The following is a 57,671-nucleotide window of genomic DNA, read 5'->3' on the forward strand; positions in this document are numbered from 1 at the left end:
CGTGCAGGTTCTTCAGCCAAGTTAACCAATCCATTTTTAGAGTTTGCGGTAAAAAATCCAACATCGGCATCAACGCGAGAAGTCGTTGGATTGCGTCTCAGTGCTGAAAAAGTATTAGGTTTGCTGACGCTTGGTGATGAAAACTCTGACAAACCGAATGGCATTAACTCACTCAGTGGTTATTTAAAAATTAATCCGACCCAAGGTATGGCTTATACCAATGCTCGTAATATGTCCTATAGCGATACTAATTTAACGATCGATGGGAGAGTAAAGCCAAACATTTGTATACCAATCTTGGGATGTTTAGGGATTCCATTAGGATTTAAATCTGATGATTACAACCTCGCGTTACAAGAAACCTCAGCTCCATTAACACTGAATGGTGCTGTGATATCTGGCACTCGAATGAACTCTGCAAGGTTAAGTGGTATCGCGCATATCAATCCACTGTACTTTGATGGTGATTTAAAGGCTTCCTTAAATGTATCTCTTGGGTTATTAAATTTACAAAAAGAAGTGACTGGAAATATTACAGGTTTAAAAGCCAATATTACTGTTGATCAAAACCTAGGCTTTATCCATAAAATCATGCTCAACAACCCATTTTCACTTTCTCTACAAAATAGTGAGGTCTGGTGGCCAAATGCTGATGTTGCCGCAAAGCAAGGTTGGTGGATGGCATTTAATGATTCAATTGATATTGGGGATGTTACACCTGAGAAACGTATTGATATTACTAATGATGTATTAAAACAAGTGGTTGGACCTATTGGTGAATACATTACTCGAAATCCCATCGAATGTACTGTCTTGAATTGTCTTTTTGGGGATAAGTTAGGTGTAGGTAATGTCAATTTACCGAATACAAGTGTGAATTTTCCATTAAAAGACTTGCAACTAAAAAATCAAACCTTTGCTCCAAACTGTTATGGAAATTTAAGATTCTGTTAAATAGGTGATGTACTTGAGTTTTTGAGTTCGCATTTCATCGGATAAATGATTATTTACATCACATATTAATACTGTTGATTGTGATGTAAGTCTCTAAAAATATTCAATTTTATTATTATTTCTCTATTTCAATTCGTTAAGTCAAGTTTTGAGCCTCTTTATTTTTTTCATTAATTTATAGATAGTAATGCTGTTGCTTATGGATTAAGCCTGAATAAAAATAATACGGAGACTCTAATGTTGAAGAGTTTACTTGTTTCTATCAAATTGATTTTATCAACATCTTGCTTAGTGTTGATTCCTTTGTCTGCAACTGCTAATAACATTCAGAATGATTTAAAAATGATGACTGATGAAGAGTTATCTGCGACAAACGGTCAAGCTTTATTAAGTATGAGTTATATTGATCCCAATGACGGGGCAAACAATATGCGAGGTAAAGGCGTTGGCTTTTATAAGCTTGGAATGGAAGCAGATATAGAACTCAATGCAAATATTAAGCATTTACAACTTGGCTGTGGTGGTATTAATGGAGCAGGTGGATGTGATATTGATATCGAAAATCTGAGTTTGAGTGGTATGTCAGACACTAGAGAGGGTCGTGCGGGTTCTTCAGCCAAGCTAACCAATCCATTTTTAGAGTTTGCGGTAAAAAATCCAACATCTGCATCAACTCGAGAAGTTGTGGGTTTGCGTCTCAGTGCTGAAAAAGTATTAGGTTTACTGACGCTTGGTGATGAAAACTCTGATAAACCGAATGGTATTAACTCACTCAGTGGTTATTTAAAAATTAATCCCACTCAGGGTATGGGTTATACTAATGCTCGAAGTATGACCTATGCCGATACTGGTCAAACTATCGATGGAAAAGTGAATGCAAGAATTTGTTTGATTTGTATTATTGCACCTACTTTGACACTCGATTTTAAATCGGATAGTTATAATCTAGCATTACAAGAAACGACAGCACCAATTCAAATCAATGGCACTACGGTATCTGGTACTCGAATGAGTTCTGCGCAACTGACAGGTGTTGCCAATATTAATCAGTTGAATTTTGGTGGTGATCTCAAGGCCAATATCCAAGTGCTAGGGGTAGGATTGCTGAATTTGCAAAAAGAGGTCAGTGGTAACATTACGGGCTTAAAAGCCAACATTACGGTAGATCAAAACTTAGGTTTAATTCATAAAATCCCTGTAAACAATCCATTCTCACTCTCTGTTCAAAATAGTGAGATCTGGTGGCCAAATGCTGATGTTGCTGCACAGCAAGGTTGGTGGATGGCATTTAATGATTCGATCAATATTGGAGATGTTACACCTGAGAAGCGTATTGATATTACAAATGATGTGTTAAAACAAGTAGTTGGACCAATCAGTGATTATATCAGCCGAAATCCTCCATCTTGTAATGCACTTGATTGTTTGTTTGGTGACAAACTTGGTGTTGGAAATGTTCATTTGCCGAATACCAATGTAAATTTTCCATTAAAAGATTTACAACTTAAAAATCAAACCTTTGCTCCAAACTGTTATGGAAATTTAAGGTTCTGTTAATAAAAAAACCGCTCATTTGAGCGGTTTTTTTTATTTATGAAAAATTCTTGCTTTATCGCGCTGCCAATCGCGGTCTTTTTCAGTGGCACGTTTGTCGTGTAATTGTTTACCTTTAACAAGTGCAATTTCAAGTTTGACTAAACGACCTTTCCAATAGCACGCCAAAGGTACACATGTGTAACCTTTTTGATTGATCGCCCCTTGGAGTTTCTCGAGTTCGCGACGTGAAAGAAGTAGCTTACGAGTACGTGTTGCTTCGGGAACGATGTGAGTTGAAGCAGAAAGAAGAGGTTGAATTTGAGCACCAAATAAATAAGCTTCATTATTTTTGAAAATAATATAGCTTTCCGTGATACTCATGCGTCCAGCACGAAGAGATTTTACTTCCCAACCTTGTAACGCTAAACCAGCTTCAAATTTTTCCTCAATAAAATAATCGTGACGTGCACGTTTGTTGAGCGCAATAGTGCCACTATTATTTTTTTTAACTACAATCGATTTCGACATAATACAAATATTCCAAGATTAGGTCTATTTTGCCTCAAACTTGGCTTGAGGTGAAGTCATTTCACCGTCAACAAGTGTGCGTGTGAATTGAGTTTTTGTTAAACTATGCGCCTACATAATAATCTTAGAGTATAAATGGATGTCTAAAACTCGTGTCATCTATCCGGGAACATTCGATCCTATTACCAATGGTCATATTGATCTTGTATCTCGTGCTGCAAAAATGTTTGATGAAGTTGTAGTTGCGATTGCAATTGGTCATCACAAAAATCCAGTGTTTAGTTTAGATGAGCGAGTTGCGCTTGCAAAATCATCATTAAGCCATTTAGATAACGTAGAATTTGTTGGTTTTGATGGTTTGTTGGTGAATTTTTTTCAAGAGCAAAACGCAACAGCTGTACTCAGAGGTTTAAGAGCAGTATCTGACTTTGAATATGAGTTTCAACTTGCAAATATGAATCGTCAATTAGATTCAAATTTTGAAGCTGTATTTTTAACGCCGTCAGAGCAATACTCGTTTATTTCATCCACATTAGTTCGTGAAATTGCACGTTTGAAAGGTGATGTGACGAAATTTGTGCCAAAAGCAGTTGTTGAGGCATTTGAACGTAAGCATCAGCAAGGTTGGTAGAGTGTCTTTAATTATTACGGATGAGTGCATCAATTGTGACGTTTGTGAGCCTGTATGCCCAAATGAAGCGATTTATATGGGTGAACTGATCTATGAAATTGATCCGAACCTATGTACTGAATGTGTTGGTCATCATGACCAACCCCAGTGTTCATTATTCTGCCCAGTAGACTGTATTCCTAAAGATCCTAATCATGTGGAATCTGAGGATGAATTGCTGGAAAAGTATAAAAAACTAATTGCTCAAAAAAGCACGAGCAATTGATCTCAAAGTTTGTTAAGATGCGCCACTTGAAGTGAGCCAGACGATCGCTGCTGTGAAGGTCTTCGTGACTAAAGCAGGGGAGGAAAGTCCGGGCTTCATCGGGCAAGGTGCCAGGTAACGCCTGGGAGGCGTAAGCCTACGGAAAGTGCAGCAGAGAGTAGACCGCCATTTTGCAACTGAACTTCGGTTTAGCCTAGAGAATGGTAAGGGTGAAAGGGTGCGGTAAGAGCGCACCGCATGACTGGTAACAGTTCATGGCATGGTAAACCCCACCTGAAGCAAGACCAAATAGGAATCCTTAAGGTATGGCCCATACTGGATTCGGGTAGGTCGCTTGAGCATATGAGTGATTGTATGCCTAGAGGAATGATCGTTCTAGACAGAACCCGGCTTATCGGCTCACTTCAACAAATTTTGATCAAACAGTGTCGATATTACTTGACGGATACATCAATCAAGTAGATAATGCGCCCACAGTTTACGGCTATGTAGCTCAGTTGGTTAGAGCACCGCACTCATAATGCGGGGGTCACAGGTTCAAGTCCCGTCATAGCCACCATTTTTATAGACCACACTCACTAGTGTGGTCTTTTTTTATGTGTGAAATCTTGAGTTTTCATTGGCACTGAATAAGCTGAGGATCTAGCTTAATTTTTGGAAACTTTTGTTCAAATTGTGCTAAAACATCTGCCTGATTTACATTTGAGAACACAATATTTTGCAAGCTTTCAATTTTTTGCTCAGTCAAATAAAGATGTGCACAATGAAGAGCGACTGCATTCTCTTTACTTACGGCAAGTTTATGATTTTCAGGAATGACATCAATATGTACGAGCTTTTGCTGAGCACGGCTTAATTGAGCTAGAGTTCGTTTTTGTTGCATGGTTATAAAGTTTTGAGCATTGATCCATTGAGCGACATCCATGCGTACACCGTGATAATTCACAAATATGGGATGAATCGTTTGGCATCCGTTCACAAGGCTTAAACAGCATATGAGAATGAAATATTGAGGATTGAGCATGATTTTGATGTCATTGAAACCTTACTATTACAATAAAATCATATAATTATGGATTAATTTTGTTCAAATAAGGTTTATTTGTATAAAGGGTGATCATTAGTGCTTTAGTATGCTTGACGATACAACCATAACTTAAGATAATGCGCACACAGTTTACGGCTATGTAGCTCAGTTGGTTAGAGCACCGCACTCATAATGCGGGGGTCACAGGTTCAAGTCCCGTCATAGCCACCATTTTTATAGACCATGCTCACCGCATGGTCTTTTTTTTATTTCTCAAAATGTTCTGAGATAAGATCAAGTGTAGATTGTGCTTGATAAAAAGGCTGAATCAAACTTTGAATTAATTGTTCTAGAACGCCAAAATCATTTAACATGCTGATAAGCTGAGGTGCAAAACGATGTGCTTCGATCACTAAATCTTCTTGAGTTAGTCCAACAGCAGTGAGTAAAGCTTGTAAACTGTAATCACCAAAATATTCATAGAACTCATCAACCACTTCTAAAATGATGGATTGAATCTCAGAGGATTGGCGTAAATTTCTCCAGGTTTCATAGACCAGAATAAAAAAATCTTCGACATCAATGGCTTCAATCTGCTCAAGCTGGGCTGAAATTTTTTGAAATTGGAGATCTGACCAAATATGTTGAATGATTTCATAAAGTTCATTTTGTGGCAGCGTGATAATTTCGCCTAATTGAACCAATATTGCATTTGCAAGTTGGGATTCTAGTTTTAACTCTAATGTATGTTGCTGATCTTGGAGAAAATTAAAAATCTTTGATTTGACCGTATGATTTTGAACTTTATTTTTTCGAAGCCTATCCAGCCAAGGTGTATATTTTTCTAAAATTTGATTTGCTAATTGAAGACTTACTGCATGTGCCTTCTCATTACTTAAAATTTGTTGTTTTAAACCATAACGTACTTGATCTAATTCAAGAATTTTATTTAGCCATAGCCCAAAATCATGATCAGAAATTAAATCTCCGATTAAAGCATTTGAATCCTTTAAATGAAGGTAAATACGTTGTGCAACTGCGCCAATAAACTCTAGTAAATCAGGTCCAAGATTTAACTCAAAAGCATATTTCGAAACAACTGCATGAAGTTGTTCAATATTTACAATGTCTTTTAGTTTGATTCGATTAAACTGAGCATAAGCCTGTGAAACAAACGTGTCTAGTACAGCATTAGATTCAGCATTTAATAAATACTGCTGCGTAAACCGAATTTGCTCAAGCATAAGTGCTTGAGCAAATTGATTGAGTTGTGTCGAGTTAGACACCTGCTTTCCATCCATTTACGATTGGATAGCGGCGTTCGCGGCTAAATGCACGAGAGGATATACGTGGACCAATTGCACCCTGACGGCGCTTATATTCGTTGCGATCAACCAATCCAATGACTTTAGTCACGATATCTCGATCAAAACCTTTTGAAATAATATCTTCAAGACTCTGATCTTCTTCAATATATGCATATAAAATTGCATCAAGAACATCGTAAGGTGGTAATGAGTCTTGATCTTTTTGATCAGGGCGTAATTCAGCAGAAGGTGGGCGAGTAATCACACGTTCAGGGATTACAGGCTTATCTTCCAAACTATTACGGTATTTTGCTAACTCAAATACAATCGTTTTATAAACATCTTTAAGTACAGCAAAACCACCGACCATATCACCGTACAGTGTGCAGTAACCAACAGATAATTCAGATTTGTTACCTGTAGATAAAACAAGATTACCAAATTTATTCGACAGACCCATTAATAAGGTGCCGCGTGCGCGAGCTTGTAAATTTTCCTCAGTTGCATCAGCAGGAGAATTGCCGAAGAATGGGTGTAATGTCTGCATAAAGCTGTTGACGATTGGGTGAATTTCCGCAATACCAAAAGTGACTCCCATACGTTTTGCCTGCTCAGTCGCGTCTTCAACACTGATTTGAGAGGTATATGTGTAAGGCATCATAACCGCTTGAACTTTATCTGCTCCAATAGCATCGACAGCGATTGCAAGGGTGAGTGCTGAGTCGATACCACCAGAGAGACCAAGAATGATACCAGGGAAACCTGAGCGTTGTACATAATCTCGTGTTGCCAAAACCAAAGCTTGGTAAATTTCTGCAATCGTATCTAATGCAGGTGCTTTGGTAGCGGCTTTAAAAGATTTAAGCTCTGCTTCATATTCAACATGAAAAAGGTCTTCTTTAAAGCTTGGTGCTTCAAGTACAACTTCACCATTTGCATTTACAACGAAACTTGTTCCGTCGAAAATGAGATCATCTTGCCCGCCCACTTGGTTGACATAAACAAGATTGAGATTCAATTGTTTAGCTAACTCTTTAAGTGTAACAACACGGTGTTGAGGCTTTCCAACTTCGTATGGTGAGGCATTTAACACAAGAACAGTTTCAACATTCAGTTTGGCAAGTTGTTGAACACTCTCAAGTGTCCAGACATCTTCGCAAATTAATACACCGAATTTATGTCCTAAATATTCAAATACAAGGTGTTGATGACCCTCAGCGAAATATCTCTTTTCATCAAAAACACTATAATTTGGTAAATTTTGCTTGTTATAAATACCTAATACTTGCCCATCTTTCATAACGGCTGCAGAGTTATAGCGTGCACCCGAATCAGCTTGATTAACAAAACCAAATACCATCACAATGTCTTTCACTTCAGCCAGTTTTTCGAAAGCTGATGCTGTACGTTTGCTTAGGCTTGGACGAAGTAGGAGATCCTCTGCAGGATAACCAATGGTCGAAAGTTCAGGAAACACAATGATATTGGCATTTTGCTGTTTGGCTTCGTTAGCGAGTTCAATCATTCGTTGAACATTGGCTTTTAAATTGCCGACAAATGGAGAGAATTGAGCAAGAGAAACTTTAAAACTATTCATTTAAACCAAGTCCTATCCTATAGGTTTATATACAGCACGTGCTGATTTTATTGGAGTAATTATTCAGCTGTGTGTATGTGATATTACATAACTGCCAAATGGCTCAAATTTACATCATTAAAACATGATAAAAGATCTTATTTCTTGCACAGCAAAAACTACGATTCATATGTATTCTATCTAAAATAAAAGTAGATACTAGCTTTTGCCATTGTTTGTACATAAAAAATTAAATCGTAATGGATTTGCGACACAGTAAAGCAGATGTCAAAGCTGATATGGTGTTTCTGATTCACAAATCAATAGCTTGAATAAAAAATATTCTTTTAATTTTACAATTTTTATTGATTCAAAATAATATTCGGAATCTTTTTCAAAAATATATCTCTAGCTATATCGCCTTGTTGTTCAATGTTGTAGTCATTGAAATTTTTTTTAGGGTCAAATTTATAGGCATAAGGATTATACTTTTTGAAGGAAATAAAATACGCACTTTGCAGAAAAGCGCCTTTGAGCAAAACATTTTGTCCTTGTTGGTGTTGTAAAATATGAGTCATCTCGTGAATGAAAATTCCTTGGTAGATTTTATTTTCTTTCGAATAGTCAGTTTTGAAATGTTTGTTGCGAATATGCAAATAGCCCTTTGGTGCCATAAATACCGCTGAGGGTTGCCACGGTAGAAACGGATGATTCATGATTTTCACCCTGTCATAATCTAGAAGATCACCAAAAACACTTTGGCTCAACGTGATTTCACCTTGGGTGAGTGATCTACATCTAAAAGCGTCAAATTTTATCCATTTTAAAATAAGTGGCATCCACAACATCATACTTATTTCTTAATCTACTTAAAGTTTATGTAACACTCAAAATATCACTAATTGGAATCATTACTTGTTAAAAATGGTGTTGACCTTTAATGATAATGAAATGGTATTTACTGATTAAAACTTAATAATTTTGTTAGACAATCTTGATGAATGAGCAATTATGCCATCTCTAAAGATTTATTATGCAAATGGCTATTTCGTCTTTTTATCTTAATTTTTTAGAAACGTCGAAGAATTCACATTATTTGAATTTATTCACTGAGATAAAAGAGAAGGTTCGCCATGTTATTAACTCAGCCACTAAAAAAAATTTCTAAATTTCTAAACGGTTCTAAATTTGATCCTGAGAATCAATCAAAAGCTATTCCAATTCGTCATATGAAATTTGATTTTGATCATCAAAAGATTGATCCAAAATTTTATTTGAATGCGGAATTAGCAAGTGCTTACTTTGCCTCACTTTCAATTTTTTTAACCTATGGTGAGGATCTCGTTATTGATACAGCACGTTATCATCGTGACTTTATTCAAGATCCATTACTCAAGCAAAGAGTGACAGCGCTGATTGGGCAAGAAGCTTTACATTCTAAACTTCATGAAGAATTAAATGACGCTTTTTTAAAGGCAGATTTGCCTGTCAAATTGTTTAGATTTCTGGCGCATCACGTTTTTGAATATGGTTTTAATCGGTTGCCTCAGCCAATGAAATTATCGCTTATGGCTGGGATTGAGCATTTTACCGCAGTGCTTGCTGAATACATGATGAATCATGAGCATATTTTCTTCGAATCTCAAGATGAGAAACAGCGCGCAATTTGGATGTGGCATATGCTTGAGGAATCAGAGCATAAAGATATTGCATATGATGTGTTCCAACTTCTTTCGAGTAACTATGCTTTAAGAATAGCAGGCTTTTTCCCAGCGCTTATTACGATTTTAGTGCTGATTTCTGCTGCATCATTAATTGTGCCATTTTATCGTAAGCCATCAAATCTAATCAGTTTCAGTTACTACAAAGATATGTATCGAAGTATAGGTCTGATTTTTGGTCTAAAAGATGGTGTTTATGGCAGTTCGCTCAAACATATTTTCGAATATCTCAAACCAGACTTCCATCCGAATGATCATGATACATCAGCGTTTTTAGAGTACTACAAAGAACGTTTATTAAATCCAGTGGATGGTATTTTGACACCATACTTTACGAAGGAATTCATGCCTGCTTTAAAGGTATAAGAATAAGGATAATTCATGCTTTTTTTTAAGAAGAAAATTAAACCGAGCCATCAGGCTTATGCTGTGGTAACGGGTGCGGGAAGTGGTATTGGACGCAGTTTTGCATTGGAAATTGCAAAACGTGGTGGTCAAGTGGTGTGTGCTGATATTAATTTAGCTGCAGCTGAAGAAACTGTTCAGCTGATTTCTCAGACCACAGGGCAAAAAGCATTTGCTGAATCCTGCGATGTGGGAAAAAAGGAAGATGTTGAGCGATTGGCGAATCAAGCAGAAAACCTTTTTAATCATCCTGTGACACTTGTTATTAATAATGCTGGCGTGGGGTTAGGGGGTAAGTTTGATGAGGTGACACTAGAAGATTGGCAATGGTGTATGCATGTCAATTTATGGGGCGTGATTCATGGTTGCCACTTTTTTGTACCGAAGTTTAAAAAACAGGGTTATGGGGCAATTATTAATGTTGCTTCAGCAGCAGGATTTACAGCTGCACCTGAAATGACAGCTTATAACGTGACGAAATCCAGTGTACTCGCATTATCAGAAACGTTATCTGCAGAATTACATCAAGATAATATCCGTGTGAATGTGCTTTGCCCAACTTTAGTACCTACCAATATTATGAAGAATGGGTGATTACCTTCCAATTACTCGGGTTTAGCGGATGATTTATTGCAGAATCATGCATTTGTCACAAGCGATCAAGTTGCACAAAAAACCTTAAACAATTTAGATAAAGGCATTCTTTATACGATTCCACAACCAGACGCGAAATTATTTTGGTTGATGAAGCGTGCTTCACCGACCTTATATACCAAAATGTTAGGTGTAGGTTATCCATGGTTTAAGCGGTTTGTAAAATAATAGAGAGATAAAAGAATGACACTCGATAACGAATTTGAAAGCAAAGCAGATTTAAAAATTCAAAGTGATGATCAATCTGAAAAAACAGAAGTAAAAGCAAAGAAAAAAAAACAATGCAGATAAAGAACGTAAAGTTGAACAACAACAAAAGGTGTATGACACGATTGTTGTTGGTGCAGGTATTTCAGGTATCGCTGCGGCATATAAAATGAATCAGGCAGGCTATCGCGACTACATTGTGTTGGAAAAAGCGAACCGAGTTGGTAGTACATGGCGCGATAATAATTATCCAGGATGTGGATGTGATGTTCCTTCAGCCTTATATTCTTTTTCCTTTTCGCCAAGTCACAAATGGAGTCATTTGTTTGCCAAGCAGCCAGAAATCTTAAGTTATCTTGAGGAAGTGGTTGAGAAGCATCAACTGACTGAAAAAATCCAATTTAATCATGAATTAAAAGCAGCACGTTGGGATAACGAGAAGGCGCAGTGGTCGTTAGAAACTTCTCAAGGAAAGTATCTAGCAAAAACGGTAATCTTTACAACGGGACCGATTACTGAGCCATCATTTCCAAAAATTAAGGGCATAGAAAGTTTCAAGGGGGAAATGTTTCACTCTGCAAGATGGAATCATGAGTACGATCTTAAAGGTAAACGTATTGCTGTTATTGGTACAGGTGCTTCAGCGATTCAATTTATTCCTCAGGTTCAGCCATTAGCGAAAGAACTCTTTGTGTTTCAGCGTACAGCACCTTGGGTGTTGCCAAAAGCTGATATGAATTTGAATGATCAAGCGAAATCACTGATCCAGAAATTTCCCGTTATTCAATCCACTTGGCGGAGCAGTATTGCCCAAATTTTAAATGGCATTAACTTTGGTTTGCGTAATCCGAAAGTGTTGAAACCTGTGAATTTCTTAAGCAAACAATTATTGAAATTGCAAATTCAAGATGATGAATTAAGAAAAAAAGTCACACCAAATTTTGATATTGGTTGTAAACGTCTTTTATTTGCCAACAATTACTATCCAGCATTGCAGCAAGATAATGTGAAACTAATCAATGAAGGATTGGTTGAGATTGATGGGAATACGGTTGTTGCGGCCAATGGTGAGCGTCATGAAGTAGATGTAATCATTTGGGGTACGGGTTTTGAAGTATCGCATCCGCCAATTGGTAAGCGCATTTATGATATGGATGGGAAGCTCTTGGCGGATCGCTGGAAAAATAGTTCACCAGAAGCCTATTTGGGTGCAAGTATTACCAATGTACCAAATGCATTTTTGGTGTTAGGATCAAATATTCTGGTGTATGACTCATTTATTGGTATTGCTGAAGCTCAATTAGATTATATTCTTGATGGCCTACTAAAGATCAAAAAGCAAAATATTAACAAGCTTGTGATTAAAGACGACGTTGTTAAGCGACATAATCAATTGGTTCAAAAACATCTTAAAACCACTGTATTTAATGCAGGGGGCTGTAAGAGTTACTATTTGGATGAAAATGGTCGTAACTTTGCAGCATGGCCATGGTCTCTTGCAAAATTAAAACAGCAGTTAAGCTCATTAAACTTGGATCATTATTCACAACACTGATCAAAAAGCCTGATTTAATCAGGCTTATTTTGTTTGTAGATATTCTAGATATACGAGGTTTGTATTTCATCAGGGCTGAAAACAATATTTTGTTCTTAATCAGATAATAAAAAAACCACCCAAAGGGTGGTTTTTTGACTGTCGACGCAGTTCGAATTAACGAACGATATCGCGTTGAACTTCGCCAGTGTAAAGCTGACGAGGACGTCCAATCTTGTATGGGCCGCTGTGCATTTCTAACCAGTGGCTGATCCAACCAACAGTACGTGCAAGTGCGAAGATTACAGTGAACATTTCTGTTGGGATACCAATCGCTTTAAGGATGATACCTGAATAGAAGTCAACGTTTGGATAAAGGTTACGCTTGATGAAGTATTCATCAGAAAGTGCGATACGCTCCAATTCCATTGCTAAAGCTAACTGTGGATCATTGATACCTAAAGCACCAAGAACTTCATCACAAGTTTCTTTCATTACTTTAGCACGTGGATCGAAGTTTTTATAAACACGGTGACCGAAGCCCATGAGTTTAACTTCTTTAGTCTTCACTTTTTCCATGAAGCCAGCAACGTTTTCTACAGAGCCGATTTCATCAAGCATCTTAAGAACAGCTTCGTTTGCACCACCGTGAGCAGGACCCCAAAGTGCAGAGATACCAGCAGCGATACATGCATACGGATTAGCACCAGTAGAACCAGCTAAACGTACTGTAGACGTAGAAGCATTTTGTTCATGGTCAGCATGAAGCGTGAAGATACGATCCATTGCTTTTGCAAGAATAGGGTTAACTTTGTAATCACGATCTGCTGGAGTAGCAAACATCATGTACAAGAAGTTTTCAGCGTAGCTTAAGTCATTACGTGGGTAAACGAATGGTTGACCAACAGTATACTTGTAGCTCCACGCAGCAAGCGTAGGGATCTTAGCAATCAAACGGATCGCAGTAATTTCACGGTGATCAACATTTTCGATATCAAGGTTGTTGTGATAGAACGCTGATAACGCACCAACAACACCAACCATAATCGCCATAGGGTGTGCATCACGGCGGAAACCGTTATAGAAGCGGCTAACTTGATCGTGAACCATAGTGTGGTTACGAACTTTAGCGTCAAACTCTTCTTTTTGCTCAGCTGTAGGAAGCTCACCATTTAATAATAAGTAGCAAGTTTCTAAGTAATCGGCTTTAGTAGCTAGTTGGTCGATTGGATAACCACGGTGTAATAGAACACCTTTATTACCATCGATAAATGTGATTTTAGACTCGCAAGACGCTGTAGCCATAAAACCAGGATCAAAAGTGAAGTGACCTGCGGCCAATACATCTTTAACGTCGATTACATCTGGGCCCAATGTGCCGCTGTAAATTGGTAATTCAATTTCTTTGCCATCAAGCTGTAATACGGCTTTTTTGCCAGTTGCTTCAGACATTCAATAGATCTCCTGTCCTGGTGAATGTTTTATCTAACCCGAAATAATCTGTTGTAATCCGTGAGTTAGACGGTTTCAAAATTTGCTCTAAGCTTAGTGAGTAGTCAAAAATTGTCAATTATACTTATGGATAAAAATGACGACCTAAAGTGACTGGTTCTAAACTCAGTTAATCAGTAGGAATTTATCTGCTTTTCACTAGCGCCGCCGTATAATAAGACAAATTCAACGGTAGTGGCATAAAAAAAAAGACAAAAACGTGCATATTTTGATGATTTAAACCAAGTAATGCTTGATTATTAATACCTTTTATCAATATGTTAAAGGTTGTGAAAAGCGATTGTTTATAGAATTTGTCTGTTTTTTTAAGATGATAGACTGAATAAATAGACCAATAATGACAATGAAATATTTTTTTTCACTTTATTTACTAATTGATTAAAAAGTGTTTAATTCATGATGTTTCATTACATTTTAAGTGATGAGCTCAACATTAGAAAATGAAGTTCATTTTGTAATTAATTTATAAGTGCATATGATTTTTATCCTTTTTTACATTTGAAATTACTCAATTCAATTAGATAAAAAAACAATGACCCTGTGAGCAATATTCATTTTTCTAATTAGTATTAAAAGTACAAATTATTTGAGAATTAAATTTCTTTAAGTTTTTGAAAAATAAAATAAATATTATATTTCTTAAAAAAAATATATTTTTGTAGTGAGTTGTGCTTTAGTCTAATTAAGACAAATCGAACATTTGAGTTCAGTAACACTAAATTAAAATAAATTGATATAAATATTAATGGCTTAGTGTTTGTATTTAAATAAAGAGATGACTTGACTGTAAGAAAGTAGATGTAAATGATTCTTATTTAAAAATATTTTATGGTTGACGCCTGCTTCGTAGGTTTGTAATTTGAAATTGCACGTTTTATAATTCCGTGTCGTATAAAGGTTTAGACAATTTATTTGTCTAACAAATGCCAGCTTTCCTTCGAATTAATTCCAACAAACTCCGGATGGAGTTTTTAACTACAGGATGCCCGCTGTGAAAAGCAACAGACCTGTCAATTTGTCCATGGGTCAAGTTTTAGACGTAAACTTAAAATCCCCTGTGGCTATTGCATCTATTTTACACCGTCTTTCAGGTGTCATCGTATTTTTACTCGTACCAGTTCTTTTATGGATCTTAGACAAATCATTGTCTTCTCCTGAGGGCTTTGCACAAGTTCAAGCTATTTTTGATAGCTTTATCGTGCGCTTCATCGTATGGGTATTTGTCGCTGGCTTAATCTACCACTTCATCGCAGGTATCAAGCATTTGCTTGCTGATATGGGTATCGCTGAAGAGTTACAAAGTGGTCGTGTAGCAGCAACAATCGCATTAATTTTATCTGCAATTGGTATCGTTGCATCATTTGTATGGATCGTACTCTAATGAAAAGTGCTACTGGTTTAACGGGTTCAGGTTCTCGCGATTGGTTTATCCAGCGTGTAAGTGCTGTAGTTTTAGCTGTTTATACTGTTGTGGTGTTTGGTTGGATCCTTTGTAATGGTGGTTTCAACTTCGAACAGTGGTACGGCTTTATGATGACATTACCAATGAAGATTTTATCTTTATTGGCAGTCTTATCTCTTGTTGCACACGCATGGATTGGTATGTGGCAAGTATTCACTGACTATGTGACGACTCGTCAAATGGGTCCATCAGCATCAGGTTTACGCCTAGTACTGACTTCAGCAGTCATTATTGCTGTATTTGCATATGCGATCTGGGCAATCCAGATTTTTTGGGCGAATTGATAGGAAACAATCATGGGCGCTATAAACCCTAAAGAAGATTATACAAATATTCCACACGAAACTTTCGATGCTGTCATCGTTGGTGGTGGTGGTTCTGGTATGCGTGCTTCTTACCAACTTGCTCAAGCTGGTTTGAAAGTTGCGGTATTGACTAAAGTATTCCCAACGCGTTCTCACACTGTAGCTGCACAGGGTGGTATTGGTGCTTCTCTTGGTAACATGCAAGAAGATAACTGGCACTACCATTTCTATGACACAGTAAAAGGTTCTGACTGGTTAGGTGACCAAGACGCAATTGAGTTTATGACTCGTGAAGCGCCACAAGTTGTATATGAACTTGAACATCTAGGTATGCCATTTGACCGTAACGCTGACGGCACAATCTACCAACGTCCATTTGGTGGTCACTCTGCGAACTACGGTGAAAAAGCTGTTCCTCGTGCTTGTGCTGCTGCCGACCGTACAGGTCACGCACTTCTTCACACGCTTTATCAAAGCAACGTGAAAATGGGTACACAATTCTTCGTAGAATGGATCGCTCTTGATTTGATCCGTAACGAAGCAGGGGATGTACTTGGTGTTACAGCAATTGACCAAGAAACAGGTAAAATTGCAGTATTCCAAGCGAAAGCAACATTGTTCGCAACTGGTGGTGCTGGTCGTGTTTACCGTGCATCTACAAACGCATATATCAACACTGGTGACGGTCTTGGTATGGCTGCTCGTGCAGGTATTCCATTACAAGATATGGAATTCTGGCAATTCCACCCAACAGGTGTTGCAGGCGCAGGTGTATTGTTAACTGAAGGTTGTCGTGGTGAAGGTGCAATCCTTCGTAATAAAGACGGTGAACCGTTCATGGAGCGTTATGCTCCAACTTTGAAAGACTTAGCACCACGTGACTTCGTATCACGCTCTATGGACCAAGAGATCAAAGAAGGCCGTGGTTGTGGTCCTAAAGGTGATTATATCCTTCTTGATATGACGCACTTGGGTGCTGATACGATCATGAAACGTCTTCCATCTGTATTTGAGATTGGTAAGAAGTTCGCGAACGTTGACATCACAAAAGAGCCAATTCCTGTTGTGCCAACAATCCATTACCAAATGGGTGGTATTCCAACTAACATTCATGGTCAAGTTGTTGTTCCTGAATCGCGTGAAACTACTCCGCTAGAAGCACATTACGACAAAGACAGCGATACTTATTCTACCAATGCTGCGGATCGCAATTTCACTAAACCAGTGAAAGGTTTCTATGCGATTGGCGAATGTTCATGTGTGTCTGTACACGGTGCTAACCGTTTAGGTACAAACTCATTGCTTGACTTAGTTGTATTTGGTAAAGCTGCTGGCGAACATATCATTGACTATGTGACTAAGCATCACGGTGATGAATATGCGCCGCTTCCAACAACTGTGCTTCAGCAAACTGTTGAGCGTATCCGTCGCTTAGATGAGTCAACTTCAGGTGAAAACGCGCAAGAAGTTGCTGATGCAATTCGTGATATCGTTCAAGACCATGCAGGTGTATTCCGTACAACTGAACTTCTTGAAAAAGGTGTGAAAGAGATTCTTGCACTTGAGCCTCGTATCCGTAATATCCACTTAAAAGACAAATCAAAAGTATTTAATACTGCACGTATTGAAGCACTTGAAGTGGAAAACTTATACGAAGTTGCAAAAGCAACCTTAATCTCTGCAGCTGCACGTAAAGAATGTCGTGGTGCGCATACTGTTGTAGATTTTGAAGAATCTCCAGATCATCCAGCATATCCTTACGGCCGTCGTGATGATGAGTGGATGAAGCATACTTTATGGTTCTCTGCTGATAACCGTCTTGAGTACAAACCAGTACGTTACAAGCCTTTATCAGTTGATGCTATTCCACCTAAACCACGTACATTCTAATTGGGAGAAGTAAGATGAGTAGAGGTACTCGTACATTTAATATCTACCGCTACGATCCTGATAAGGATAAAGCACCGTACATGCAAACATTCAAGCTTGAGTTGACTGATAAGCACCGTATGTTGCTTGATGCGCTACTTGCATTGAAAGTTCAAGACGAAACTTTAACGTTCCGTCGTTCATGCCGTGAAGGTATTTGTGGTTCTGATGGTGTAAACATCAATGGTAAAAATGGTTTAGCGTGTCTTTGGAACCTAAACGATTTGCCAGAAGTAATTACTATTCGTCCATTACCAGGTCTTCCAGTAATCAAAGACTTGGTTGTAGACATGAATCAGTTCTATGATCAGTACGACAAAATTCAACCGTTCTTGATTAATAATCAACCTGCACCACCTAAAGAGCGTTTACAATCTCCAGAAGAGCGTGAGCATCTTGATGGTTTGTATGAATGTATTCTTTGTGCATGTTGTTCAACATCTTGCCCATCATTCTGGTGGAACCCTGATAAATTCTTGGGTCCTTCAGCATTGTTGAATGCATATCGTTTCATTATTGATTCGCGTGATACTGCAACTCAAGACCGTTTGGCTCGTTTAGACGATCCTTTCAGTTTATTCCGTTGTAAAGGTATCATGAACTGTGTATCAGTATGCCCTAAAGGTCTAAATCCAACAAAAGCGATTGGTCACATTCGTAGCATGTTGTTAGATCAAGCTGGATAATGCTGTTCCAAAAAAAAAGCACACTTAGGTGTGCTTTTTTTTTAATCAAAACTTGATGTTAAATTTAGTTTTCGAGATATTTTGGTTGAAGTGGTTAGATTTGCCCCAATCATAAAAAAATATGCACTTTAGGGATAAATGAAAACGTTTTGCATCTGCAAATATCTTTTTAAAATGTTAAGATATCGGTTTTATGATCCAAGTTGCATGTATTTAAATCTATAGTTTTAGGCTTTAGTCTAATAATTATGAATTTTAATAGAATTTATCTAAATGCACCTTATATTATCTCAATGGTTTATAGTTGTATTTAGCTAATTTATGAATGGTATGTGTCAATAAAATCAGTTTGAAGTGAAGTTCATGATAGGATTTGAACAAAATTTTTAGCATGAATATTATTCAATCTGTACATTAAATCAACATTTTGGTGGTTTGGTGTTAAGCTGAAAGCAGGGATAATGAAATTGAAAAGTTGCTTTAGAAAAGACTAATATTTTTATTTTTTTCTAAGTCAATTTGCAAAAATTGCTCGGTAATTTTATCGAGTATAAAGATGAGTGATGATGCCAATGAGGGCGTTATGATTCGTCATTGGTATTAGAAACTCTCTAATGCTATACGCCCCATGGTCTTTTGTACCAGATGGGTGAATGTCAATTTACCGATTTGGCATTATCAATCATGGGCGAGCTTAGAAAGCTCCCTGTAATGTTTTGCAATAGGAAATGGGTCCACAAATGCAAGAAGTTGCTGACGCATTGCGTCTTGACACTGAACTTTCCGCTGACAGTGCAGCGTATATTGAAGAACTTTATGAGCAGTATTTAGTTGCTCCAGAATCAGTCGGTGCTGATTGGCAAGAATACTTTGGTAAGTTCCCAAAAGGGGATCAACCACACAGCAATGTACGTGAGCAATTCCTTTTATTGGGTCGTAACTCAAACCGTATTCAGCCTGTCGTTCAAAGTTCAGTTAGTTCTGAGCATGAGCGTCGTCAGATTGGCGTATTACAATTAATCGCTGCATACCGTAACCGCGGTCATCAAAAAGCAAAATTAGATCCATTAGGTTTGGCAAAACGAGAAGAAGTGCCTGATCTTGATCTAGCGGCTCATGGTTTAACCAAATCTGACTTAGATACTGTATTCAATACAGGTAATCTTGCAATTGGCAAAACTGAAGCAACTTTAGGTGAAATGGTCAATGCGATGGAGGCGACGTATTGCGCTTCTATTGGTGTTGAATATATGCACATTGTTGACACTAAAGAGAAACGTTGGATTCAACAACGTCTTGAAGGTGTGAAAGGTCAATTTGGTTTTTCAGCAGAACAAAAGAAACATGTTCTTGAGCGTTTAACTGCAGCTGAAGGCTTAGAGAAATTCTTAGGCAATAAGTATGTTGGTGCTAAGCGCTTTGGTGTGGAAGGCGGTGAATCTTTCATTCCGATGGTTGATGCTGTTATTCAACGCGCAGGTTCTGTGGGATGTAAAGAAGTTGTGATCGGTATGCCACACCGTGGTCGTCTCAACTTGCTTGTCAATATCATGGGTAAAAACCCAGCAGATCTTTTCGGTGAATTTGAAGGTAAATCACTTCACAAGAAAGGTTCTGGTGACGTTAAGTATCACCAAGGTTTCTCGTCAAACGTAATGACTCCAGGTGGCGAAGTTCATTTGGCATTGGCATTTAACCCATCACACTTAGAAATCGTAGGGCCTGTAGTTGAAGGTTCAGTACGTGCTCGTCAAGTTCGTCGTAAAGACATTGGTGGTGATGATGTATTACCAGTAATCGTACATGGTGATGCTGCATTTGCTGGTCAAGGTGTGAACCAAGAAACCTTCCAAATGTCACAAACACGTGGTTATACGGTAGGTGGTACAGTTCATATTGTTGTCAATAACCAAGTTGGTTTTACAACATCAGATCCACGTGATGCACGTTCTACTGAATACTGTACTGATATCGCGAAAATGATTCAGGCACCTATCTTCCATGTGAATGGTGATGATCCTGAAGCTGTATTGTTTGTTGCTCAACTTGCACATGATTTCCGTCATACTTTCCGTAAAGACGTTGTTATCGATATGTTCTGTTACCGTCGTCGCGGTCACAATGAAGCAGATGAGCCAGCAGCAACTCAGCCAATGATGTATCAAGTCATTAATAAGAAAACGACGACTCGTGCATTATATGCTGACAAATTAGTACAAGAAGGTGTAATTGATCGTGCGACTGCAGATCAGATGATCGAAGATTACCGTGCTGATTTAGAAGCAGGTAAGCATGTTGCGAATGCACTTGTACTTGAACCGAATAAAAAAATGTTCGTTGACTGGACGCCATACTTAGGTCACGAATACACTGACGTTTGGGATACTACTTTCCCTGAAGAGCGTTTAAAAGAACTTGGTCGCAAAATGCGTGAGCTTCCTGAAGGCTTCGTGATGCAGCGTCAAGTTTCTAAGGTGATCGATGATCGTCTTAAAATGCAAACTGGTGAAATGCCATTGAACTGGGGTGCAGCTGAGACTCTAGCTTATGCTTCGTTATTGGACGAGGGTTATCTTGTTCGTTTAACTGGTGAAGATGTTGGTCGTGGTACATTCTCGCATCGTCATGCGAAGCTACATAACCAAGTTGACGGTTCGACGTATATTCCACTTTGTCATATTAAAGAAAATCAACCGCGTACAGCGATTTATGACTCATTATTGTCTGAAATGGCAGTATTGGCATTCGAATATGGTTATGCAACAACTCTACCTAAGAGCTTAATTATTTGGGAAGCACAATTTGGTGACTTCGCGAACTGTGCTCAAGTTGTTATTGACCAATTCATTGCTTCTGGTGAGACAAAGTGGGAGCGCGTTTGTGGTTTAACGATGCTTCTTCCACATGGTTTTGAAGGTCAAGGTCCAGAGCACTCATCTGCTCGTTTAGAGCGTTTCTTACAGCTATGTGCTGAAGAAAACATGCAAGTGATGACGCCTACAACTCCTGCACAGATTTTCCATGCTTTACGTCGTCAGGCGATTCGCCCAATTCGTAAACCAATGATTATCATGTCTCCAAAGTCATTATTACGTCATAAATTAGCGGTATCTAATCTTGATGAATTAGCGAACGGCACTTTCCAAACTGTGATTGATGAAGTTGATAACATCAATAAGTTGGATGTGACACGTGTAGTGCTTTGTGGTGGTAAGGTTTATTACGATTTACTTGAAAAGCGTCGTGAAAATGAATTGAACAACACTGCTATTGTTCGTGTTGAACAATTGTACCCATATCCAGAAGCACGTTTAGCGGAAGTACTTGCACAATATCCAAACGTGAAAGAGCTTGTTTGGGCGCAAGAAGAACCGAAGAACCAAGGCGCTTGGTTATTCATCGCACCACGTTTGTACGAAGGTGTTATGAAGTCAGGTCAACAAATTCAAATCAGCTATGCAGGACGTGAAGCATCTGCTGCACCGGCTTGTGGCTCACCATATTTACATGCAAAACAACAAGCACAACTCGTTAACGAAGCGCTTGCGATCGTAGCAGAATAATCAGGAGAATCTTAAGAATGGCAACCGAAATTAAAGCACCGGTATTCCCAGAGTCAGTTGCAGACGGAACAATTGCAACTTGGCACAAACAACCAGGTGAAGCGGTATCACGTGATGAAGTGATCTGTGATATCGAAACGGATAAAGTTGTACTTGAAGTTGTTGCTCCTGCAGATGGTACGATTGCAAATATCATCAAAGGTGAAGGCGACACAGTTCTTTCTGATGAAGTAATTGCTACATTTGAAGCAGGTGCTGTTTCAGGTGCTTCTCAAACTCAAGCTGTTCAATCTGAAGAGAAAGTTGAGCAAGCTGCTGCTGCTACAGAAGCGGGTGCTGCTCCTGTTGTTGAACGTGCTCAAGCTCCTGTTCAAGACCAAGCTCCAGCTGTTCGTAAGGCATTAACTGAAACTGGTATTAATGCATCAGAAGTTTCAGGTACAGGTCGTGGTGGCCGTATCACTAAAGAAGATGTGGCGAATCACCAATCTAAACCAGCTGCTCCTGCTGCTGCACCATTAAGCGTAGCTGTAGGTGAGCGTATTGAAAAACGTGTTCCTATGACACGTCTTCGTAAGCGTGTGGCTGAGCGTTTACTTGCTGCAACGCAAGAAACAGCAATGTTAACGACGTTCAACGAAGTCAACATGAAGCCAATCATGGACATGCGCGCTCAGTACAAAGATGCTTTTGAAAAGCGTCATGGTGCTCGTTTAGGCTTTATGTCATTCTTTGTTAAAGCTGCGACTGAAGCACTTAAACGCTATCCAGCTGTAAATGCTTCAATTGATGGTGATGATATTGTTTATCACGGTTACTATGACATCGGTGTAGCGGTATCTTCTGACCGTGGTTTAGTAGTTCCAGTATTACGTGATACTGATCGCATGAATTATGCTGAAGTTGAAAATGGAATCCGTGATTACGCATTCAAAGCACGTGATGGTAAGCTCGGCATTGAAGACATGACAGGTGGTACATTCACGATTACTAATGGTGGTACTTTCGGTTCATTGCTTTCAACACCAATTTTAAATACGCCACAAACTGCAATTTTGGGTATGCATAAAATCCAAGAGCGTCCAATGGCGGTAAATGGTCAAGTTGAAATCTTACCAATGATGTATTTAGCGCTTTCTTATGACCACCGTTTAATTGATGGTAAAGAAGCAGTAGGTTTCCTTGTAACAATCAAAGAATTGTTAGAAGAACCAGCTAAACTTATCCTTGATCTTTAATTCTAAAGAATAAATCCATGGGCTTAGAGCGATCCTCTAGGCCCATTTTTGGAGAGAAGAATGTCTCAACAATTTGATTTAGTAGTAATCGGCGGTGGTCCAGGTGGTTATGAAGCTGCTATTCGTGCAGCACAACTGGGTTTCAAAGTTGCGTGTATTGAAAAGCGTATTCATAAAGGAAAACCATCTTTAGGTGGTACTTGCTTGAACGTGGGTTGTATCCCATCTAAAGCACTTTTAGACTCTTCACATCGTTATGAAGATACTGTTCATCATTTAGATGATCATGGTATTACAACGGGCGAAGTGAAATTTGATCTTCAAAAGTTACTTGCTCGTAAAGATAAAATCGTCAACCAACTTACAATGGGTATCGATGGCCTATTGAAAGGTAACGGTATTGAATGGTTGCAGGGTACAGGTAAATTATTAGCTGGTAAAAAAGTTGAGTTTGTTCCACATGAAGGTGAAACTCAAATTTTAGAACCTAAATATGTCATTCTTGCTTCTGGTTCTGTTCCTGTAAATATTCCTGTTGCTCCTGTAGATCAAGATCTTATCGTTGATTCTACTGGCGCGCTTGAATTCCAAGAAGTACCTAAGCGTTTAGGTGTAATTGGTGCAGGTGTAATTGGTCTTGAACTCGGATCAGTATGGCGTCGTTTGGGTGCAGAAGTTGTTGTTTTTGAAGCAATGGATGCATTTTTACCAATGGCTGATAAAGCTTTGGCTAAAGATTACCAAAAAGTATTAACGAAGCAAGGTCTTGATATTCGTGTTGGCGCAAAAGTAGCTGGTACAGAAATCAATGGTCGTGAAGTGACAGTTAAGTATACTCAAGGTGGCGAAGACAAAACTCAGACTTTCGACAAATTGATCGTTTGCGTAGGTCGTAAAGCATATGCAGAAGGTTTATTAGCAGAAGATTCTGGCATTAAACTTACTGAACGCGGTTTGGTTGAAGTAAATGATTGGTGTGCAACTTCTGTTGAAGGTGTATATGCAATTGGTGACTTAGTACGTGGTCCAATGCTTGCACATAAAGCAATGGAAGAAGGCGTAATGGCTGTTGAACGTATTCATGGTCACGCAGCTCAAGTGAACTATGACACGATTATTTCTGTGATCTATACACACCCTGAAGCGGCGTGGGTTGGTTTAACAGAAGAACAAGCGAAAGAAAAAGGTCACGAAGTTAAAACAGGTCAATTTGGTTTCGCAGCGAATGGTCGTGCGATGGCAGCTGGAGAAAACGCTGGTTTCGTGAAATTTGTTGCTGACGCTAAAACTGATCGTTTGCTTGGTATGCACGTGATTGGACCTGCTGCGTCTGATATCGTTCACCAAGGTATGATCGCACTTGAATTTGTATCAAGCGTTGAAGATCTTCAATTAATGACATTTGGTCACCCCACATTCTCTGAAGTAGTTCATGAAGCTGCGTTAGCAGTAGATGGGCGAGCAATTCATGCGATTCAGCGTAAACGTAAATAACACAAAAAAGAGCGGCTGAGGCCGCTCTTTTTGCATTTGGTGGTTGTTTTTGTTTGAATAATCATCTAAAACTAGAATACTAAATTTAATAAATGCCAATATTTATTGCGAAGGAAGTTTAAATATTGGCGTGTCATAAAAAGTGAAAAGTAGTAAAAGGTAAAACAATGAATTTACACGAGTATCAGGCGAAATCGCTGTTAAAAAAATATGGTATGCCAGTTCAGGAAGGCATCATCGCTACAAATGCAGAGGAAGCAGTAAAAGCATTTGAACAGCTAGGCGGCAAATTCGCTGTTATGAAAGCACAAGTACATGCCGGTGGGCGTGGAAAAGCTGGCGGCGTTAAAGTCGTTAAGTCAGCTGATGAAGCAAAAGAATATGCTTCGCAAATTATTGGTAATCGTTTAGTTACATATCAAACGGATGCAAATGGGCAACCTGTTAACAGTGTACTTGTTGCAGAAGATGTCTATCCAGTTGAGCGTGAATTGTATTTAGGCGCAGTTGTTGATCGTTCATCTCGTCGTATTACTTTCATGGCTTCTACTGAAGGTGGTGTCGAAATTGAAAAAGTCGCTGAAGAAACTCCAGAAAAAATTATCAAAGTTGAAGTAGATCCATTGGTTGGCTTACTTCCTTTCCAAGCTCGTGAAGTCGCTTTTGCTTTAGAGCTGAAAGATAAACAGATTAATCAATTTGTTAAAATTATGTCTGCAGCTTATCAAGCATTCGTAGAAAATGATTTCGCATTGTTTGAAATTAATCCATTGTCAGTCCGTGAAAATGGTGAAATTTTGTGTGTCGATGCCAAGGTCGGTATTGATTCGAATGCTTTATATCGCTTGCCAGAAGTTTCTGCTTTAAGAGATAAATCGCAAGAAAATGAGCGTGAGCTTAAGGCGTCTGAGTTTGATCTTAACTATGTTGCTTTAGAAGGTAATATTGGTTGTATGGTGAATGGTGCAGGTCTTGCGATGGCAACCATGGACATCATTAAACTCTATGGTGGTCAACCTGCAAATTTCTTGGATGTAGGTGGTGGCGCAACGAAAGAACGTGTAATTGAAGCATTCAAGATCATTTTAGCGGATCAGTCAGTACAAGGTGTACTGATCAATATATTTGGTGGTATTGTGCGTTGTGACATGATTGCTGAAGCAATTATTGCAGCGGTTCAAGAAGTAAATGTAACAGTACCTGTTGTTGTTCGCTTAGAAGGGAATAATGCAGAACTAGGTGCAAAATTACTTGATGAATCTGGTCTTAAACTAATTTCTGCAAACGGCTTATCTGATGCCGCAGAAAAAATTGTTGCTGCAGTAAAAGCATAAGGAGTATCAATCATGAGCGTATTAATTAATAAAGACACTAAAGTATTGGTACAGGGCTTTACGGGTAAAAATGGTACATTCCACTCAGAACAAGCTTTGGCTTATGGTACTAAGGTTGTGGGCGGGGTGACTCCAGGTAAAGGCGGTCAAACTCATTTAAATTTACCTGTATTCAATACAATGAAAGATGCAGTGAAAGAGACTGGTGCTGATGCATCGGTCATTTACGTTCCTGCACCATTTGTATTGGATTCTATCGTTGAAGCAGTTGACTCTGGCGTTGGACTGATTGTTGTTATCACTGAAGGTGTACCAACCATTGATATGCTGAAAGCGAAACGCTATCTAGAAACCAATGGAAATGGCACTCGGTTAGTGGGTCCAAACTGTCCAGGTGTTATCACGCCGGGTGAATGTAAGATTGGTATTATGCCAGGACATATTCATCAGCCAGGACGAATCGGTATTATTTCGCGTTCTGGTACGTTGACCTATGAAGCTGTAGCACAAACTACGAAGTTAGGATTAGGTCAATCAACGTGTATTGGTATTGGTGGAGATCCGATCCCTGGTATGAATCAGATTGATGCTTTGAAACTGTTCCAAGATGATCCAGACACAGATGCAATTATTATGATTGGCGAGATTGGTGGTACAGCTGAAGAAGAAGCAGCAGAATATATCCAATCAAATGTGACGAAACCTGTTGTTGGTTACATTGCTGGTGTGACTGCTCCGAAAGGTAAGCGAATGGGTCATGCTGGTGCTATTATTTCTGGCGGTAAAGGAACAGCAGAAGAAAAATTCGCTGCGTTTGAGCGTGCTGGAATGGCATATACACGTAGCCCAGCTGAACTTGGCTCAACGATGTTAGAAGTACTAAAAGAAAAAGGTCTAGCTTAATCCTTTAAGTAAAAAAGCCTCCTGAGTGGAGGCTTTTTTCATGCATAATAATAAGAGATAGAAACGTAAAATTAATATGATTCAAAATTTTAAACTTTATTTACAAGCTTTGATGTTTTTTTCTATTTCTGCCGTTCACGCGAATTCCTTGGATCATGATGAAAATACGAATGATCAAAATCTCATTTTTAATTTTTTTGAAGCTCAGCAAGAACTTCACTATGAGCCTGCCATAGAAGATTTAAATAGTGAACAGACGAAGATTGCAGAATTAAATGAGAAAGAATATTCGAGATTTGATGTATTAACGCATTCAATTTTTCAATCCGAACGTATTAAGTTTTTTAATTTCACAGCTTTTGATCGGAATGAATTGAAGAATAAACTTGATACAGGTCATTTTGACTTATCAAATCTGGAACAATTAAGCATTACGTTTGGATATGGTGTTGAGTATTTGCTGAAAGAGAATCAAACGATAGGATACGAGTTTTTATCCTCGTTTCCCTACGATCGAGGCAGATTGATTCGGATTTTTTGGAATCAGACATTTTAAATGTCTAATCTATTTTGCGATAAAGGCCTGATTTAACTGTTCCAGCTTTAGTTTCTTTTATGAGGTGCCATGAAGAAGGTAGATTAAGTGATGACAATGGTTGATTAGCTTCGACATAAATAAATGCATCTGCTTTGAGTTTTTGGTCAATTAATGAAGCCAACTCCTCCCAAAGATTTAAATTATAGGGCGGATCTAAAAAAACTACATCGAATTGATTGTTTGAGAGTTGTTTTAGCGCGATTTGGGCAGTGCTTTGAATAAGTTTTGCATTATTCACATTTAAAAGCGCTAAGTTTGATTTTAAAAATTTATTTTGCTCTAAATTAGGTTCGATCATCGTGACATGAGCTGCCCCTCGAGATAGCGCTTCAAAACCTAATGCACCAGATCCAGCGCAAACATCTAGCACCTGCGCTTGTTGAATATCCCACATTAACCAATTAAATAAAGTTTCGCGTACACGATCTGGTGTTGGTCTTAAACCCTCAATAGTGGCAAAAGGTAATACACGGCGTTTCCATTCACCACCAATGATACGGAGTTGATTTTTCATTTATTGACTCGTGTTGCGTTGAGTGTCAGTGTTTGCATTCGTTGCATTCGTTGCATTCGTTGCATTCGTTGCATTCGTTGCATTCGTTGCATTCGTTGCATTCGTTGCATTCGTTGCATTCGTTGCACTGTTGTTGTTACGTGATGTTTGGAGTTCACGAGGAAGTGCATTTGGATCGGCTGACAAATTAGTAGATCCGCTAGGTAATTCACCAGGCTTAATGCCTGCTGTCATTAAGCCGCCGCTGACAACATGATTCATCGGCTTTATTGGCTTACGATCACGATGGAGTAACCAATAATCTAATACAGGACGTGCGAGCGCGGTTGCTCCCGAACCTCCACGACCATTTTCCCATATCACTGCAATCGCTATTTCTGGGTTGTCGGCAGGGGCGAAGCCTACAAATAAGCCGTGATCCAGTTGACGTTCAGTTAATAAAGCTTCGTTATACTTTTTACCTTGCGCAATACTTTTGACCTGAGCGGTACCTGTTTTACCCGCAATTTGATATTGTAGTCCACCACGAATCCCTTTACCTGTTCCAGATTGGATCACATCCACCATGGCATCACGCATCTTAATCCAATCTTCATCAGTACCATTGAAGGCAATTTTATAATCTGGTGCATTGTGAACTTTGAATTGCTTTGTTCCTTTGGTTTCACGTAATACATGCGGTGTAACATGGGCGCCATGATTTGCGGTAATTGCAGTTGCCATCGCGAGTTGTAAAGGGGTAGAAGTGAATGCACCTTGCCCAATACTGACTGAGATTGTTTCACCTTTGAGCCATTTAGAATTGCGAGTACGCATTTTCCATTCTGGCGAAGGATACAAGCCTGTACTTTCGCTAGGAAGGTCTACACCCGTTTTCTCACCAAATCCAAACTGACGCATCCATGTGTTCATACGATCAATCCCCATCTGGTAAGAAAGAACGTAATAGTAAGTATCACAAGAGACAACAATGGATTTGTGCATATTGACTACACCATGACCCGTTTTTTTCCAGTCGCGGAATTTGTGAGAGTCTCCTGGTAAGTGGAAATAACCTGGATCTGAAATAGCAGTTGACCAATCGACAATACCGTAGTGAATACCCCCTAATGCAGCCATAGGCTTAATGGTAGAACCTGGTGGATAAGTCCCTTGAACTGCTCGGTTATAAAGTGGTTGATCTAAATTGTCACGAAGTGCACTGTAGTCCGTATGACTGATACCGGTTACGAATAAATTTGGGTTGAAACTCGGACTTGAGACGAGCGCTAAAATTTCACCTGTACGTGGATCCATTGCAACAATTGCACCACGACGCCCCGCAAGTTGCTCAGCAGCTACGGTTTGGAGACCATAATCAAGTGATAAATAGAGGTCATTACCGCGTACAGAATCTTTACGCCCTAATTTCCGTAAGACATTACCGAAAGCATCTGTTTCAATAGACTCAAAGCCAGGTGAGCCATGCAACAGGTCTTCATAAAATTTTTCTACACCAATTTTACCGATCAGGTTTGTACCTGCGTAAGCATCTTTATCAATGCTTTTGAGTTCTTTGTCGTTAATACGACCGACATACCCAATAACATGGGCAAATAATTCACCATGTGGGTAATAACGCGTCATTTGGGTTTCAATAGAAACACCAGGAAATTTAAACTTTACTTCACTAAATTTAGCGATATCTGTTTCAGTTAAGTTTAGTTTAAGCGTTACACGTTCAGTCTTTTTTGCGGTTTTCACACGACTCATGAAGCGTTCGATGTCTTCTTCGCTCAAGTCAATAATCTTTCTAAGGCGTTCTACCGTGTCTTCAATATCAGGCACATCCGCTTTACTTAATGTAGCCGTAAAAACTGGATAATTGTCAGCTAGTAGAATGCCGTTACGATCAAAAATATAACCGCGGGCAGGGGAAATCGGTTGTAAACGAATTCGGTTTTTGTCCGATGCATCTTTAAATTGGTCGTAATGCACAATTTGTAGATACGCATATCGAGACAATAAAACAAGTAAAAAAAAGATTACCACGCAAATAGCAAACACCACTCGACTGCGAAAAATTCGCTTTTCTTGTTGTACATTCTTCAGTGGGAACTGCTGCTTCATAGATCTTTACTTTTTTGCGGGTAAAAGCTGACTTTATATCAAAGTATTTTAACTCAGATTGACTATAAAATTTGAAAAATTAATAAATAGTTCGTATGTTATAAAAATTAAAATTTGACCAAATAGACACTAATTTTAAAGCTTGTTGTATATAAGAACGAAAATTATTCTGTTAAAGTCGAAGCACTATGGATGAATAATAATATTGTTCTCAGTTTGAGAGAATGGAGAAAATAATGAGAAAAATCGTTTCCTTTGCTGTCATGATGTGGGTAGGGAATTTAGCATACGCAGATTTTTCATCGTTTTATCCTGAAGCAAAATTGAAACCAGAACAATTTTCTAAAATAAATGTGGGTGCTGGTGTTACACAACGGTTAGCGCATGGGAATTTAGAATACGTCACTCCATACGGTATTGGATACGGAAAGCTTGGCGCTTTCTTAAGTGACGACCACGATGTGGGCGCTCAAGTCGGTTTTCGTTATCCAATAATTCTCGGAACTAAGGACTTAAATGGATTTTATTTAGGTGCATTTGCTGGTCATCTAAAGTCAAAAACAGTCAATGGTGAAAAGGAATCTCAACTCGGTGGTGGTATAGATTTATCTTATGTCATGCTGAATAAAGAAAGAATTAGTACATTTAGTGTAGGGATAAAAGCAGGAGAGGAAATCACGCAAGGAAACCAAGTGATTTTTGAAACTAAACCAGAACTACAGTTTGCTTACACCTTAAGTGTAGGATTTTAGAAAGCTTTATGGTTTTATACCTCAAGTTCGACTGCAATTAGATATATGAATATGAGAGTCATGAATGTTTGGATATGTGAGTGATTTGTGGCAAGCCTTCGTCAATCGACCTGATTTTTATGCAGTACTGAGTATTATCCCAGTAACCGCATTTGTGACTTGGGCTCACGTCTGGATGGCACTCAAGATGGTGTTTTATCCAATTAAGTTTTGGGGTTTTCACTTAGGTCCGCTTCCGGTGGGATGGCAAGGAATTGTTCCACGTAAGGCAGGACGTATATCGGGTATTATTACCGACAATACACTATCAAAACTTGGCTCCTTACGAGAGTTCTTAGATGCGATGGATCCCGAGGATACTGCTCGTATCATTGGTGAACAGGTTGGCTTTGAGTTAGAGCACTTAATTGATGAAGTGATGATGGATCGCAATGCGGTTCTATGGGAAAACTTACCTTACTCAATCAAGCGACGTATTTATGCGCAAGCACATAAGCAACTTCCAAATGTTTTGAAAGAGCTCGTAACCGAATTAACTTTAAATGTTGAGTCGCTCGTGGATATGCGTGCGATGGTAGTGAGTCAAATGGAAGGCGACCGTCAATTGATGGTCAATATGTTCCTAAAAGTGGGTCAAAAAGAAATTAACTTCATTTGGCATATCAGTGCATTAATCGGTATGTTCTTTGGTATCTTCCAAATGATCGTTTGGTTTGTCGTGCCTTGGCATTGGACTGTACCATTCTGGGCAGCAATTTGGGGCTTTTTAACAAATTGGATTGCAATTTGGATGGTATTTAATCCAGTTGAACCACACTATATACGTTATCCACAATTCTTTGAATTAACGAAAGATCGTAAATTCCCTTGGATAAAACCTGTCATTCCACGCATTGGTTCTTATAATATTCAAGGTGCGTTTATGAAGCGCCAAGAAGAAGTATCTGATGTATTTGCCCGTGTAGTGACTGAAGATTTGATTACATTGAAATCTATTATGATGGAAATGATGTATGGTGGAAAAAAAGACAAAACACGCCGTATTGTTAAACGTCATATCAATGAAATCATGGAAACACCATTGGTTCGTACATCATTACAGCTATCTTTAGGTCCAAAAGAGTATGCAAAACTCAAGACAGACTTGATCGATCGCTCAATTGAAATTACGATGGTGCCTGTATGCGACCCAGCTTTTAATGCGAGCCGCGCACAGAAAATCTATCAAATGTTTAAAGAACGTATCCGTGAATTAACGCCGCGCGAGTTTCAAAATCTATTACGTCCTGCATTCCAGGAAGACGAATGGATCTTAATTGTGCTAGGTGGGGTAACAGGTTTCTTCGCGGGTCTGATTCATTTATTTGTGGCTTTCTTATAAATAGATGCTGGATTGGTGCCTACCAAAGACATTAACCAAGTATCGTCGATATAGTTAAAATGAGGATGTTTATTTATGCGCATTATATTACTCGGACCACCTGGAGCAGGTAAAGGTACTCAAGCTCAGTTGATCTGCAAGCGCTACAATGTCCCACAAATTTCAACCGGTGATATGCTCCGTGCTGCAATTCGTGAAGGAACTGAACTCGGTCTACAGGCAAAATCTGTAATGGACAATGGTGGTCTAGTTTCTGACGAACTGATTATTGGTCTGGTTAAAGAGCGTATTGCACAACCAGATTGTGCAAATGGTTGTATCTTTGATGGTTTCCCTCGTACGATTCCTCAAGCTGAAGCTTTGGAAAAAGAAGGCATTGATATTGATCACGTGATCGAAATTGATGTGCCTGATGAAGAAATCGTTAAACGCTTATCGGGTCGTCGCCAACATCCAGCATCAGGTCGTGTTTATCATATCGTCTACAACCCACCAAAAGTGGAAGGCAAAGATGATGAAACTGGTGAAGATTTAGTTCAGCGTCCAGATGACCAAGAAGAAACAATTCGTAAGCGCTTAGGTTCATATCATACTGAAACTGAACAGTTGGTTGGCTTTTACCAAGGGCGTGCAGCTTCAGGTGAAAATGCGCCAACGTATGATAAGTTGAATGGACTTCGTCCTATTGAAGAAGTTCAAAAAGAACTTTTTGCAATTTTAGATCAAACTAAATAACCATTATTCAGCTTTGACAAAAAAGAAGCCCTAAGTCATATTAGGGCTTCTTTTTTATGATGTGAAGGTAAACAAGTGCAAAATATTGCCATTATTTTATTGATGCTTGCATGCTTGGCAGTATTGTCTTTTTTGGTATTTATAAGTTTTAAATTACTTCGCGATAGTCAAAAACAGATGAAATTAGATAAAGAGAAAAAAGATCAAAAAAAATCTGTTGATCGTTGAACCTGTTTTAAATCGATCTGTCTTGTCGCTCCATATTCGAAACGTTCAGGCCAGTTGCACACATCACTCACAACACACTCGTTGCACTTTGGCTTCCGCGCAATACAGCAATAACGTCCATGTAAAATTAACCAATGATGAGCGTCTACAATAAACTCTTTTGGAATCACTTTAACTAGACGGTGTTCAACTTCGAGTACATTTTTTCCTACCGCAAGTCCAGTACGATTACCTAATCGGAAGATGTGGGTATCAACTGCCATGGTTGGATGACCAAAAGCGGTATTTAATACCACATTTGCAGTTTTTCGACCTACGCCTGGAAGTGCTTCTAAATCAGCACGGTTGTTAGGAACAATACTGTTGTGTTGTTTAATCAATATTTCACAAGCTTTGATGACATTTTCAGCTTTAGAGTTATAGAGACCTATTGTTTTAATATAAGATTTTAATCCTTCTACACCTAAGGCATAGATTGCTTCAGGTGTGTTTGCTACAGGGAAAAGCTTATCTGTGGCCTTATTTACGCTTACATCAGTGGCTTGTGCTGACAAGGTTACAGCAACTAACAACTCAAAGGGTGAAGAATAATTCAGCTCTGTTTTAGGGTTTGGGCGTTGAGCTCTTAATCTTTCAAAAAAAATTTGAATTTGCTTTTTTGTCATGTTTTTTACAGTTTTAGGTGTTTTAACGTTCATTTAAACACCCTCAATTGAATTGAGTTTTTCATATAAAGCACTGAGTTGCTCTTGCTTATCGAGACTCTCACGTACAGCAAGTTGTTTTTCAAGCTTTTTAATTTGTGTACGTAATTTAGCAAGTTCGATTGTAGATTTTGCATCTAATGTCTTATGTAGCGCTGTTTTTTTTATCGTTTGAATAGTAGGTACGGATTGTAATTGTTTTGAAAATTGAGCAAAAAGCGCAGTATCAATTTCAGCTTTAACGACAGGACCTTTGCGATGAAGACTGCGATTTTCCTCACGTTGAATATGAGCATAATAACGATTTCTAAGATCATTTTGTTCTAAGATGCGGGCTTGCTCATTTGGTATGGGCTGTAAATCTTCAACAAGATCGATACAGTCGACTGGACAAGGTGGTATACATAATTCGCATCCAGTGCAAAGATCAGTTAACACAGTATGCATTAACTTTCCTGATCCAATGATGGCATCTACAGGGCAAGCACTGATGCATTTAGTGCAACCGATACACTCGTCTTCACGTATGATCGCTTTCATACGCTGTGGGCGACCATCAGATTGAATTGGCCAAACGCTTTCTTCAGCTTTGAGCTTAGGGCGATTCAGTAAGTGAGCAATTGCGTCAGCAACAGGTTGACCGCCAGGGACACATTTATTCGCGTCTTCTCCTTCTACAATAGCTTTAGCATAAGGTAAACAACCATCACGGTGGCCACATAGGCCACATTGGGTTTGAGGTAGGAAAGCATCAACTTGTTGTATCAATGAGATTTGTGCGTGCATGTACGTTAAAACTTAATCAAGCGAAAAGGAGATCATAGGTGTGAAATATGGATGATTTTAACATGATTAGTGTTAGTTTTGGGTGCGCTGTTATGGGTCATTTATTGAGCAATAAAAGCGCCGAATAAGTATTAATCCATAATTAAAAGTAATGAATTTGATAATTAAAAATTATTAAATACTATAATTAAGTAATTGAAATTAAAAAAATATTAAAAAAAATTATGAAAACTATTGTACAGTGCCTGTAAAAGATATTTAATACTTTGCGCCAAAACTTATCAATATATTGAAATTTTGACCAATTTTGATCCATTTTCTGCTGAGGATTAAGCGTTGAAATACAACAGCCTTAACGACTTCCTAGACTACGTTAAAACACGTGATGCACATCAACCAGAATTTCTTCAAGCTGTTGAAGAGGTGATGACAAGCTTATGGCCTTTTATTGAAAAGAACCCTAAGTATGCAGCTCATGGTTTATTAGAACGTTTAGTTGAACCTGAACGTGCGATTCAATTCCGCGTTTCTTGGGTTGATGATCAAGGTCAAACACACGTTAACCGTGCGTTCCGTGTTCAGTACAACTCAGCAATTGGTCCATTCAAAGGTGGTATGCGTTTCCACCCTTCAGTGAACCTTTCAATCCTAAAATTCTTAGGTTTTGAACAGACTTTCAAAAATGCGTTAACTACACTACCAATGGGTGGTGGTAAAGGTGGTTCTGATTTTGACCCTAAAGGTAAATCAGAAGGCGAAATCATGCGTTTCTGCCAAGCACTCATGATCGAGTTATACCGTCACTTAGGTTCTGACACAGATATTCCTGCGGGTGATATTGGTGTTGGTGGCCGCGAAGTTGGTTACATGGCGGGTATGATGAAGAAGCTCAGCAATGACACTTCATGCGTATTTACAGGTAAGGGTTTAACTTTTGGTGGTTCACTAGCGCGCCCTGAAGCAACTGGTTACGGTACAGTGTATTTCGCTGAGGAAATGCTTAAGACTCGTAACGACAGTTTCAAAGACAAGGTAGTTACAATTTCTGGTTCGGGTAACGTTGCACAGTTTGCTGCTGACAAAGCAATGTATTTGGGCGCAAAAGTTGTTTCACTTTCAGATTCAGCTGGTACTGTATACATTAAAGATGGTTTAACTCCAGAGCTTTTAGCTGAAGTAATGGAGCTTAAAAATGTTCAACGTGGTCGTATCTCTGAGTTTGCAGCGAAGCATGGTTTTGAATATCTTGAAGGGCAACGTCCTTGGGGTATTAAGTGTGATATCGCACTTCCATGTGCAACACAAAATGAATTAGATGCTGATGATGCGGATAAATTGCTTGCAAATGGTGTGATTTGCGTAGCTGAAGGTGCAAATATGCCTTCTACACTTGCAGCAGTTGAAAAATTCGTTGAAGCAAAAATTCTATATGCTCCAGGTAAGGCATCCAATGCAGGTGGTGTTGCAACTTCTGGTCTTGAAATGTCTCAAAATGCGCTTCGTTTAGGTTGGTCTTTCGAAGAAGTAGATGAGCGTTTACATGCAATCATGAAAGAAATTCACCGTAACTGCGTAAAATTCGGTACTCAAGAAGATGGTACTGTGAATTACGTAGATGGTGCGAACATTGCTGGTTTCGTAAAAGTTGCTGATGCGATGTTAGCTCAGGGCGTATTCTAAGAATATATTCAAGAATAAAAAACCGAGGCTTAGCCTCGGTTTTTATTCTTTATAGAGAACCTTTTACAGCTTCACGCTCTACAGCCATATCAAAAATATAAGCATACTTTGACTGATCTGCAGCAGGATTTTTGATTTCATAGCGTTTTACACGAATGATTTGACGTTCATTCGGACTATGAGAAAAACCTTCAATTTGATCGTAGAATAAAGTCCAGTCTTTATCGACTTGCGTTTTAATACCACTATCGTTGTATTTTATTTCTCTGACTTGTAGACAAGTTTGGGGAGCTACACCAGTACATTGTTTAGTTTCTGGCGAAATTTCAAGAAATATGGTTTCACCTTGAGTTTTGTATTTTGTTTCAGGTGTCATTTTACCCGTGAAGATAATCTTTTCACCATTCGGCTGTACCAAAGTCAACGTTGGATTATCACGATCATTTAAATTAAGCACGAAAGGAACAGCAGCTTGGGAGAATAGATTTCCAGCAAAGCGTTCTTGTTCGGCAGCCAAACCATTACATCCCTTCATGGTAGATGCAAGTTGAGCAGCTACGATAGTATTGTTTTTTAGCTCAAATCCGCCAAATAAAGTATTGCAGCTCGTATGAATTGAAAGTTTTTTATCAGCGGTGAAGTTTAAAGTGATTGGTTGAGGCGCATTTTGTGGATTGGCTTGCCATTGGTATGCAGCGAGAGTTTGATCAGCATTTTGTTGTTGAAGCACAGACACAGCTAAATCCCCAGCTTTTTGTAGATCGGAAGTCTGACACGCAGCAAGTGTGATAGGCAAAATAGCCAAGGCAATTAATTTTAATTTCATAACAAGTTTTCTAAATTGTATTGATCAGAGGAAGGATAACGCAGGACATCTAAAAAAATATGGATACATTCTGCACTTTTCAGTATCAAAATGTATCCATTGATCGATGATTAATTCGTGATGGTCATTTGAAAAATGAAATTTATTTTATCTCAATCAAAGCGATAAATATCCATTCCTAAAGCACCCATGGTGAAACTACTATGAACAATACTAAAACGATCACCAGTGCCCATAGAGAAAAATAAAGGTGCAAAGTGCTCTATCGTAGGGTGGTTACGATGAACATAAGGAATCGTATTCCACGCTAACACAGCAGGATAATCCGAATGAGTGAGCTTCTGCACCACGTGATTTCTAAAGGTTGATGCCCATTCTGGAACTTCACTCGCTTCACCATGCCAAGCAAGCTCTCTTAAATTATGGGTAATGCTTCCCGAGCCAATTAATAATATTTGCTGATCTCTTAATGGAGCGAGAGCTTGACCAATTTTAAATATCGCTTCAGCAGACATCGTCATGGGTAAAGAGATTTCGACTACGGGGATATGAGCTTCTGGATACATATGTAATAAAGGCATCCATACACCATGATCACGAGGTCGTGTACTATTGGCATGTGCAGTAATTTGTGCCTCAGCGAATAAATTTAAAACTTGTTCAGCAACATCTGGAGCACCAGGGGCAGGATAGCGAATTTCATAGAGTTCATCTGGGAAACCTCGAAAATCGTGCCATGTTTCAGGTCTAGCCCCCGTACTTACTTCGAGTGCATTGCTTTCCCAATGCGCAGACATGACGATTATCGCTCTAGGTTTGGGCAAATTGAGACTCAAGCGATGTAAAGCTGGACCAACCTGTTCAGGATTCAAAGCCAGCATTGGAGAGCCATGTGAGATGAATAAGCCAGGTAGCGTTTGAATAGTCATGAGGGTGGTTCCATTCTTAGGTGTATGAGGTGATCATCGCAAATTTTAGAAGTCAGAGTAACCATTTAAATTTGAACATCATGTTGCAAATTCGGAACGATTATCCAGCACGATGGTACGGATGGTTATGGTTAATGCTCATGGCACGGTACAGTTGTTCAATCAACAGAATGCGAACCATAGGGTGGGGTAGCGTTAATTTAGATAAAGACCAGTGCCAAGCAGCAGCTTTACGAACAGCATCAGAATGTCCATCAGGTCCACCAATCGCGAGTACAACATCATTCCCTTCAAGCATCCAACCTTTCATGGTTTCAGCTAATTTTTCTGTACTAAACTCTTTTCCTCCCACTTCAAGTGCAATTAAAAGTTCATTTCCTTTCAGTGCATTTAAAATGCTATCGCCTTCGATATTACGGTATTTTAAAATATCAGCTTCAGAGTCATTCTTTCCGCGTTTCGCCATAGGAAGCTCAACAATTTGAGTTTGTACAAAAGGTTGAATTCTTTTGAAATAGTCTTCAAAACCAGTAAGAACCCATGCTGGCATTTTTTGACCAATGGTCAAGATACGAATTTTCATGAAAGTGTGTCACTAGAATTTTCACGATATTATACATTTCAAAGTGATGAATTTATAAAATCAAAAGTTAAAACATAATGAGTTGTTAATTTTGCATCCATTGACATCTTATAAAAAAAGAGAGCCTAAGCTCTCTTTCTTCACTTAAAAGACCGATTAGTGTCGTGCAGATTTTGATTCGTCAACTGCTTTAACAATGGGTGTTTTGACTAATGGTTTGGGCATAGAGGTTAATGCTAGTGGTAAAATTTCATCAATTGATTTTACAACTTTGATATCTAAACCTTCTTTCACATTATCAGGAATTTCGACTAAATCACGTGCATTTTCCTGTGGAATAAAGACCATTTTTACACCGCCACGATGTGCAGCCAGTAATTTTTCCTTTAAACCACCAATACGCATTGCACGGCCACTCAAGCTGGTTTCACCAGTCATTGCAATATCAGGTCGAATCGCAATGCCAGTAAACGCTGAAACTAATGCTGTCGTCAAAGCAAGACCAGCTGAAGGACCATCTTTAGGTGTAGCGCCTTCAGGTAAGTGCACGTGAATATCGGTTTCTTCAAAGCGAGTAGAATCGATACCCAAAGCATCAGCTCGTGTACGCACTACGGTCATCGCTGCAGTAATAGACTCCTTCATAACATCACCTAAAGAACCAGTAGTTACAAATTTTCCTTTACCTTTCATTGCTGCAACTTCAATTGTCAGTAGTTCACCACCAACCGAAGTCCAAGCTAGACCATTAACACGACCGACTTGAGCTTCTTCTTCAGCCATACCGAAATCGAATTTATGTGGCCCTAAGTAGTCAGGTAGATTTGCAGAATTAACCTCAATTTGAAGGTTTTTCGCTTTTTTACTAACCGCTTCTTTAACCACTTTACGTGCGATTTTAGAAACTTCACGCTCTAAACTTCGAACACCAGCTTCACGTGTATAGCGTTGTACGATATCTCGAATTGCTTCTTCATGTACACTCAATTCCTTAGCTCGTAAGCCATTATTCTTGATTGCTTTAGGTACTAAGTAACGCTCAGCAATATTGATTTTCTCTTCCTCTGTATAACCAGGAAGGCGAATGACCTCCATACGATCTAACAAAGCTTCAGGGATATTCATACTGTTTGCAGTACAAATAAACATGACTTCAGATAAATCAAGATCAAGATCAAGATAGTGATCGTTGAATTTGTGATTCTGTGAAGGATCAAGTACTTCTAACAAGGCAGATGCAGGATCACCACGATGATCTTGAGCCATTTTGTCAATTTCATCGAGTAGGAATAAAGGGTTTTTTACACCGACTTTAGAAAGTGATTGCACAATCTTACCTGGCATCGCACCAATATAAGTTCTGCGATGTCCACGAATCTCGGCCTCATCACGAACACCACCAAGTGCCATTCGAACGAATTCGCGACCTGTTGCTTTAGCTACAGACTCACCTAATGAGGTTTTACCTACACCAGGAGGACCTACGAGACACAATACTGGTCCACGTAGTTTTTTTACACGTGACTGAACAGCAAGATATTCAACGATACGTTCTTTAACTTCATCCAAACCATAATGATCAGCATCAAGAATATCTTGAGCTTTAGCAAGATTTATACTTACTTTGCTCGCCTTATTCCATGGTGTATCTAAAATAGTTTCGATGTAATTACGAACTACGGCTGCTTCACTCGATGCAGGCTGCATTGCTTTAAGCTTACGGAATTCACCTTCTGCTTTTTTACGAACATGCTCAGGAAGATCCGCTTCAGCTAAGCGTTTTTCTATCTCAGCAATGTCATCTTCAGCACCGCCATTCATGTCAGAAAGTTCACGCTGAATAACTTTCATTTTTTCATTTAGAAAATATTCGCGCTGATTCTTTTCCATTTGACGTTTTACATTGTCATGTAAATTTTGCTCAATCTGTTGTTCTTCAGACTGTTGAAGCAAATAAGTCATTAACTCTTGTAAATGAGCTTCAAATTCATCGTGTTCGAGGAATTTTTGTTTCACTTCAATGTTTAACGGCACGCGTGTAGCGACAAAGAACATGAGTTGCAATAAATCATCGATTTTATTTGCAGCATTAATTAACTCACGCGCATTACGTAGTTTCGCTTCAGCATATTGGCTGAAAAGACCACGTAATTCTTCGAGACGAGTTTGTTGAGTTGCCGACTCCATACGGATCGTCATTGGGCTAAGGCTGTGTTCAGCTTCTAAATAATCGTTTTGATCGTAAATGTTAACCAATTTAGAGCGATAAATACCCTCGATTAAAACCTTAATGCAGTTTTCATCGTTTTCATGATTTACGACTTGTACAATCTTCGCGACAGTACCGTATTGATATAAATTGTCGTGATCAATTTCTTCTGTAAGAGAATCTTGTTGAGCTACTACAAAAACTAAATTGTCACTGTTACGAGCTACATCAACTGCTTTAATCGATTTTTCACGGCCGACAAAAAGCGCAATTTGCATGTGTGGATAAACCACAACATCACGCAAAGCTAATAGCGGTAACACGCTAGGGGTCTGAAGTTCTAAGTTTTCTTCATTCATAATAATATCAGTCATGAGCACTCCTAATGAGTGACAACGGTGTTGCCATATTTTTATAGTGATGTGTAATTTAAAAAATACAAGGGTGAAAATCGATAAAATTCGATTTATTTCTACTAATCTTGATAAATTCAATTGGATTTAGGGTGAATTAACATTCTTCGTTTGAATTTTAATCTTATTTTAGGGGTGATTAACTCATCTAATGGCTGATCCCAAGGTTGGCGCTTTAAAGGATCTAAGATTAATTGAAAGTCATGCGCTAAACCGATGCGATAGGGGTGATTGCTCGCATGCTTTAACGTTCTATCATAAAAGCCACCTCCCATACCCATACGTGTTCCATGATAATCACAGGCTACTAGGGGCATCAACAGTACATCAATTTGTTTTACATTTTGCCCCAATCTATGCATAGGCTCATACATTCCCAATTTATGTTTAGTAAAACGTTTATTTAGATATTGATGCTTTGAAATTGGAACCCATTTTAAAGTTGAATCAAGTCTGGAGACTTTTGGGAGATAAACGACTTTATGCTTTGAAAAGCAATGCATGATTAGGATATGTGTTTGTATTTCACCGAATGCATCTAAATAAATCCCAATTTTTTTTGCAGATTTAAATTTAGAGTGAGATTGGATTTTTGACAAAACCTGAAAAGCAGAACGTCGTTGCGTAAAAATTGAGAGTTGTCTTCTACGAGAGCGTAGATTTTTTCTTAAAAGTTGTGTTTGCAACTGCATTTCAAACTATACCAATCTAAGTGCATGTGTAAGGTAAGTAGTTTATCGATTTTTACTCAGGTTTAATCAATCTGATTTGAATATTTTCGATAGTATATTTTTTATTTACTCTAGGTGTAACAAATAAAAGATTAGGGTCAATTTAATTTTTAATTGAAGCCGGTAAGCTGAACTCAATCAGATCAATGAAGCTTTGATCATAAAAAATAGAAAAGGGAACGATAATGAAAAATAAAAAAAACGGTAGTCTATTTAAAAAGAGCAAGCATGCTTATCGTATGGTTATGCTCACGACAGTAATTAGTCTTTCTGGTCTAATCACAAATCATGTAAATGCTCAAACTAGCTCTAAGTTGGATTTATCATTGTCCAGCCATTCTGTAAATAAAATAAAAAAACTACTGAATGATCCAAAAGTTTGGCAACAGATTCCGAAACAAGTCACCTTATGTGTATATTCACCGAGCGGTGCTCATGGTGAAGCGTTTGAGCAAGCGACGAGCTATATGAGTGAATTACCACGAATTGCTAAAGTTGCTCAAGATTTCGGCGTGCAAATGACTGTCAATCGTACGGCTAAGCTACAAATGCAGATAGATTTGAATTATCCAAAATTAAAGCAAAAAACATCCACTGAAGTTAATTTAAAAGTCTATACAGATGAACGGGTTTTAACTGAAGACTTTAGAAGTAAACGTTGTGATGGTGCGGGAATAAGTAATTTACGTGCTAAGCAATTCAACTCTTTTGTTGGAAGTATTGATGCAATAGGTGCAGTTCAAAACTATAAACAACTGACTAAAGTGATTCAGCTGTTAGCAAGACCTGAATTTGACTCGAAAATGGTCAATAGGGATTATGAGGTTGTCGGTATTGTGCCTTTAGGTGCTGCTTATATTATGGTAAATGATCGTAAAATTGATGCTTTATCTAAAGCAGCTGGGAAAAAAGTCGCTGTAATGAGTTTTGACGCAACCCAAAAAAAATTAGTTCAAAATGTTGGTGCTCAACCAGTTACAGTGGATTTAACTTCTGTGGGCGGGAAATTCAACAATAAGGAAGTTGATATTATCGCTGCGCCTGCAATCTTATTTGAACCTTTGGAACTCTATCGTGGAATGACGAACAAGGGCGAGGTAAGAGGGGCAATTATTCGTTTTCCACTCGTTCAAGTGACGGGTACATTGATTATGCATCGAAATAAATTTCCTGCTGGAATGGGGCCCATAGCAAGGGAGATTATTTCTAAGCAATTAACACCAGCTTATAAATTTATTGATCAAACTGAATCTAAAATTGATCCTAAATTTTGGATGAATATAAGAGATGCTGAGAAACCTGGATATTTGAAAATTATGCGTGAAGCTAGGATTCAAATGACGAAAGAGGGGCATTATCATCCTGAAATGATGTCTATCCTTAAAAAGATACGATGCAGTGATGATCCTAAAAATTATGAGTGTGCGCTTCATGATGAGTAATTATTAATCTAAAAAATAGATGGTTTTAATAATTTTAATCGGTTTTATTTGTTTTTAGCCATGCTTTAAATTATTCACATCTAGGTTAATGAGTAAATGTGAGATGAAAACTTTTATCGCAGTAGTTACTTCTACTTTGATTGTAAGTGCATGCGCATATGATCCTGTAAATTATGAGCAGCTCAGAATGTCAGAGAATGCTCAACATATGAAATTAAATGGTTAAATAAAGCCCCCAGATGGGGGCTTTATGCCTATTTCTTCTTAACGATATCGCTCCAAGACACATTAGTTGGCACGCCTGAGTTAAAGCGAACTGATGCGGATGATGAATAATCTTTAGTTTGTTCAACGACAATCTTTTGATTGTACTCATCAATAATTTCTAACTTACCGCCTGCTTTCGGGTAAATTCTCCACGACTCTTTTTCGAATGGTTGAGTTACACTGAAGTTGAATGCATATGAAAAATTAGCATCTTTAGGTTGGCCAACGATTGTACCTTTACTTGACACACTTTGTAATTGTTCATCAAAAAAACGGTATTCATAATCCTGTAGCCCCATATATTCCAATGTAGTGCTAGGGTTGTTTTTATCTACAATCTGGAATTTTAAAGGATCTTTTACAGAATAAATTGCGCCATTAGAACCAACTGTATCTTTTACAATTTTACCAGTGACTAAATATAGTTTAGATGTATCAGTCCACGGTGTATAAAGCGCATTATTAAACTCAACTGTGGTTGAGCTTAATGTTTCAGTAAGCGAAATAGATCCTCCTTTAAATGTTACGACTTCCTTGCCGAAACTAGTAGCACAAGAATCATTACCACTTTTTAGCTTGATTGTTTGAGTAGTTCCACTTTTAGTTAGCTCAGTACAAATTAAATTTCTAAAAATTGTAAATGCACTTGTTCCTTGATCTGTTAATTCAATTACTCTACCTGTACGAGTAATGGGTCCATCACCCAATGTTTCGCCAATCATGTGTCCTAATGCTTGATTAAATCGATCATCCATGACATTCAAAGATTCTGAAAAACCAAGCGTTTCTTTAAGTTTTGTTAAAAAATCCTTATCTTTAAAAGGTATAAATGTAGAGCTCACATCACCTGGTTTAATATAATTATCATTTGGCATGTCAAGCTTCGAGTCACTTCCACCACCACATGCACTTAGTAATGCAGCAATACTCGCAACCCCAGCCAATTTTGCTAATTTAGACATATTCTCTTCCTTTAAATATAAATCTATTCTCATTGTTTATAATGTTTGACTAATAATATGAAGTCTTTAAACAATAAGAAGACATTAAAATGAAATACTTTTTGTGTAATTTCTATTATGGGGAATAATAATTTAAATTTTAGAAAAGTTACTTGGTCATTATTAACCAAATTTACAAATAATATGTCAATTTTTTATATTGTTAAATATATATAAATCAATAGGTTTAAATAATTAAATAATATTGAGAGTTAAGTATATTTGTTTTAGATTAGTGTCTAATAAGTTGTTTATAGTGAAAATAATGTGATAAAAATCAAAAATTATTAATATTGATTATTAATTTGGGATAAAGCGCAAGGATGTTTATTCAAAAATAAGAAAAAAGAGAAAATAAAATAAAGACTCCGGAGATGCCGCTGCATGTGTCGTTACCCTGAACCCGACGAGTTCAAGGTGGACGCGACGTATACTTGCTGGGTTTCCCACTCGAGGTGGGCATACGCTCTAAATATACAGAACACAATCCATAAGTTTAAGTATCGGCAGGGGAATAGACCCGCTGGCGAACATCCCAGAGTTAAATTAAGTATAACGAAATGAGTGAGATTGGCAAACCTTGGTGTACCCATTATTTGCGTGATAATTCACTCAGTAAAACTGACTGTGCAAACTTAGATCAAATTTATACAGTTTTTTCAACGTCTTCCAAGATTGTTGCAAGTAAGCGTTCACAGTGAGAATATTCTTGTAAGGATTTGTTCATTGTTAAAACTTCTTGCATAAGCTCTAAAGCCACCATGATAACGAGCTTATTGTGTTCTACGTTAGGTGCTTTTCTACGAAATTCTTGAAATTTCTCATTCAGCAAATCACCAGCACGTTGTAAATCATCTTTCCGATCTTGAGTGGTTGAAAGTCTAAATGTTTGTTCAATTAGTCTTAACTCGACTGTAACGACTTCAGACATAATTATGCTTCCTCATTTTGTTCAGCCGGATTTTCTAATTGTTGGATTTCTTGGGCATGATGATCTTGATCAGTACCTAAAATGGCCAATCGTTGAATGATTTGCTCAACCTTAGTTTTAGCGAGTTCATTTTTTTTGATTAAACGTTGATTTTCAGCCTTCAATTCATCAATTTCTTTTTGAGCTTGACGTTGTTCAGCCAACATTTTTTCTTTGATGACTCTTAACTCATTCCTTTCAGCCAAGATTTCCTGAAATCTATTTTTTAAATCAGTACAACTTTTTTCTAAACGACTATAACGTTCTGCTAAAGCAGTAGCATCTTGATTTAAGGTTTTATAAATACTATCTAATTGATTGTATTTGTCATTTAGACTTTCAATCTGTTCTTGCTTTTGAGTGATGATGCTATTTTTTTGAGCGGTTTGAGTTTGATGAGTTTCCTGAAGTTCTTTCTGTTTAGCTTCAAGAGAACTATTCATTTGTTCGGTTTCGGACAAACGATGTTTAAGCGTGCCTAAATGCGTTTGTAAACGCTGTAATTGTTCTAACATAACGAGGTCGCGTAGTTTCGCAATCAAAGGTAATATATACAGAAGTATAGAGATTGGAAAAACGAATGCAAGACGATATTTCAGGTTGGACAGATTGGAACCAACATTTCGGTTCAATTGAGGAAATTACTAGTCCAAGTGAGTTACATGGTTTACTTACAGGTATTGTTTGTGTAACCCAACCGCCATCTCATGAGGAGTGGTTACAAATTTTGTCTACATTGAATGTGCCTCAATTAGAACCTGCTGCACTCAATTTACTTGCTGAGGAATCTGAAGATGTTTCGCATGCTTTGTCAGAAGATGAATTAGATTATTTACCCATTTTGCCTGATGATGAACATGTATTGTCTGAGCGTGTTCAAGCTTTAGCAGATTGGTGTGCTGGAGTAGTATTGGGGTTTGGATTAGCGTCTGGTCATATTCGTACTGACGAAGCTGAGTTGATTGAACACTTGCAAGATATTGCAGCAGTAGAGTTTGAAGATTCTGATAATGATGAAGAAGGTGAAATTAGCTATCAAGAACTTTATGAATTTGTTCGATTAATTCCAGTGAGTTTATCTGTTGGACGAACCAAGATTGCTGTTGAAGAAAGCTCATTACTGAAACATGTAAAACCAACAATTTCGAAAAAAAATGAGCAAAGTGTCGTTGAGATGTTTACACCTCATCGACCAAGTTGATTACATTTAATCAAGAGTACTACTTAACATATAAGTAGTACTGTATTTTCTTAAATTAAATAGCCTAAGCTGCAGAAAAGATATGAAACTTACTCAATCAGATTTTCAAAAACGACGTGATCAATTAGCCGCTGAAATAGGCCTAAGAAGCATTGCAATTATTGCAACACGTGAAGAAATGTTTAGAAATCGTGATGCTGATTATAAATATCGCGCTGATAGTAGCTTTTTTTATCTAACGGGATTTGCAGAGCCTGAAGCAGTTGCTGTAATTGAAACATTTGATACTGAAGAAGAAGGTTATACCTACAGTTTATTTTGTCGTGAACGCAATCGAGAGATGGAAATCTGGACAGGTTACCGTGCAGGGATTGATGGTGCAGTCGATGATTATGATGCGGATGAAGCTTATGCGATTGATCTACTAGACGAAGAAATCATCGCAAAGCTTCAAGGAAAAGAAAGATTATTTTATAGAATTGGTCAACAAGCCAGTTTTGATGCAAAAATTACAAAATGGATTGCAGAAGCAAGTGGTGAAAGCCGACGTGGTACCGCTGCACCTACACAATTGATTCAGTTAGATACAATTTTAGATGAGATGCGTCTACACAAAGAGCCAAAAGAAATAGAGTTAATGCAAATCGCATCTGATATTTCTGCTCAAGCACATACGCAAGCGATGAAATCTGTACGACCAGGAATGATGGAATATGCTTTAGAAGCGGAACTGAATTATATTTTTGGTAAAAATGGTTGTGTACCATCGTATAACAGTATTGTGGGTGGTGGTGAAAATGCTTGTATATTGCACTATGTTGAAAATAACAAACAACTTAATGACGGCGATTTAGTTTTAATAGATGCAGCTTGTGAGTATGAGTTTTACGCATCAGATATCACTCGGACATTTCCAGTAAATGGTAAATTCAATCCTGAACAAAAGGCGCTTTATAATATAGTGCTCGATGCACAAATCGCTGCAATAGATGCGGTTAGAATTGGTAACTCTTATAAAGAGCCACACTACGTTGCTGTTCGTATATTAGTGCAAGGCTTGCTTAATCTTGGAATCATGCAGGGTGATCTCGATGAAATCATTGAGACAGAAGCCTATCGTCAATTTTATATGCATGGAACTGGTCACTGGTTAGGCATGGATGTTCATGACGTAGGGGCATATAAAGTCGATGGAGAATGGCGAACATATCAAGAAGGTATGGTGGTGACCATTGAACCAGGTTTATATATTGCCCCTGATGATGAAACTGTCGATCCAAAATGGAGAGGGATTGGTATTCGCATTGAAGATGATATTGTTGTCACTCAAGATGGACCGAGAAACCTGACTGCTAAAGTAGTAAAAACCATTGAAGATATCGAAGCCTTGATGGTGAGTTAACCATTTTCACAAATCTAAAAAGTCGATGGAAACATCGGCTTTTTTTTAATGTCATATTCAATATTGAAAAATGAATTATGGCTTCATCTTCAATAACGCTAATTCATTATAAAAAGTAAAAACTTTATTGTAAGATGAATTTGATTAAGAATTTATGTGTATGCAGCTATTGCTTGCTTTTATAAGGATCAAAACATGCAACAAGAAGTCATCATTGTCGGTGGTGGAATGGTCGGATTAAGCCTTGCTCTTATGCTGGCTAAAACTAACATTGCAGTGAAATTGTTAGAGGCGATCAGCTATCCTAACTATGATGATGCTAACCTTGCACCATATCATTCAAGTTTTGATGCCCGTAATAGTGCGTTGTCACGTCGAAGCGTGCAAATTTATCAAGAATTGGGAATTTGGGATTCACTGCAACAATATGCAACGCCTATTTTAGAAGTAAATATCACAGAAGAAGGAAGCTTCGGTAAGGCACGTTTAATCGCGGCTCAAGAGAAAGTAGAGAGCTTTGGTCAAGTGATTGAGAATGCATGGCTTGGACGAGTATTGTTATCAGAGGTCAAAAAAAATCCACTCATTGAGTTAATTGATGGTGTTCAAGTGACGTCGCTTAAACAGGATGAGAATTTAGCTTATCTTGAAGCATTAAAAGCGAATGAACATTTGCAGTTTCAATCCAAATTAGTCATAGCAGCAGATGGACGTGATTCTTTCTGTCGAAAAGCACTCGGTGTTGGTGCATCAGTGTATGATTATGATCAAGTGGCGATTGTCACTACAGTGCAGACATCCAAACCTCACTCCCATGTCGGTTTTGAACGTTTCAGCCCACTTGGTCCTTTAGCATTATTACCTTTACCTGGTGAATACCGTCGTTCTGTTGTTTGGCCAGTGCCTAAAGGTACTGAGGGAGAGTGGTTAGGTGATGAAAATGATCAGCATTTTTTAGATGCTCTTCAAAAAACCTATGGCGATCGAGCTGGTAAATTTGAGAAAACTGGTCGTAGATTTAGTTTTCCTTTATCTCAAGTTTTGGCTGAAAAACAAGCAGTAGGGCGTGTTGTACTTATGGGTAATGCTGCTCATACCATTCATCCAGTCGCAGGTCAGGGTTTTAATTTGTGTATGCGTGATGCATATGTATTGACCCGATATTTAAAACAACAAGTCATCAAAAATGCCGATTTAGGTGAAGCTGCTGTACTGAAAGAGTATGAAAAATCTCGACTCAAAGATCAGCAACGTGTGATTAAGTTTTGTGATTCTGTGGTGCGAGGCTTTAGTAATCAAAATCCAATCCTAAAATTTGTGCGAAATACAGGTCTAATGTGCTTTGAAAATATTCCAGGTATTAAGCCACTCGTTGCCAATTATGCAATGGGGTTAAAAGCATGAATGATGCTATTTTAGATGTCGTGATTGTGGGCGGTGGTTTAGTCGGAGGATTAACTGCTTTATTGCTGGCTAAAGGTGGAGTTCAAGCGACTGTACTTGATGCAGCACCGATATTGGATCACGAGAAGACCTTAGAATCATTGAATCCTCGTGTACTTGCATTGAGTCAAGCCACTATTCATTTGCTTAAGCATGTTGATGTATGGGATAAGTTGGCTCGTCAACAACCCTACACGGGAATGCAGGTGTGGAACAAAAATGGCTTTGGTGAAATCAATTTTGGAACATCAGCGCATTCTAAACCTGATGAAGCACAAATATTAGGTTCAATGGTCGAACCAAGTATCTTGAACCTTGCGATTCAGAGCATGATGATCGACCAGATTGATGATTACCGTACTCAGATTCAAGTGAAACGTATTGAGCAAGGAAATGGCTGTTGGATTCTTCATCTCGCTGATCAAACTCAATTGAAAACGAAACTTTTAATTGGTGCGGATGGTGCAAACTCATTCGTACGTGAACAAGCCATGATTGATTTGGATGTTTTGGATTATTATCAGGCTGGTATTAGCTGTGCGATCAAGACGGAACAAGCGCATCAACATGTTGCGAGACAAATCTTCTTAGAAACAGGGCCACTGGCTTTTCTCCCAATGGCAAGTTTAGAACATCAAGAATATGGTCATTGGCAATCCATTGTATGGACTTTACCAGATGATTATGCAGACGAATTTGCGTCACTCTCAGATGAAGATTTTGTACAATTACTGACACGAGAGAGTCATCATATGTTGGGCAAAGTATTAGCCGCAACGCCTCGAGCAAAATTCCCACTGAAAGCACGAGCTGCTCAACGTTATATTAAAGATGGCTTAGCCCTAATTGGTGATGCAGCCCATGTTATTCATCCACTTGCTGGTCAGGGGGTGAATATTGGTTGCCTTGATGCAGCAATTCTATGCGATGTGCTACTTTCTGATTACGCCCGTGGCGTTTGGGCTCATGAGCAAACTTTATTGAAATATGAGCATCGCCGTAAATTTCAAAACGATGCCATGATGCATAGTATGTCTATGATTGGTTGGATGGAATCTGCTCCTATTTTTCCTATTGTTTGGGCGAGAAACTTTGGTTTAAAACAGGTTGAAAATATCAGTGCGTTAAAATCGACGTTTATGTCGCAAGCGAATGGTTTGAGTCAACTCAGTAATACAAGATATCAAGTGAATTGAAATCTGATCTAAAAAGAATCATCAGTATATATTTTTTTACCAATATGATTAAAAAATATACAAATGAGGTGCTTTAGATACTATGCGAACGATAAAGAGCTTGATACATTTCTCTAAAAATCAAAGCACGTTCCAATCAGGTGCGTGAAAACATTGATGGGGAGTTTGAAATGACAGACGCAAATGATTTTGATGACAACGAAGACAGTGTTGTAGACGAAAATGAATCACAAGCAGCAGAAAAAGGTGCGGCCGTAAGTGACGTTACTGTATCTGATGCCGATGTCGCGGAAGCTGAAACATTAACAGTGACAGCTAAACTCAAACAACGTCAGGCACTGGAAGATGAAGTTGCTGCTTTTCTAGCACGTGGTGGTCGTATTACTGAAGTTCCACCTGATGAATCAATAAAAGATTAATAAAAAAAAGCACCATCAATATGGTGCTTTTTTTATTTTGCTTAATCATTCGCACCACTGAGCTCTAGCGCGCGTTGATATGCGACTTTCTTTTTGATTCCAGTGAGATCAGCTGCAAGTTGAGATGCTGCTTTTACAGATAAATCTTGCAATAAACGATTGAGTAATTTATCTAATTCTTCTTGCTGCATGTCTTTTTCAGTGGCTGCTCCAGCAATGACCAATACAATTTCCCCTTTTTGCTGGTGATGATCATTTGCAATAAATGATTGTAAATCTCCAAGGGTCATTTTTTTGATTGTTTCGAAGGTTTTGGTAATTTCACGTGCAAACCCGACTTCACGGTCAGCCCCGAACACAGAGACCATATCCGTTACAGAGTCTAGGATTCGATGTGGTGCCTCATAGATGATCATGGTATGCGTGTTGTCTTTCAATTTATTTAATTGAATAAGACGTTGTGATTGTTTCGAAGATAGAAATCCTTCAAAACTAAAGTGATCACTGGGTAGACCCACAGCGCTTAATGCTGCGATAGCTGCACATGCACCTGGAACCGGAACGACACGAATACCATGGTCCTGAGCTGCACGAACCAATTTAAAACCAGGATCACTGATCAATGGTGTACCTGCATCACTGACGAGTGCAACATTTTCACCATTTTTTAACTTATCGATAATTATATCAATTTTGTTACTTTCATTGTGATCATGGCACGCTGTAAGCGGAGTTGAGATATTATAGTGTTTCATTAAAAGAGCGGACTGACGTGTGTCTTCTGCCGCGATAAGAGAGACAGACTTTAAAACATCAATTGCTCTATAAGTCATGTCATCTAAGTGCCCAATTGGCGTCGCTACAACAAATAACTGAGCACTCATAAGGTTTCTCCATGTTGGATCTATTAAGAATAAAAAAAGAATTCATTGGTATTGGCTTATGTGGAATGATTTTCCAAGCCCAAGCGGAAGTATTGGTTATTTTACCTGATTCAGGCCCTATGGCGCGAGCAAGTAATAGTATTAAAAATGGTATTGATGAGGCTTATCAAAAGTCTAAAAGTGAAATGCCAATCAAATATGTCAATTCGGATCAAAAACGATTAAAAGAGATCCTAAAGACGCAAGTCAGTCAAAACACCAAACTTATTATTGGTCCATTAGCCAGACAGGATGTCGAAGCAATAATGAAAGAACCGCTAAAAATTCCTGTTTTAGCACTGAATGAAGTTCCTTTAAAACATGCAAAAGTGTGGCAGTTTAGTCTATCGAAAACTGATGATGCTCAAGTTTTAATTAAACAGATTGAAAAGGATCGAGTTCAACATCTCTATATCTTGCGTGAGTCTGCTACTGAGTCTGAGAGCTTAAGCTTTGTAAATGCCGTGTTTAAAAATTTTCATGGTAAATTTTCTCTAGTCCAACAATTGCCTGATATAAAGTCAAATGAAGGTGCGTTGCTTTTAGGCAGTATGGAGTGGATCAACTCATTGAAGAGTAAGCCTTCAAAACGTTTGTATGTTCAGGCTTTTGCTATTGATCATAATATGGATATTCCGAAGGGAACTAAATTCTGTGATGTTCCAGTCATGGTTCAATTTTTAAAAAAACCTAATCAAACGACTGAAAATACTGCTGCATTCCAACGTCTTAATGCCTTCGGTCAAGATGTTTGGCGTTTGGCGGATTTGATGTTGAAAACGAAGAATCCTGATCAAATATCAATTCAAGGTCAGACTGGGCATTTGAGTTTTAAAGAGCATCGGATCGAAAGAAAACCTGCGTGCTTCGAGAAAACATGGTTTAGATTAAAAATATTTAAGAGGACTTAAATGGATGAGTTCTCAACAATTAGGTATATGGGCTGAAGACCAAACTGAAAAAGTCTTGATCTCACAGGGTTATATTGTACTGGCTCGAAATTTTCATTCTCGTTATGGTGAGATAGACCTGATTGCTCAACGTGATCTTGAGCTTGTATTTGTTGAGGTCAAAGCCAGATCAAAAACAACCTATGCTTCAGCCCTAGAATCAATATCATCGAGCAAGCAAATTAAAATTGCGAAAACAGCAATGTCATTTCTTCAAAAATTTCCAAGCTATACAGAGTTTTATTATCGTTTTGATGTGTTTTGTTTTGATTTTCATAAAAAAATTGCAAAACCGTTACAGCATGAAATTTCTGATATAGATTATGATCTCGAGTGGATTGAAAATGCATTTACAATAAATGCAGACTTGATTAATCTATGAACCGAATGAGCTAAGCCATTTCCAACAATAGAAAAAATTCAAGTTTCACGAGGAGACGGATTGAGTGTTGAAGCGTATTGTAATTTCGATGGCGTGTGTTGCTAGTCTTTCAGGCTGTGCAAGTTTTATTTCAGGTGGAACTGGCGCAGAACCAGTTGGGGTGGTGAGTGGAGCTCGTTCTTTAGGTCAGGTATTTATTGACTCTTCAATTGAACGTACAGCAAAGATCAATTTATACAAATTGGATGCTCGTTTTAAACAATCTCGAGTCAATGTGAATAGCTTTCACAGTAATGTCTTGTTAACAGGTCAAGTGCCTGATGCGCATTTGAAACAGTTAGCAGAAGATAACGTTCGAGCGATGAGTGATGTGAAATCTATTCATAACTACATCACAGTTGGTCCTCAAATTGGTTACTCTACCATCATGCAAGATGCGACTGCGACAGCGAACACACGTGGCTTAATTATGCGTGCGCCAGTTGTTTCAGACAGTAAAGTCTTGGTTCATACTGAAGATGGCGTGTTATATGTGATGGGACGCTTAAATACAGCTGAAGAGCAAGATCTCATTGAAGTTTTACAACGAGTAGGGAATGTCACGAAAATTGTTACTTTGATTGATAACGTGGAATCTGCTCAAGTAGGCGCAGGTGTTCAATCATCATCACTTATGAACCCTTCAGCGGTGAGTACTCAACCTTATGTTGAAACACCCGTTGCAATTGATCCTGACGCTGGTGTCAGTTACCAATAATGTCGAATAAGATTGCGCAATTTTTTCCGAAATCAGTTCAGTTAAAACTGACCAAATTGAATCAAAAACTGAATGCTTTTCGCCCATATAATTTGGGTGGTTTGGCATTAAATCAATTGACCTCAAATAAAGGCTATTCTGTAAAAAGAAATATTGCTTATGGTCTTAAAGCTCGGCAACGACTGGATCTTTATGTTTGCCAAGCGCCAGCGAATAAACCTTTAGTTATATTCGTGCATGGTGGTGCATGGAGTAGAGGAAGTAAGGACGATTACAAGTTTCTTGGAGAAAGTTTGACACGTGCTGGATATAACCTCGCCGTAATAAACTATCATCTGGCGCCAGAACATATTTTTCCTCGTTACGTAACTGACCTTGCAGATTCAATTCAATATTTAATCAAAAGTGCTGATAAATATGGTATTTGTGCAGATCAAATAGCGCTTATCGGACATTCTGCTGGTGCTTTTAATGTGATGTCACTGATTTATCATCCTTCATTCATTGACTTTGAAGGACGAGATCGAATTAAAGCGTTGATTGGTTTGGCTGGACCCTATCACTTTAACTATCTAGGTGATCATTTATCTGAACATGCATTCGATAAAGCAGTAAATTTCAAAGCGGTGATGCCATACTATTTTGTAGAGAAAAATAATATTCAGCACTATATTTTTCTAGCAGATCAAGATACGTTGGTAAAAGATCATAATTCTGAAGAGATGCATCAAGCACTGTTAGCTGTAGAGAATCATAGCCAGCTCATTCGGGTGCCTCGTACTGGACATGTATCAATCATGGCAACAACTGCCACATTATTTGATCGACTCTTCAAAACTCGATCTCTCATCCTGAAAGTTTTAGAAGAGTCCTTCAAATAAATCTATAACGATTCGGATTTGATTTATTCAGATTTGAAAGGAATATTGTGAATGACATGTTGAATCATGGCATGCGCAATACTTCCTGCAAATGGAATTTCTGGTAAATCATCAAATTTAAAGAATTGGGCATCACTAATTTCATCTTCTTGAAGCACAATGTCACCTGAATCATACTCGGCCCGAAAAGCAATCATTAAATTACTTGGGAATGGCCAAGGTTGGCTGGCAAGATATTGAATATTTTTAACGTTTAGACCAATTTCTTCCATGGTTTCGCGTTGCACAGCCTCTTCTAAAGTTTCACCAACTTCGACAAAACCTGCAATCAATCCATACATATTGGATTTATTTTTTGCATTTTTCGCCAGCAAAATTTCATTGTCACCTCGTGTAATTACCGTAATGACACAAGGTTGAACACGAGGGTATTGGTGATAATTACATGCTGGGCAGATCATGGCATATTCTGAACGGTGCACATCCGTTTCTGTACCGCAATGACTACAAAATTTATGATTACGACGCCATTCTAATAATTGAACTGCTCGACTCGCTTGTTCAAATTGTTGCTTAGACCATTGAGTGATCAACTGTCGAATTGGCACAAGTTGATAACCTTCAGGAATTGCTTCTTCAATATGTAGATCTCGTGCAATTACTTGATCACCAGATTGGAAAATCAGATCACTCTCTAAACGTTCAACACGTGGTAATTGGAAGTTTTCATCGACGAGAAGTTGATGTTGTTTAAAAATATAAGCAACAGAGAGTTCAGACATTAGGCAACCGCTTTAATTTTTTGACTGCTGATGAGTGCAGTTTCAGATACTGATTTATGAATAGGATAATCATACTTCAAGCCATCAAGATGAAGCTCTAGACTGGCAAGCACATCTAGAATGTGCTGAAGTTGTTGGGAGGTGAGTGATTTCTGAATATCGTAATAGTGTTCAACCGCCTCAGCACTATTTTTTAGTGCATTACTTAATACTTGAGCATCAAGAAATAGAGCAGCACCGCTTAATTGTCTTAAATTGGTTGTGATGTTTAATAAATCATTTGTGTCTTGAACATCATTGCTTTGAAAAAGTTTATCGCCTAGTTCTTGCAAGAGAATTCGAGCTTCTTTTTGCAGCGTTTCATGTGCATCATCTAGCCGATCCAGTGATATATTCATATTATTCACATCAAGTTGAATGCGAGTTGGTGCAAAATTTCGCTTCAAAATCCCGATAGAGTTCATAGCCGATAGCATGCTGTTCATTAATCGTTGAGCAAAATCGGCATTTTGTTGAATATAGGTTCGATGAAAATGATCTGCTTGCAGTTTCATCTCTGCATAAGCTTCATTAAGATTCATGACTAAAAAGATATTTGCCATACGATACAGCTTTAAGCGAATATCTAAAATTTGATCGTCAGTAAAACTTTGATAGTGACTTTCAATATCTAATCTTAATTGATTCAATTCTTCTGTAATCAAGTGAGCAACGGTATCCATTGTTCTTTGATCAGGTCCAAACAGATGGCGACTAAAAATTTGTAGTTGAACATCAGTCAAAATGTTGTCCGAGATTTGAAAATACTCACGAAGCATTTGTGAATCGTAGTTTTCTTGGCTAATACAAATCGCTAAAGCATTAGCAAAGTCAGTTTCATCGACCTGAAAATGCTGGGGTGCATTTAAAAACTCCCGAATTTGACTGCCAACTTTAGCCAACCATTTTAGGCGTGCATCACTGAGAATGAGTTGGTCAAGTTGATTAAATGCGATTTGCATCAGAAGCCAATATTGTTGACTCGGTGTTTCAAGAGAGAGCAGTGCTATATGATCTACAATGAGTTTAAAACGATCAAAATCGTCTTCAGTTTCATTTTGCGTCACTAATTTTATTAAACAATCTTTATATAGTGTATTCCAATAATCAGATGAATTAATCTGATTCGATGAAGCTTGCGGTGTTAAAGTTAATTGTTTCTGAGTGGTCTGAATTCCATTACCCAAAGCTGTGCAAGGGATGTTCAATACTCGCTCAAGATGGTTAAGTGTATCTAAGAGAAATTGGGGGACATCGACTTCACGTAAGCAAATAAATTCGATATATCGCTTTAGCATCGTTGTACCATCACTTAATGCAGCAGCGTATTTCAGGTTTTTTGCAGTTGGATTTTGCATCATCTTTGACATGACTTGCGCACAGTAGTGTGCAAGTTGTGCGAGATGAGGAAGCTGGATCATGGCAAAAACTTGATTGGATTGTTCAAGTCGAATGAATGCGTCATTTATCCCAAAAGGAAGTGTTTGATCCTCAATAAGCTCTGATACTGTATTTTCGACCTGATCGATGATTTGATCAATTTCTTTTTTAACAATAAGTAATGCTGTAGGGTCAAAATAAATTGAACTTTGATAAGACATCGATCGAAACCTATGTTGGCCGTTAATTTTGCTCAGAGCCCAGATAAGGGGAATTTTTGCTCTAAA

53 protein-coding genes, 2 tRNA genes, 2 other RNA genes and 1 pseudogene (1 of these 58 only partly in view) are annotated in these 57,671 nt (G+C 38.3%); 36 read left to right on the forward strand and 22 right to left on the reverse strand.

The window, feature by feature from the left end; genetic code table 11:
* Positions 1–954: the 3' portion of a hypothetical protein gene (locus AC1M9D_RS03360; protein ID WP_228133287.1), read on the forward strand. Its footprint begins 309 nt before the window's first position; the window shows 954 of its 1,263 coding nt (coding positions 310–1,263); its start codon lies off the left edge, out of view; its stop codon occupies positions 952–954.
* Between the two features lie 237 nt (positions 955–1,191).
* A complete protein-coding gene (locus tag AC1M9D_RS03365) occupies positions 1,192–2,511 on the forward strand; it encodes a hypothetical protein (protein ID WP_155756995.1) in 1,320 nt (439 codons plus the stop codon).
* Positions 2,512–2,541: 30 nt separating this feature from the next.
* On the opposite strand, the gene smpB is transcribed toward AC1M9D_RS03365, so the two are convergent.
* Complete coding sequence (gene smpB / locus AC1M9D_RS03370; protein ID WP_035269908.1) at positions 2,542–3,018, reverse strand: SsrA-binding protein SmpB; 477 nt, start codon at positions 3,016–3,018, stop codon at positions 2,542–2,544.
* Positions 3,019–3,157: 139 nt separating this feature from the next.
* Here smpB and coaD point away from each other — a divergent pair, with 139 nt between their 5' ends.
* The 4 genes from coaD (at position 3,158) to AC1M9D_RS03390 (ending at position 4,473) form a co-directional block, all read left to right on the forward strand.
* Positions 3,158–3,649, forward strand: a complete 492-nt coding sequence (gene coaD / locus AC1M9D_RS03375) for a pantetheine-phosphate adenylyltransferase (RefSeq protein WP_481611503.1) — start codon at positions 3,158–3,160, stop codon at positions 3,647–3,649.
* A gap of 1 nt (position 3,650) precedes the next feature.
* Positions 3,651–3,914 carry a YfhL family 4Fe-4S dicluster ferredoxin gene (locus tag AC1M9D_RS03380; RefSeq protein WP_035269914.1) on the forward strand — a complete coding sequence of 88 codons (264 nt, stop codon included), beginning with the start codon at positions 3,651–3,653 and terminating at the stop codon, positions 3,912–3,914.
* A 28-nt stretch (positions 3,915–3,942) separates the two neighbouring features.
* An RNA gene (gene rnpB / locus AC1M9D_RS03385) (RNase P RNA component class A) lies at positions 3,943–4,324 on the forward strand.
* 72 nt (positions 4,325–4,396) lie between these two features.
* Positions 4,397–4,473, forward strand: a tRNA-Met gene (locus tag AC1M9D_RS03390).
* Between the two features lie 57 nt (positions 4,474–4,530).
* Here AC1M9D_RS03390 and AC1M9D_RS03395 read toward each other — a convergent pair.
* The gene (locus tag AC1M9D_RS03395) at positions 4,531–4,893 is read right to left on the reverse strand and encodes a hypothetical protein (RefSeq protein WP_481611504.1); all 363 of its coding nucleotides are present in this window, start codon (positions 4,891–4,893) and stop codon (positions 4,531–4,533) included.
* 202 nt (positions 4,894–5,095) lie between these two features.
* Between AC1M9D_RS03395 and AC1M9D_RS03400 the strand changes: the two genes are divergently transcribed.
* A tRNA-Met gene (locus AC1M9D_RS03400) sits at positions 5,096–5,172 on the forward strand.
* A gap of 35 nt (positions 5,173–5,207) precedes the next feature.
* On the opposite strand, the gene AC1M9D_RS03405 is transcribed toward AC1M9D_RS03400, so the two are convergent.
* The 3 genes from AC1M9D_RS03405 to AC1M9D_RS03415 form a co-directional block, all read right to left on the reverse strand.
* Positions 5,208–6,227, reverse strand: a complete 1,020-nt coding sequence (locus tag AC1M9D_RS03405) for a hypothetical protein (protein ID WP_481611505.1) — start codon at positions 6,225–6,227, stop codon at positions 5,208–5,210.
* Positions 6,220–7,845, reverse strand: a complete 1,626-nt coding sequence (locus AC1M9D_RS03410) for an NAD+ synthase (protein WP_481611506.1) — start codon at positions 7,843–7,845, stop codon at positions 6,220–6,222. Before AC1M9D_RS03410 ends, AC1M9D_RS03405 begins: the two co-directional genes overlap by 8 nt.
* A 341-nt stretch (positions 7,846–8,186) precedes the next feature.
* Positions 8,187–8,675, reverse strand: a complete 489-nt coding sequence (locus AC1M9D_RS03415) for a hypothetical protein (protein WP_481611507.1) — start codon at positions 8,673–8,675, stop codon at positions 8,187–8,189.
* Between the two features lie 282 nt (positions 8,676–8,957).
* On the opposite strand from AC1M9D_RS03415, the gene AC1M9D_RS03420 reads away from it, so the two are divergent.
* The 3 genes and pseudogenes from AC1M9D_RS03420 to AC1M9D_RS03430 all read left to right on the forward strand — a co-directional run bounded on the left by AC1M9D_RS03420 (position 8,958) and on the right by AC1M9D_RS03430 (position 12,366).
* Positions 8,958–9,911 carry a metal-dependent hydrolase gene (locus tag AC1M9D_RS03420; protein WP_481611508.1) on the forward strand — a complete coding sequence of 318 codons (954 nt, stop codon included), beginning with the start codon at positions 8,958–8,960 and terminating at the stop codon, positions 9,909–9,911.
* A 15-nt stretch (positions 9,912–9,926) separates the two neighbouring features.
* A pseudogene (locus tag AC1M9D_RS03425) lies at positions 9,927–10,772 on the forward strand (SDR family NAD(P)-dependent oxidoreductase).
* A 151-nt stretch (positions 10,773–10,923) separates the two neighbouring features.
* Positions 10,924–12,366, forward strand: coding sequence for a flavin-containing monooxygenase (locus AC1M9D_RS03430; RefSeq protein WP_481611509.1), 1,443 nt, complete (start codon positions 10,924–10,926; stop codon positions 12,364–12,366).
* Positions 12,367–12,522: 156 nt separating this feature from the next.
* Here AC1M9D_RS03430 and gltA read toward each other — a convergent pair whose 3' ends face one another.
* The gene (gene gltA, locus AC1M9D_RS03435) at positions 12,523–13,797 is read right to left on the reverse strand and encodes a citrate synthase (protein ID WP_035269948.1); all 1,275 of its coding nucleotides are present in this window, start codon (positions 13,795–13,797) and stop codon (positions 12,523–12,525) included.
* A 1,042-nt stretch (positions 13,798–14,839) separates the two neighbouring features.
* Here gltA and sdhC point away from each other — a divergent pair.
* The 10 genes from sdhC to AC1M9D_RS03485 all read left to right on the forward strand — a co-directional run bounded on the left by sdhC (position 14,840) and on the right by AC1M9D_RS03485 (position 27,327).
* Positions 14,840–15,238, forward strand: a complete 399-nt coding sequence (sdhC, locus tag AC1M9D_RS03440; RefSeq protein ID WP_179997761.1) for a succinate dehydrogenase, cytochrome b556 subunit — start codon at positions 14,840–14,842, stop codon at positions 15,236–15,238.
* Positions 15,238–15,603 (forward strand): succinate dehydrogenase, hydrophobic membrane anchor protein, encoded by a 366-nt coding sequence (gene sdhD, locus AC1M9D_RS03445; RefSeq protein WP_035268511.1) that lies wholly within the window; start codon positions 15,238–15,240, stop codon positions 15,601–15,603. The genes sdhC and sdhD overlap by 1 nt, the downstream gene beginning before the upstream one ends.
* A 12-nt stretch (positions 15,604–15,615) precedes the next feature.
* Positions 15,616–17,514: a succinate dehydrogenase flavoprotein subunit gene (gene sdhA / locus AC1M9D_RS03450; RefSeq protein ID WP_035268510.1), complete on the forward strand. Its 1,899-nt coding sequence runs from the start codon at positions 15,616–15,618 to the stop codon at positions 17,512–17,514.
* 14 nt (positions 17,515–17,528) lie between these two features.
* Entirely contained in the window at positions 17,529–18,239 is a 711-nt protein-coding gene (locus AC1M9D_RS03455) for a succinate dehydrogenase iron-sulfur subunit (RefSeq protein WP_035268507.1), read from the forward strand.
* A 740-nt stretch (positions 18,240–18,979) separates the two neighbouring features.
* On the forward strand, positions 18,980–21,802 hold the full coding sequence (locus AC1M9D_RS03460) for a 2-oxoglutarate dehydrogenase E1 component (protein WP_481611510.1): 2,823 nt from the start codon (positions 18,980–18,982) through the stop codon (positions 21,800–21,802).
* A 17-nt stretch (positions 21,803–21,819) separates the two neighbouring features.
* Positions 21,820–23,040: a 2-oxoglutarate dehydrogenase complex dihydrolipoyllysine-residue succinyltransferase gene (odhB, locus tag AC1M9D_RS03465; protein WP_035268505.1), complete on the forward strand. Its 1,221-nt coding sequence runs from the start codon at positions 21,820–21,822 to the stop codon at positions 23,038–23,040.
* Between the two features lie 60 nt (positions 23,041–23,100).
* The gene (gene lpdA / locus AC1M9D_RS03470) at positions 23,101–24,534 is read left to right on the forward strand and encodes a dihydrolipoyl dehydrogenase (protein ID WP_035268502.1); all 1,434 of its coding nucleotides are present in this window, start codon (positions 23,101–23,103) and stop codon (positions 24,532–24,534) included.
* A gap of 167 nt (positions 24,535–24,701) precedes the next feature.
* Positions 24,702–25,868 (forward strand): ADP-forming succinate--CoA ligase subunit beta, encoded by a 1,167-nt coding sequence (sucC, locus tag AC1M9D_RS03475; RefSeq protein WP_481611511.1) that lies wholly within the window; start codon positions 24,702–24,704, stop codon positions 25,866–25,868.
* Between the two features lie 12 nt (positions 25,869–25,880).
* On the forward strand, positions 25,881–26,771 hold the full coding sequence (sucD, locus tag AC1M9D_RS03480) for a succinate--CoA ligase subunit alpha (RefSeq protein WP_035268498.1): 891 nt from the start codon (positions 25,881–25,883) through the stop codon (positions 26,769–26,771).
* A 76-nt stretch (positions 26,772–26,847) separates the two neighbouring features.
* Entirely contained in the window at positions 26,848–27,327 is a 480-nt protein-coding gene (locus AC1M9D_RS03485; protein ID WP_481611512.1) for a hypothetical protein, read from the forward strand.
* A gap of 4 nt (positions 27,328–27,331) precedes the next feature.
* Here the strand turns inward: AC1M9D_RS03485 and rsmD are convergent, their stop codons facing one another.
* Positions 27,332–27,883: a 16S rRNA (guanine(966)-N(2))-methyltransferase RsmD gene (gene rsmD / locus AC1M9D_RS03490; protein WP_481611513.1), complete on the reverse strand. Its 552-nt coding sequence runs from the start codon at positions 27,881–27,883 to the stop codon at positions 27,332–27,334.
* Positions 27,884–29,992, reverse strand: a complete 2,109-nt coding sequence (gene mrdA, locus AC1M9D_RS03495) for a penicillin-binding protein 2 (protein WP_481611514.1) — start codon at positions 29,990–29,992, stop codon at positions 27,884–27,886.
* A 236-nt stretch (positions 29,993–30,228) separates the two neighbouring features.
* Here mrdA and AC1M9D_RS03500 point away from each other — a divergent pair, with 236 nt between their 5' ends.
* The 4 genes from AC1M9D_RS03500 (at position 30,229) to AC1M9D_RS03515 (ending at position 33,088) form a co-directional block, all read left to right on the forward strand.
* A complete protein-coding gene (locus AC1M9D_RS03500; RefSeq protein WP_481611515.1) occupies positions 30,229–30,744 on the forward strand; it encodes a hypothetical protein in 516 nt (171 codons plus the stop codon).
* A 64-nt stretch (positions 30,745–30,808) separates the two neighbouring features.
* Positions 30,809–32,125 carry a DUF445 domain-containing protein gene (locus tag AC1M9D_RS03505; RefSeq protein ID WP_035268489.1) on the forward strand — a complete coding sequence of 439 codons (1,317 nt, stop codon included), beginning with the start codon at positions 30,809–30,811 and terminating at the stop codon, positions 32,123–32,125.
* 75 nt (positions 32,126–32,200) lie between these two features.
* Entirely contained in the window at positions 32,201–32,860 is a 660-nt protein-coding gene (gene adk / locus AC1M9D_RS03510) for an adenylate kinase (RefSeq protein WP_035268488.1), read from the forward strand.
* 75 nt (positions 32,861–32,935) lie between these two features.
* The gene (locus AC1M9D_RS03515) at positions 32,936–33,088 is read left to right on the forward strand and encodes a hypothetical protein (protein WP_481611516.1); all 153 of its coding nucleotides are present in this window, start codon (positions 32,936–32,938) and stop codon (positions 33,086–33,088) included.
* Here AC1M9D_RS03515 and nth read toward each other — a convergent pair.
* Together nth and AC1M9D_RS03525 are read right to left on the reverse strand one after the other, a co-directional pair.
* Positions 33,064–33,786, reverse strand: coding sequence for an endonuclease III (gene nth, locus AC1M9D_RS03520; RefSeq protein WP_481611517.1), 723 nt, complete (start codon positions 33,784–33,786; stop codon positions 33,064–33,066). The genes AC1M9D_RS03515 and nth overlap by 25 nt on opposite strands.
* Positions 33,787–34,578 carry an RnfABCDGE type electron transport complex subunit B gene (locus AC1M9D_RS03525; RefSeq protein ID WP_481611518.1) on the reverse strand — a complete coding sequence of 264 codons (792 nt, stop codon included), beginning with the start codon at positions 34,576–34,578 and terminating at the stop codon, positions 33,787–33,789.
* A gap of 336 nt (positions 34,579–34,914) precedes the next feature.
* Between AC1M9D_RS03525 and gdhA the strand changes: the two genes are divergently transcribed.
* Complete coding sequence (gdhA, locus tag AC1M9D_RS03530) at positions 34,915–36,258, forward strand: NADP-specific glutamate dehydrogenase (protein WP_481586470.1); 1,344 nt, start codon at positions 34,915–34,917, stop codon at positions 36,256–36,258.
* A gap of 49 nt (positions 36,259–36,307) precedes the next feature.
* Here the strand turns inward: gdhA and AC1M9D_RS03535 are convergent, their stop codons facing one another.
* The 5 genes from AC1M9D_RS03535 to AC1M9D_RS03555 all read right to left on the reverse strand — a co-directional run bounded on the left by AC1M9D_RS03535 (position 36,308) and on the right by AC1M9D_RS03555 (position 41,910).
* Positions 36,308–37,084 carry a DUF4377 domain-containing protein gene (locus AC1M9D_RS03535; RefSeq protein ID WP_481611519.1) on the reverse strand — a complete coding sequence of 259 codons (777 nt, stop codon included), beginning with the start codon at positions 37,082–37,084 and terminating at the stop codon, positions 36,308–36,310.
* Between the two features lie 152 nt (positions 37,085–37,236).
* Positions 37,237–38,013 carry a dioxygenase family protein gene (locus AC1M9D_RS03540; RefSeq protein ID WP_481611520.1) on the reverse strand — a complete coding sequence of 259 codons (777 nt, stop codon included), beginning with the start codon at positions 38,011–38,013 and terminating at the stop codon, positions 37,237–37,239.
* A gap of 100 nt (positions 38,014–38,113) precedes the next feature.
* Positions 38,114–38,596, reverse strand: coding sequence for a 23S rRNA (pseudouridine(1915)-N(3))-methyltransferase RlmH (rlmH, locus tag AC1M9D_RS03545; RefSeq protein ID WP_035268469.1), 483 nt, complete (start codon positions 38,594–38,596; stop codon positions 38,114–38,116).
* Between the two features lie 156 nt (positions 38,597–38,752).
* A complete protein-coding gene (gene lon, locus AC1M9D_RS03550) occupies positions 38,753–41,179 on the reverse strand; it encodes an endopeptidase La (protein ID WP_481611521.1) in 2,427 nt (808 codons plus the stop codon).
* A gap of 116 nt (positions 41,180–41,295) precedes the next feature.
* Positions 41,296–41,910, reverse strand: coding sequence for a 5-formyltetrahydrofolate cyclo-ligase (locus AC1M9D_RS03555; protein WP_481611522.1), 615 nt, complete (start codon positions 41,908–41,910; stop codon positions 41,296–41,298).
* A 224-nt stretch (positions 41,911–42,134) separates the two neighbouring features.
* On the opposite strand from AC1M9D_RS03555, the gene AC1M9D_RS03560 reads away from it, so the two are divergent.
* On the forward strand, positions 42,135–43,391 hold the full coding sequence (locus AC1M9D_RS03560) for a putative solute-binding protein (protein ID WP_481611523.1): 1,257 nt from the start codon (positions 42,135–42,137) through the stop codon (positions 43,389–43,391).
* 103 nt (positions 43,392–43,494) lie between these two features.
* Positions 43,495–43,617 (forward strand): hypothetical protein, encoded by a 123-nt coding sequence (locus AC1M9D_RS03565; RefSeq protein WP_481611524.1) that lies wholly within the window; start codon positions 43,495–43,497, stop codon positions 43,615–43,617.
* A gap of 28 nt (positions 43,618–43,645) precedes the next feature.
* Here AC1M9D_RS03565 and AC1M9D_RS03570 read toward each other — a convergent pair whose 3' ends face one another.
* The 4 genes from AC1M9D_RS03570 to AC1M9D_RS03585 all read right to left on the reverse strand — a co-directional run bounded on the left by AC1M9D_RS03570 (position 43,646) and on the right by AC1M9D_RS03585 (position 46,144).
* A complete protein-coding gene (locus AC1M9D_RS03570) occupies positions 43,646–44,620 on the reverse strand; it encodes a hypothetical protein (RefSeq protein ID WP_481611525.1) in 975 nt (324 codons plus the stop codon).
* A 400-nt stretch (positions 44,621–45,020) separates the two neighbouring features.
* A non-coding RNA gene (gene ssrS, locus AC1M9D_RS03575) (6S RNA) lies at positions 45,021–45,204 on the reverse strand.
* 101 nt (positions 45,205–45,305) lie between these two features.
* On the reverse strand, positions 45,306–45,590 hold the full coding sequence (locus tag AC1M9D_RS03580; protein ID WP_180027932.1) for a cell division protein ZapA: 285 nt from the start codon (positions 45,588–45,590) through the stop codon (positions 45,306–45,308).
* Between the two features lie 2 nt (positions 45,591–45,592).
* The gene (locus tag AC1M9D_RS03585; protein WP_481588935.1) at positions 45,593–46,144 is read right to left on the reverse strand and encodes a hypothetical protein; all 552 of its coding nucleotides are present in this window, start codon (positions 46,142–46,144) and stop codon (positions 45,593–45,595) included.
* Between the two features lie 65 nt (positions 46,145–46,209).
* Here AC1M9D_RS03585 and AC1M9D_RS03590 point away from each other — a divergent pair, with 65 nt between their 5' ends.
* The 5 genes from AC1M9D_RS03590 (at position 46,210) to AC1M9D_RS03610 (ending at position 51,290) form a co-directional block, all read left to right on the forward strand.
* On the forward strand, positions 46,210–46,830 hold the full coding sequence (locus AC1M9D_RS03590) for a UPF0149 family protein (RefSeq protein WP_481593061.1): 621 nt from the start codon (positions 46,210–46,212) through the stop codon (positions 46,828–46,830).
* An 82-nt stretch (positions 46,831–46,912) separates the two neighbouring features.
* Positions 46,913–48,232: a Xaa-Pro aminopeptidase gene (gene pepP / locus AC1M9D_RS03595; protein ID WP_481611526.1), complete on the forward strand. Its 1,320-nt coding sequence runs from the start codon at positions 46,913–46,915 to the stop codon at positions 48,230–48,232.
* A gap of 195 nt (positions 48,233–48,427) precedes the next feature.
* The gene (locus tag AC1M9D_RS03600; protein ID WP_481611527.1) at positions 48,428–49,636 is read left to right on the forward strand and encodes an FAD-dependent monooxygenase; all 1,209 of its coding nucleotides are present in this window, start codon (positions 48,428–48,430) and stop codon (positions 49,634–49,636) included.
* Complete coding sequence (locus AC1M9D_RS03605; protein ID WP_481611528.1) at positions 49,633–50,871, forward strand: FAD-dependent monooxygenase; 1,239 nt, start codon at positions 49,633–49,635, stop codon at positions 50,869–50,871. Before AC1M9D_RS03600 ends, AC1M9D_RS03605 begins: the two co-directional genes overlap by 4 nt.
* 170 nt (positions 50,872–51,041) lie before the next feature.
* Positions 51,042–51,290, forward strand: a complete 249-nt coding sequence (locus AC1M9D_RS03610; protein WP_035269751.1) for a hypothetical protein — start codon at positions 51,042–51,044, stop codon at positions 51,288–51,290.
* 41 nt (positions 51,291–51,331) lie between these two features.
* Here the strand turns inward: AC1M9D_RS03610 and rsmI are convergent, their stop codons facing one another.
* Positions 51,332–52,174 carry a 16S rRNA (cytidine(1402)-2'-O)-methyltransferase gene (gene rsmI / locus AC1M9D_RS03615; RefSeq protein WP_481593057.1) on the reverse strand — a complete coding sequence of 281 codons (843 nt, stop codon included), beginning with the start codon at positions 52,172–52,174 and terminating at the stop codon, positions 51,332–51,334.
* A gap of 11 nt (positions 52,175–52,185) precedes the next feature.
* Here rsmI and AC1M9D_RS03620 point away from each other — a divergent pair, with 11 nt between their 5' ends.
* The 4 genes from AC1M9D_RS03620 (at position 52,186) to AC1M9D_RS03635 (ending at position 55,183) form a co-directional block, all read left to right on the forward strand.
* Entirely contained in the window at positions 52,186–53,124 is a 939-nt protein-coding gene (locus tag AC1M9D_RS03620; protein ID WP_481611529.1) for a penicillin-binding protein activator, read from the forward strand.
* 4 nt (positions 53,125–53,128) lie between these two features.
* A complete protein-coding gene (locus AC1M9D_RS03625; protein ID WP_035266825.1) occupies positions 53,129–53,545 on the forward strand; it encodes a YraN family protein in 417 nt (138 codons plus the stop codon).
* Positions 53,546–53,609: 64 nt separating this feature from the next.
* On the forward strand, positions 53,610–54,302 hold the full coding sequence (locus AC1M9D_RS03630; protein WP_035266827.1) for a BON domain-containing protein: 693 nt from the start codon (positions 53,610–53,612) through the stop codon (positions 54,300–54,302).
* Positions 54,302–55,183 carry an alpha/beta hydrolase gene (locus AC1M9D_RS03635; protein ID WP_481611530.1) on the forward strand — a complete coding sequence of 294 codons (882 nt, stop codon included), beginning with the start codon at positions 54,302–54,304 and terminating at the stop codon, positions 55,181–55,183. The genes AC1M9D_RS03630 and AC1M9D_RS03635 overlap by 1 nt, the downstream gene beginning before the upstream one ends.
* A gap of 23 nt (positions 55,184–55,206) precedes the next feature.
* Here AC1M9D_RS03635 and nudC read toward each other — a convergent pair whose 3' ends face one another.
* Positions 55,207–55,965, reverse strand: a complete 759-nt coding sequence (nudC, locus tag AC1M9D_RS03640) for an NAD(+) diphosphatase (protein ID WP_481611531.1) — start codon at positions 55,963–55,965, stop codon at positions 55,207–55,209.
* Complete coding sequence (locus tag AC1M9D_RS03645) at positions 55,965–57,605, reverse strand: chemotaxis protein (protein ID WP_481611532.1); 1,641 nt, start codon at positions 57,603–57,605, stop codon at positions 55,965–55,967. The genes nudC and AC1M9D_RS03645 overlap by 1 nt, the downstream gene beginning before the upstream one ends.
* Positions 57,606–57,671 lie beyond the last annotated feature (66 nt).

The sequence above is a fragment of the Acinetobacter sp. ANC_7682 genome (genome assembly GCF_056779795.1).

What these genes read in the sequence shown, in the direction of transcription:
- AC1M9D_RS03365 (WP_155756995.1), top strand. Translation starts at nt 1,192, where the DNA reads ATGTTGAAGAGTTTACTTGTTTCTATCAAATTGATTTTATCAACATCT.
- smpB (WP_035269908.1), bottom strand. Translation starts at nt 3,018, where the DNA reads ATGTCGAAATCGATTGTAGTTAAAAAAAATAATAGTGGCACTATTGCG.
- coaD (WP_481611503.1), top strand. Translation starts at nt 3,158, where the DNA reads ATGTCTAAAACTCGTGTCATCTATCCGGGAACATTCGATCCTATTACC.
- AC1M9D_RS03410 (WP_481611506.1), bottom strand. Translation starts at nt 7,845, where the DNA reads ATGAATAGTTTTAAAGTTTCTCTTGCTCAATTCTCTCCATTTGTCGGC.
- AC1M9D_RS03415 (WP_481611507.1), bottom strand. Translation starts at nt 8,675, where the DNA reads ATGATGTTGTGGATGCCACTTATTTTAAAATGGATAAAATTTGACGCT.
- AC1M9D_RS03420 (WP_481611508.1), top strand. Translation starts at nt 8,958, where the DNA reads ATGTTATTAACTCAGCCACTAAAAAAAATTTCTAAATTTCTAAACGGT.
- gltA (WP_035269948.1), bottom strand. Translation starts at nt 13,797, where the DNA reads ATGTCTGAAGCAACTGGCAAAAAAGCCGTATTACAGCTTGATGGCAAA.
- sdhC (WP_179997761.1), top strand. Translation starts at nt 14,840, where the DNA reads ATGCCCGCTGTGAAAAGCAACAGACCTGTCAATTTGTCCATGGGTCAA.
- sdhD (WP_035268511.1), top strand. Translation starts at nt 15,238, where the DNA reads ATGAAAAGTGCTACTGGTTTAACGGGTTCAGGTTCTCGCGATTGGTTT.
- sdhA (WP_035268510.1), top strand. Translation starts at nt 15,616, where the DNA reads ATGGGCGCTATAAACCCTAAAGAAGATTATACAAATATTCCACACGAA.
- AC1M9D_RS03455 (WP_035268507.1), top strand. Translation starts at nt 17,529, where the DNA reads ATGAGTAGAGGTACTCGTACATTTAATATCTACCGCTACGATCCTGAT.
- AC1M9D_RS03460 (WP_481611510.1), top strand. Translation starts at nt 18,980, where the DNA reads ATGCAAGAAGTTGCTGACGCATTGCGTCTTGACACTGAACTTTCCGCT.
- odhB (WP_035268505.1), top strand. Translation starts at nt 21,820, where the DNA reads ATGGCAACCGAAATTAAAGCACCGGTATTCCCAGAGTCAGTTGCAGAC.
- lpdA (WP_035268502.1), top strand. Translation starts at nt 23,101, where the DNA reads ATGTCTCAACAATTTGATTTAGTAGTAATCGGCGGTGGTCCAGGTGGT.
- sucC (WP_481611511.1), top strand. Translation starts at nt 24,702, where the DNA reads ATGAATTTACACGAGTATCAGGCGAAATCGCTGTTAAAAAAATATGGT.
- sucD (WP_035268498.1), top strand. Translation starts at nt 25,881, where the DNA reads ATGAGCGTATTAATTAATAAAGACACTAAAGTATTGGTACAGGGCTTT.
- AC1M9D_RS03485 (WP_481611512.1), top strand. Translation starts at nt 26,848, where the DNA reads ATGATTCAAAATTTTAAACTTTATTTACAAGCTTTGATGTTTTTTTCT.
- rsmD (WP_481611513.1), bottom strand. Translation starts at nt 27,883, where the DNA reads ATGAAAAATCAACTCCGTATCATTGGTGGTGAATGGAAACGCCGTGTA.
- mrdA (WP_481611514.1), bottom strand. Translation starts at nt 29,992, where the DNA reads ATGAAGCAGCAGTTCCCACTGAAGAATGTACAACAAGAAAAGCGAATT.
- AC1M9D_RS03500 (WP_481611515.1), top strand. Translation starts at nt 30,229, where the DNA reads ATGAGAAAAATCGTTTCCTTTGCTGTCATGATGTGGGTAGGGAATTTA.
- AC1M9D_RS03505 (WP_035268489.1), top strand. Translation starts at nt 30,809, where the DNA reads ATGTTTGGATATGTGAGTGATTTGTGGCAAGCCTTCGTCAATCGACCT.
- adk (WP_035268488.1), top strand. Translation starts at nt 32,201, where the DNA reads ATGCGCATTATATTACTCGGACCACCTGGAGCAGGTAAAGGTACTCAA.
- nth (WP_481611517.1), bottom strand. Translation starts at nt 33,786, where the DNA reads ATGAACGTTAAAACACCTAAAACTGTAAAAAACATGACAAAAAAGCAA.
- AC1M9D_RS03525 (WP_481611518.1), bottom strand. Translation starts at nt 34,578, where the DNA reads ATGCACGCACAAATCTCATTGATACAACAAGTTGATGCTTTCCTACCT.
- AC1M9D_RS03535 (WP_481611519.1), bottom strand. Translation starts at nt 37,084, where the DNA reads ATGAAATTAAAATTAATTGCCTTGGCTATTTTGCCTATCACACTTGCT.
- AC1M9D_RS03540 (WP_481611520.1), bottom strand. Translation starts at nt 38,013, where the DNA reads ATGACTATTCAAACGCTACCTGGCTTATTCATCTCACATGGCTCTCCA.
- rlmH (WP_035268469.1), bottom strand. Translation starts at nt 38,596, where the DNA reads ATGAAAATTCGTATCTTGACCATTGGTCAAAAAATGCCAGCATGGGTT.
- lon (WP_481611521.1), bottom strand. Translation starts at nt 41,179, where the DNA reads ATGACTGATATTATTATGAATGAAGAAAACTTAGAACTTCAGACCCCT.
- AC1M9D_RS03555 (WP_481611522.1), bottom strand. Translation starts at nt 41,910, where the DNA reads ATGCAGTTGCAAACACAACTTTTAAGAAAAAATCTACGCTCTCGTAGA.
- AC1M9D_RS03560 (WP_481611523.1), top strand. Translation starts at nt 42,135, where the DNA reads ATGAAAAATAAAAAAAACGGTAGTCTATTTAAAAAGAGCAAGCATGCT.
- AC1M9D_RS03565 (WP_481611524.1), top strand. Translation starts at nt 43,495, where the DNA reads ATGAAAACTTTTATCGCAGTAGTTACTTCTACTTTGATTGTAAGTGCA.
- AC1M9D_RS03570 (WP_481611525.1), bottom strand. Translation starts at nt 44,620, where the DNA reads ATGTCTAAATTAGCAAAATTGGCTGGGGTTGCGAGTATTGCTGCATTA.
- AC1M9D_RS03580 (WP_180027932.1), bottom strand. Translation starts at nt 45,590, where the DNA reads ATGTCTGAAGTCGTTACAGTCGAGTTAAGACTAATTGAACAAACATTT.
- AC1M9D_RS03585 (WP_481588935.1), bottom strand. Translation starts at nt 46,144, where the DNA reads ATGTTAGAACAATTACAGCGTTTACAAACGCATTTAGGCACGCTTAAA.
- AC1M9D_RS03590 (WP_481593061.1), top strand. Translation starts at nt 46,210, where the DNA reads ATGCAAGACGATATTTCAGGTTGGACAGATTGGAACCAACATTTCGGT.
- pepP (WP_481611526.1), top strand. Translation starts at nt 46,913, where the DNA reads ATGAAACTTACTCAATCAGATTTTCAAAAACGACGTGATCAATTAGCC.
- AC1M9D_RS03600 (WP_481611527.1), top strand. Translation starts at nt 48,428, where the DNA reads ATGCAACAAGAAGTCATCATTGTCGGTGGTGGAATGGTCGGATTAAGC.
- AC1M9D_RS03605 (WP_481611528.1), top strand. Translation starts at nt 49,633, where the DNA reads ATGAATGATGCTATTTTAGATGTCGTGATTGTGGGCGGTGGTTTAGTC.
- AC1M9D_RS03610 (WP_035269751.1), top strand. Translation starts at nt 51,042, where the DNA reads ATGACAGACGCAAATGATTTTGATGACAACGAAGACAGTGTTGTAGAC.
- rsmI (WP_481593057.1), bottom strand. Translation starts at nt 52,174, where the DNA reads ATGAGTGCTCAGTTATTTGTTGTAGCGACGCCAATTGGGCACTTAGAT.
- AC1M9D_RS03620 (WP_481611529.1), top strand. Translation starts at nt 52,186, where the DNA reads ATGTTGGATCTATTAAGAATAAAAAAAGAATTCATTGGTATTGGCTTA.
- AC1M9D_RS03625 (WP_035266825.1), top strand. Translation starts at nt 53,129, where the DNA reads ATGAGTTCTCAACAATTAGGTATATGGGCTGAAGACCAAACTGAAAAA.
- AC1M9D_RS03635 (WP_481611530.1), top strand. Translation starts at nt 54,302, where the DNA reads ATGTCGAATAAGATTGCGCAATTTTTTCCGAAATCAGTTCAGTTAAAA.
- nudC (WP_481611531.1), bottom strand. Translation starts at nt 55,965, where the DNA reads ATGTCTGAACTCTCTGTTGCTTATATTTTTAAACAACATCAACTTCTC.
- AC1M9D_RS03645 (WP_481611532.1), bottom strand. Translation starts at nt 57,605, where the DNA reads ATGTCTTATCAAAGTTCAATTTATTTTGACCCTACAGCATTACTTATT.